The sequence below is a fragment of the Yersinia intermedia genome, from assembly GCF_900635455.1.
GTDB lineage: Bacteria > Pseudomonadota > Gammaproteobacteria > Enterobacterales > Enterobacteriaceae > Yersinia > Yersinia intermedia.
Genome location: NZ_LR134116.1, coordinates 1,441,788 through 1,499,458 on the forward strand (window position 1 = coordinate 1,441,788; position 57,671 = coordinate 1,499,458).

A 57,671-nucleotide genomic window follows, 5' to 3' on the forward strand; every position below is an offset into this window, starting at 1 on the left:
ATTCTTTGGCTATTCTTATTTCTGCATCTATCCATTTACTATATGATGCATAGACTCCAGCCAAAATAAGAACTGAGCTGCTTGGTGACATTTGACTTTTTATTGCAGAGTAAAGGGCTATATCGCCTTGAGCACCTATTATAGGATCTATTCTTGGCACTGAATAGTTTTTAAAATTAAAATACCCCCGATTGCTAAGAATGCTCAATAGTTTCTCGTAGCTATCAGTATACTTCCATGAATGACTGATAAAAAGGTTGTATGTTTTCATGTTTTGATTACCTGCTTTTTGAAAGTTCAATCAGATATCCCGATACAGTTTTACTACCTGTGCCGAATGTTTTTTGCCTAAAACGTAAAGTTCCATTTTTAGACGAAGGCCACTGAGCATGTAAATTATTATCCACACAAATTTCATTTCTTCCAGAGGATAATTTTGTCGCTCTAAATACACATTCACCAAATGCTTTCACTTGTCTTTCTTTTGGCAATCCAACTAAAGAAACAATTGCTTTACTAATCCCCATGCCTACACCAAGATCAATTTCTGGCAAGCTGTATCTTTCATAAATAATACGATTAAGTATTGGCCTTAATTCTTCAATTATATCAATTGCAGCCCTTCTTGCCCTATACATAGCTTCAGTTTTGTCACTTTCATCAACCAAGAAAAATGCCAATATTCCATCACCTAAATATTCTGTAGTTTTTCCATCATGAAAGGCTACGACTTTGGCTAAAGAAGGTAGTAATGCTGAAGTTTCGTAAAATACTCGTTGTAGATCTGATATTTTCGCATTCTTTGGCGAAATTGCTTGTAATAAATGATTGGTTGAGTCTCGCATGTCTGCTACTAATGCTATGAACTCACCAATTACTGTTTGTCCTTCATAAATAGGAGGGAGACCAGGCATTAATGACTCATTTCCTGCAAATATTCTGCTATCTTGAGCATGGCTTTTTCTCATTTCTGTGGCTATTTTGTAACCACCATTTTGCCAATGTGCTTGAGCTTGATCAAGTGAACTATTAATTATAAATTCTATGCTGGTTTTTGTTCGTTATTCATATTTATATCTTAATAAAATTATTTATTAAATAAATTGCTGTGCTTAAAAATAACCAAAAAAACATTAATTTAGTGGATCTAGAATAATACCCTAGTTTAATCTCTCTAATATATGTGATCTTCATTTTCTCATATGTTAACTCTTTAAGAATTCCATTCTGGTCAGGCAGACTGCTAACTACCTCATCTACTGTGAGATTAGAAGTTACTTTTATTTTTAGTCCAAAATTATCAGTTTCAATCTTGAAAATACCTTTTCCATAAAACAATCCACTTGGTTTATCTCCATGCATATGCTTATTAGGATCTGATATACTGGTTAAAGCTAAAAATAGATATATTACAGATAATAACCAAGTTCCACATATCGAAATTAGGCATAATTTATAAATTGAACTTGAAGACCAAATTTCCATTACAGTGCTGTTTAATGTCTGTAACACAGTGATCGGCATAAATGCAATTACAAAAAGGAAGCCAATTTTTACATCAATGGCTTTAATAGTAGCTTGAGTATCGTTCAGAGATTGGTATAAAAAATTAATTTTATCTTCCATAATAGTATCCGGAGGTCATTTATTCTACGATGATATGATAAACCACCAACATGAACAAGGATTTAGATAGCATTTCGATGTTGTGACTCTTGTTTATAAGAAAAAATGATTTAAAGCGTTTTATTATTCAGTTTGGCTATAATTATGACTAATTCATTTAGTTGGAATTTACCAGTATTAGGCAAGTCTACTTATCTTACAAATACTACTCTAGGAACCGCTTAGAGTTCAAGTCGCTAGGTGATTTTTATCGTACATTATCAATAGATTGTGTCATGCCTCACAATCAAAACTTTTCCGAGAAACTACATTAGAATGCATACAGGATGGTAATAGACTTTTCTATGCAGGATACCGCTGGTTTGGTAACCTAAGGTGAAGATTTTTCATAGCCTCCCACGTTTGATAAGCCGCTTGGTTAGTGGGTTGTGCTAAGAGTCTTGTGGACAATCCGACAAGATTCAAAACGATGGACTATGTGATTCACCATGATGAGAAGTAACGAACTTAACTCTTTTCAATTGACTGCTTTAAGTAGACTTTTTTCCGCTTCCGTCTTCAACGAGATAGCGAAAAGAGGGCAGTCTCCTATGTTTGCTCGTTCTCTCCGAGAGACCGAGCTTTTTGACCATGCAGATACACTTGGGATTACCGTCGGTGAAGCCTTCAATGAGGCATTTGCCTTACTTAGACAAACTGGCTTGCGGAATGAGTATGTTTATCGTTCTGCACTCACACACAATCTTTTGCTTGGAAAGCATTCGTTAAGAACTGCCTGTATGCTAAATGAGTTTAGAATCGGCTCCTGTAAGGCTGACCTTATCATATTGAATGGCACAGGGACGGTTTATGAAATAAAATCTGAAAGAGATTCGCTTAGCCGCTTGAAAAACCAAATTTCGAATTATAGAAAAGCATTCGGGAAGATTTATGTGATCGCAGGTTCTGAACATATAGATGATGTTCTAGACACTACTGAATCGACAATTGGTGTGCTAAGTTTAACTAATCGGAATAGCATTTCAACTATACGAGAAGCAATAGAGGTTTTAGATTTTATTTGCCCCGTAACGATTTTTGAGTCTTTAAGATTAAATGAGGCAAAAATTATCGCATCAGAACTGGGTGTCAATATTCCAGAGTTGCCTAATACTCAAATGCATGGTTTTTTGAAAGATACTTTTGGTAGTCTACCGGCTCTCTCAGTTTATAGTTTAATGATCAAGACATTAAAGAACAGTAGAAGTTTACTTTCTTTAAGAGAGTTAATTCTCAATTTGCCAAAATCTTTACAACCAGCAGCACTTTCTATTCAGCTTCGCTTTAAGGATCACGAGCGATTAATCAATACGATGCAAGTTCCTCTTTGTGAGGCTTTGTTATGGGAGTAACGAACTATGTATTACCCTTATTTTCGCGGGAAGCAATTTGAACTGTTAGCTATTAGAGAAACGGCTAATGTGATGGCTGAGGCTGGTTTTACTCCAATTATTGAGCCTGTGCGAGAAGCTCTGAATGGCCTAGAACGAACGTTGAAATCAATTGAAGATAATGATGGAAATGCGATAGTTATAATCAATCCTTCATGTGGCGATCATTCTACTGATGGTCAAAGCATAGCCCAGTTATTGAAAAAAGAATTCAGTAAATATCAAAAGATATCTGTAGGAATACTCCTTGAAGAAGGGATGACTATTGCAGATATTCACAGCCTTCTTCGTTCTGGGCTTGCTCATGATGTTACCTTCATTCACGCAGGCTTCGATGAACCAAACGCTTTACACGAAGAATTCGGAGATGATTATAAACATATATTCCTTTCTAACCATTGTTCAAAGACCTATCGAAAACATTTTGCAGGTTCAGAAAGAGTCCTAATTAAAGATGGGTTTGTTAAGAGACGCAATGCTGATCATCCTGATTTCGAATTCTTTTCTGATCTCCATCTAAATTTTGAAGATGAAGGAATGGATGGTTTTGGTGATTTTTTGATTGTTGGTGATGAATATAGTGAATCAGGTGGACCAGCTTATGCGGTTGCGATTCATCTTACTTGCATTAATTCAAAACGTGAAAACGAAATGTATATTTATCATTTTGTTTCAACAACTCGTGACACACCGACAGACCCAGCGGGAAAATTTGCTCAATCACTTGAAAAATTGATGGATGCCTTAAACTCAGGGAAATCTATGTTGCTTGAAACCTCGGCAATTAAAGAATTTAGACGCTTACATAATCCGAGCCACTTTCCTGGTTTAGGAATAGTAAAGAAATTGTCTATGATTCATCATATAGAAACCTTGGCCGATTTCATGGATGATAAATAATAATGATAAAATACTGCTGTGCGAATTGCTTTGGAGATAATGGCTTAAAAAGAAGTATAATACCTTCTCTTTCTCCAAAGCTTGGCGATTGTTCGTATTGTGGTACAAAAGACATTGAGGTTATAGAACCTTATACTTTATTTGATCATTTTAGTTCATTAATTAATATATACGAACAACATCCCGAGGGTAAGAGTTTAGTTGCGCATCTAAAAGAGGATTGGGCGCTATTCTCTCATCCACTTTTAGATGAGGCTCACGCCAAAGAGTTATTAGGGGATATACTTGACGATGGAAACGTTGTACGAAAATCATATGTGCTATCAGATAGTTATAAGAGTGAGTCACTTGCTCTTTGGGATCATCTCTGTCAAGAGCTAATGTATGAAAATAGATATTTTCTTAATAAATCACTTGATACTGATAGACTTGGGGAATTATTAAGTTTTCTTGCCTTAGATGATATTAGTCAAACTTGGTTTCGTGCTCGAATTTATGCAGACGAAGTTATCTTTGGTGTTGATAAAATGGGTGCTCCTCCAAAGAGATTAGTCAGTCATGGAAGAGCTAATCCTACCGGCATACCATATTTATACCTTGGTTCTAAACCCGAGACAGCTTTATCTGAAATTCGTCCTCATACTGGAGACAAGGCTTGTGTCGCCGAGTTTACTTTAAGCGATAATTTAACTCTTATCGACCTGCGTAATCCTCGTACAACTGTTTCTCCATTTTTATTGACTGACCCCAGTGAAATGGGAAAAATGCTCGCAGACATTCCTTTTCTTGAACGACTTGGTTATGAGCTAACCAGACCAGTGTTACCTAAAAGTGCAGCGCTTGATTATATTCCAAGCCAATATATTTGTGAGTTTATCAAAAAAACTGGTTTTCATGGTGTGCTTTATAATAGTTCTGTTAGTGATGGGATCAATCTGGCTCTTTTCGATCCGGCCAATGCTACTGGGGGCAACATTAGCATTTATGATATTGATAAAGTTGTAGTGACAGTAAGCAAACAAGCTTAATATATAAGCTGTTCGATAATTATAGAACGGGACTGATGGTATCAATGATGGTATCGTTCCTATTGTGGTTTACTTTACTCCCTTAAGATCACAAGGATAGTTGTTATGTTCGAGTCCGGCATTGATATTTAGGTTGTTATAGACACTCCTAACCCGTGTTAATACTGCTTCAATCACGTCAAGAATGAACCCTTTCATATTTAAGATCGTTGATGCAATCGATCTCACACCATGAGCCACAAGAATATCTTTGAACCCAATATACTTCAACGCCATGTTTACAGTCTGATTGATCATAACCTCTTGCTAATTTCTATATTCCATAAAAACACCCCCCCCGCGTTTATTGATAAGTTTCATTACTTGCAGGAGCGTAAGGACTTGGTCAGAGAGATGCTCGAAGTGCTTACGCCTTTATGCGACTACTGGAGATATTCTTCGTGACTGAGGTTGTAGAATTCAAGTGTTGATAAGAATATAACTTATTAGAAATTAGTCATTCTAATTTCACATTTTAATTTTTAAATTTTCTCTGCATGTATGCAATAAATTTATAATGAAATTATATTTGACATAAGCAAATTATTGGGTTAATTATTTCATGTGACAATTTCTTGACTGATTTCAAAATAGTTAGCTGACATAAATTAATTTACTGCACTACAAAAAATCAGAATGATGATTAATATTACAATAATATATGAGGTGATGCGCAATGGGGAAATACGATAAAGCATTTGAGGAAGTTGAAGAATTGATGAGTGAGATGCTTGAGCAATTGAATATATCATTAGATGAAACTAATTTATATTCAACAGATGATATGTTTAGGATAATGATCAAGGTCATGGATGTTGAAAATATAAAAATGCTATCATATATTTATTCTAATGACGAGTTTTTAGAGGTTGAAAAGGATATGAGTCCTGCTGTAAATAAATTTATGTGGTGGTGGGGAGACTGTTTAGAATCCGGTTCCTTCAGTATTCCTGCTTTGATCGCAAGTAAAGAAAAGGAAGTGATTTCATCATTACTCTCAGATGGTATTGAAATTAATGATGAAGTGAACAAAAAAAGAATCTGATAGAATTTAATATTTTGAATAATAAACTTATATTACTAAATTAAATTTTAAGATAAATATTTGGCATAATGAATTTTGTATATTAATAATGTGACGTCTGCTAAATTTATTTCAATTGTTTGCTGTAAATTAAATGCTGCACAATATGTAGTTCAACAGTAAATATAAGTATCCTACACTCTGTGTAGTTTAGCAGTAAGTATAAGTATCCTGCACTCTGTGCAGCTCAGCAGTAAATGTAAGTATCCTGCACTCTGTGCAGTTAAGAAATAAAAGTATGTATCCTGCACTCTGTGTAGTTAAGAAATAAAAGTATGTATCCTGCACTTTGTGCAGTTAAGAAGTAAATGTATGTGTCCTGCACCCTGTGCAGTTAAGCTTTAAAAATAAGCATAGAAGATATTTCCGAATGTCTTCTATGCTTTCAATTATCTAAAGATTCATAATCTTTTGGGTGATGTTTGGATACTACTATACGTCTGACAGATTTTTTTATTTTTGCTTTAGCCTTCTTAGCTTCATAGATTCAAGCGAAAATAACAATAAAGTTGTGCTGTATATAAAACCAGAACTCGTTAATAATTTTAAATTTAATGCTTCAGGATTCACACTGAGAAAATGGAAAGCATAAACTAAGTATATAGCTAATGCAGCCGTTCCGATAGTTGGTCCAATGTCACCTTGATCATGAGGTTCAAGATTTACATTGAACCTAAAGATTAGCCATTCATATCCCCAAGTTATGAATACTACTATTAGCATTGCTGCCAGTAACGTTGTAATATTTTCTGCCGTGGGATTTTGTAATGCAGATTTATCTTGGAAAAATTCACATAACGTTAATCCGCAAAAAATAAAGAAAATTGGTCTGGAACTAAATTTATCGAATATTTTAAATAATGTATCCATGTTAATTTATTCGCAGTTTTATCTCAGCGGATTTCAGGTTCTGACCCGTGGCAACGGCTTTGTATAGGTATGGACTGGAATAGTCGAACTCTGTAGCAATGAGCATAGGTGAGTGTTGACGGGGTCCTGTGGGTTTACCTATGGCGTTATCAGTAGGGATTGAAAGGTTATGGTGAAATCCTTTGAACTCAATGCTGAATTCCCTTCCTGCTACGTCACAGCCACCTTTAATGAGTGCGCCACCATCATCGTAAATCCACATATTGCCTGGAATAGCCATGTTCTTTTTTCCTTATGTTGTTGTAAATCCCTGTAAATAGTGTATCTATTGGGCGGAGGTGAGTAAATGACCAATGTGTGGTTTTTTTAGCTTCTTCTCAGATTAGGCTTTCTACGTCTTCTACACAGACCTCGAAGTTCGATTTTCCCCAGAAATGTATCCCATCAGTAAACCAGAACCGATATTGCAATTACTTTATTCCTTTACTTCAATGAGTTAACCATTGGAAAAAGGTACTGCTGCATCATCTCTGTCTTACTGTTATGACATACGAAAAGTGTGTCGGCAATGGCAACATGTAACACAATGACACTTCTGAAGAATTTTAGCGTTTGAAGCTCACATCAGGTTTTTAAAGGCCTACTTACAATTACGTCTCACATGTGCGCCTAAACTTCTGCTACCCACCTGTTCTATCAGCCAATCACAAAATGTAAAAAAAATTTACAAATTACCCTTTCAAGAGGTAATGTTATTGTATATGGGATAAGTCTTGATTGTCATTTGTGTAACTAACTGAATTTAAATAGGTTAAATTTTATTACAGTTACTGAATCTTACGTCATCTATCTGGAAGGTTTAGAAGATGCTTACAAAAACATAAGCCATTCTAATGGTTATGTTTTATTAACTCTTTGAGACATATATGTGGAATAAAACGATAAGCAAAACAGCATGTTCTGAATGGGTTTTAAGAAACAGTCTTTACTGGATGACTGCCTATACACGGTGGCGATTGGAAGATGACGATGTAAATTGGCATGTAACTTTTGATACGTGTAGTGAGGAAATACAGTTCCAATTTGAACGGTTGAGAAACGATTTCCAGCTAAGGGAATCTCTTGATAGCCATACGGGAAGAGTTAGAGCAGCGATTATCAGCAATGTCCTGAAGAGTATTGATGAGAGACTGGCTGGATGAAGCTCATGCCGTTTAACTTCGATAGATTAAATGATGGCAAGGTTTTCATCAGTAATTTGGCTGGTTTCCACCACTTCATTGAGGATGCAGAGCTTTTCCAGCTATCACGCAACCACTTTCAGATAGAGCGGAATGTATCGGGTAGCCTTGAAAGTAAGCTTTTTATTGCTAATGATGACGCGGTTTCATTGGCTTATTCTGCGTTAAGTTCTGGTTTAGCTAAAAGACTCATGAATGATTTAGCCATCAGGCCAATCTTCATGATAGTTCCTACACTGAGATGTGATCATACCTGCAAGTATTGTCAGGTTAGCAGAGCAGCAGTCGGAGCAAGTGGCTACGATCTTGACCCGAAACTCATACCTAAAATTGTCAGCGCTATAAAGAAATTGGGAACACCGCCATACAAAATCGAAGTTCAGGGGGGAGAACCACTCCTCAGATTCGATCTTGTGCAAATGATTTATAACGAATGTGAGGTTTCACTCGGCTCCGAAGCTTTTGAAATGGTGATTGCTACAAGCCTGTCGCTGTTAGATGCTTCTGTCATCGAGTGGGTGAGAAGTAGGAACATTACTTTCTCTGTATCTCTTGACGGCAATGAACATATCCACAATACGAATCGAATCCTCCCTGGAGCAAAAGCTCACTCGAGAGCTATCGCTGGTATGCAACTCATACGTGATGAATTGGGTTCTAATCGTGTTGCTACAGTAACCACCGTAACAAAAGAACTTACCAAAGATCCTGTTTCGATAGTGGAGGCTCATTTGGGCTTAGGTCTTACGGATATGTTTATTAGACCTGTCAGCCCATACGGATTTGCCCAAAAGCAAAGCTTTACCTTTTCGATGCCGGAGTATTTCGAATTTTACAAAGAGTTGATGGAAGAAGTGTTACTTCAGAATCAGAAGGGCATACCTGTCGTTGAGCATTCGGCTGCTATCCATATTAAGAGGATCTTTAATCCTGGCTTCAGTGGCTATGCAGACCTGAAATCGCCAAGCGGAGTGGTTCTGAACTGTATCCTCTTCAATTATGACGGTAAGGTTTACGGTAGCGACGAAAGCCGTATGCTACAGAAAGTGAATCCCGAAGCAGATTTTAGTGCTGGTAACTTTTCTTCTCTATCGTTCAGTAATAGTGAGTTCTACCGGTCGTCATTAACATCATCATTTAACTTCGCTATGCCTGGTTGTGACACATGTGCCTATCAGCCTTTCTGTGGTGCAGATCCTTGCCAAAATATCAGTGTTCACGGCGAACCAGTGGGTGACAAGAGCCGGTCTACATTCTGCCAATACCACAAAGGTATGTTCCGTTACCTTATGAACGAGATATCTCAGGATGGGCCTATGGCCGAGATGCTTAAAGGATGGGCTTATGTCTGAGGTGTTGAGAAACGATATTTTCCGGTTTTCGTCTGAATTGCCAGTTCAGCAGGGATTCTATCGCTTGTGCAAGTTTAAGCCAGAAAACCCCCAGTTCTTCCTCCCAAATTTGCTTGTCACTAAGGCAAAGAGCGATTCACAGCTACCTGCATATTTTACTGACACTATTTTAAGCCAAGAGCTTTTCGATTCGATAGAAGATGGTGACATCGGGATCGTCAATAACGGCAACATGCTCAGGGTGATTTTGTCCCGAAGAGCAAATCATAATACGGTTCTGGTAACTGAAAGGTGCAACAACAGTTGCCTGTTTTGTTCGCAGCCTCCTAAGACTGGAAACGATGATTGGCTACTCAGTCAGTCAGCACTTGCCATTGCCTCTTTCTCTTTGAATGGTGTAGTAGGAGTGAGCGGGGGAGAGCCTCTACTGTATGGTGACGATTTCCTGCACTTTATCGATTTCATCATCGAAAACTCGCCAGGCACTTCGTTGCATGTTTTAACAAATGGGCGGAAATTTTCAGATGTCAGTTTTACTCGTCAGATGAAAGAACGAAGCGATAAGATCAAAATTACTTTTGGTATCCCACTTTATTCTTCAAGGTCATCAGTTCATGACTATCTGGTTGGCAGTGACGGGGCATTCGATGAGACAGTCAGAGGGTTAATCAATGCAGGTAACTCAGGGATCAACATTGAACTGAGAATCATCCCTACACAGGCTAACTATACAGAACTTGATGACATCGTTGAGTTCACTGGCCGTGTGTTCTCCAATATAAACCAAATTTCACTGATGGGGCTGGAATCGATTGGATGGGCTCGCAAGAACTGGTCATCAATCTTCGTTGAGCACGACAGCTATAGCGAGAAGATCCTTTCTGCTGTAGAAACCGCTCATAGGGCGGGCATACCCCTTACCATCTTCAATTATCCATTGTGTCACCTGCCGGAAAGAGCTTGGGGATTTGCTACGCAGTCCATCTCTGACTGGAAAAATTATTATCCAAAAGAATGTGATGAATGCACTCAGAAGTCTTTCTGTGCTGGATATTTCAGTTCATCAAAAGGCCGTTTTCATCAACCTCCGAGACCTATCAAATGAAAAAATTTAATTTCGCAGCATTACTTCCTGGATTTCTTGCTTTGAATAACTCTGTATGGGCAAGTGACTCAGCTATAGGCGCAAGTGATATGCCTGCAATGTCTCTTAACGAGCATGATATGGTGATAGCCCCTCTAAACACAGATGTGCCATTTTATATAGCGGGTCATCGCAGTCACAGTTCACATCGAAGTCATAGCTCTCATAGATCATCTTCTGGCGGTGGATACTATGGGGGAACTTCTACTCCCTACTATCCGAAAACTTACAGCACACCAAGCACCTCAGAATCATCAAGTTCAGGGACTCGTTCGTCATCGTCCTCTTCCTCCTCATCTGTCCGTTCACTTCGCTCTAATGACACGGATAGCTCAACCATAACAAACCCAGCAGGGACCACAGGTGCCAACCGTGCAAGTAGTGGGCTGACTTCGGATACAGAAAAACGTAAGCGGTTGATTATGAGAGTGCAGTTCGCTTTACTCGATAAAGGTTTCTACAACGGCAATATCGACGGAAGCATGGGGCCTGCTACAAGAACAGCAATCAAAAATTATAGAGTTGCAAATGGATTACCTACTCCGGTAAGAGAAACATTAGACACTCAGTTATTGAACTCTTTAAGTATACTGGCCCGATAAATTATTGGGGGTAAATAGAATGAAGATAAAACTTTCAATTTATAAAACAAAGAGAATTACTGATGACATTGACCAAGTTTTAAATCTGGAAAGAGTCCAAGAGCCTGTCGAATTCGAGGTGGAGAATGCACGAGTATACCTTTATGCAAAGCAAGTTTTGGACCCAATGCCACCTGAATGGACAACTCTATTCACGAGCCAAAAGACGGACATAGAACCCGATTTCTTCGGTATGAATAGTAGCACTGGAGCAGTTCTTGTTGTTGAGGTTGATAACACAAGGTATCTTATTCCTTTCGGAACTGGCCATCACTTAATTAATGATGATCGTATCGTCAAGGGTTTTGGACTTAGAGTAACCCTTAACTGTATTGAGCATAATAAAATCCGCAGTTTAGATAAAGGTAGTCATAATGAAACCAACCTTTTAACTCGTAATCAGAGTAGTAAAGAAGTTGATATTTATAATCTTAAAATTGATTCTGAAATGGATATTCTTACAACCCTCACAGGCACTTCTACTGAAGATCTTTTAGGAAGTAAAATAACAGGGAAAGATGCCTTTGTAATTATGCCTGATATTGAATTAAAAGCTATTCCAGAATTGTTAACTAAAATAGACTCCATTTATCTTTTACCTCTTCCTGAAGAATTCGAATGGGTAAATAATATTAAAGAGGCTGACGAGATAGAAGTTGAAATATTGGATCTTCTTTTAATTGAAAAAATAAAATCAAGAGATTTTAATGATGTGTGGATTGGTGAGCCTGAAATAGTAGATTGGGAAAGTCAAATAGGTTACTGCTTTGAGAAGAGACAACGATTTATACATGAAAACTTATCAGTAGAACAAGTTTGTGATTTTTTTGATAGTAAAAATACTGAAGTAACTATTGATGAACTTAAAAAAAGTTACCTACATGTTTTAAATGCCGATTTTGAATCCATAAAAAAATGGTCTTTATATAGATGCTTTTATGCGGAGATAAAAGAGGGCGACCAAAACTATATTTTACGAGACTCGATATGGTATGTGGCCGATAGAAAGTTCGTAACGACTATTGATGATGAAATGAAAAAAATCCTACATTATGAGGAATCAGATAAGTTTCCGGTATACTCCTATAAAAGAGAAGAAGATTACAATAAAAATGTTTGCCTTGGTGATAAATCATTTACACATATGGATCAGAAATTTATTCATCATGGTGGGAGCAAAAGCAAAGTTGAATTTTGCGATCTTATAAAAGGTGCATCAGATTTTATTCATGTGAAATATTATAGTGGTTCACAAAGTATGAGCCATCTTTTCTCTCAAGGATTTGTCGGTTCTGAGCTTTTCATAAGCGATGCTGAATTCAGAGGAAAGCTTAATGAAAAACTTCCTGCCCACATAAAATTGGCTGATCATATAATACGACCTGATGCAAAAAATTATAAATTAGTTTTCGCTATAGCTACGAATAAAAAACTGCCTGAAGACTTACCTTTGTTTTCAAAAATTAATTTAAAGAACTTTTATAAGAGTATTAGCAATTTTGGATACGAAGTCAGGATCTGCAAAATAGCTGTAGATCCTAACATTTACAAAAAAAAGTTATGTAAGCCGCAAAAAAACAAACTTTAAGTTAATTTGTTAATGTCAGAAATGTCTGTCAATTCATTGAGGTAATCGCTTTTATTCCTCAGGAGTCAATGAAACACTTTTGGGTTCTCAAGCAGTTTCTTAATATGAGAAATAATGATTGTGAGTTTCAAACTATTTGAGCCGTAGGTTTCTTTAATTTTTTTAGTGTCAAAATGAACTTGTGCCATTTCCTTCTCAAGTCTTTCTACAGCTTTTCTATTTGCAAGTTTAGAGTCTGATTTCTTTTTTGGTTGCTCGATGAGAAACTCTGGCGAGGAGCTATGATATAAAGACTCCGAAAATAATATTGAATAGTTTTCAAATTTTACCATCAGGTTCGCACATTCTATTTGTCTCAAAGGTATCATTTTCTTCAAAGTTCTAAAAGTATTAATTGGGATATCTTTATCACTGAACAATTCGATCACTTCTGGGCAGATCCCTTTTAAAACTGATAGGTTAGATTTCAGAGACTCAACACTTACATTCAATGCGGTGCAAAGCATTTCAACAGGAACTCCTACCCTTACAGCTTCTTTTAGCATTCGTTGGATCTGTATAATTGTTATCCGGTTAACTTTTTTATTGGGTGTGTAGGTGTCGTATGTAGTCGAAATAAGGCAGTTTACTTTATCTTCGCCTAAGTCTTTAAGGGCCTCAACCCTAAGGTGACCATCAAGGATTTTCACAGAGTTATCTGTTCGATCAATGAAAACAAGTATTGGTTCTACTAACCCAATGGCTAATATAGTGCTTTTTATTTGTGTGTATTTTTTACTGATTTGAAAATTTGTAGGAAGCTTTTTTGTGTAAGTCAGATCAGCAAGTTTGAAGCTTACTGATTTGTCATTAAAGCAATACTTTATCATTTTACACCTCAATTGGCAGTGTTTTTAACTATGACTTTGACAATATCTTGTAAACTCTCTTCATTTACTATTTTATAAAAACTCTCATTGCTGGTAAGTTCTTTGAATATCTGACTTGCAACCAATAGTTTGATTTCGACATAGTCAGCTTTATTTTTTATTTTTTTATGTTGTGAAATATTGTCCTGATAAAGTTGTTGTAACTCATCTGTAGTCATTTTTTTCTTTTTCTTGGTGACTCCGAAATTATTATTGATAAATCCTTTGAGTCCTTCATCCCGCGAGTCGAGTATTTCACGAACTTTACCAACATCCTTATGTTTTATTAGGCCTTCGTCAAACGCTTTGATCAATAATTCCTGACCACCTTCAAAGTCCACTCTTGCAATTTCAACAGCAAATGATATGGGTATACTTCCTGATTCGACAGCCGATAATAGCTTGTTTTCTCCTTTGTTAATAAGCATGGTTAAACTTGTAATCCAGTGCAAAGATAAGCCGGTGGAGTTGGATATCTCCTTGTTAGTTAATCCTTGATCAGTCATTTCTTTTATTCGTTGAAATTGCTCACCCGCTCTTGGGATCACTCGGGCCATGTTTTCGACTAAACTCATTATGTAAGCTTGGTTTTCGTCTATGTCCAATATAAATGCGGGAATCAATTCCTCTCCCAGGGCAGTCAATGACTCAAGTCTGCCTTGACCACAAATTAGAGCAAAATCGTATTTCTTATCAACGATTTTTCGAATCGTTATTGGTTTCCTTAGCCCGCTTGCATCAATGCTTTCTGTTATTTCTGCATGTCGAAATTTGTTCCTTGCCCGAGGGATTACTACCTTAATAGAAGATATTTTAACCATATGAACATTTTGCTCTTGCATTTAAATTACATCCTTATCATCAGTTGATAGCATATTAAAGAATGGCTTGATATCATCAAAACGATACATTTCGAACAAAAGGTTATTGTTGTCTTTAAGTTTTAATTCATTTTCAAAAAAATCTATTGACGGTAATATATAATAATCAACAGGCTCAGTATTAAGACTATTCATTCTTGCAATGATACTAATTTCTGGATTTAGACTCCTATCCAATCGCACTATCCATCTATGTCTGTTCGAACCTATTTTTTTACATCGTGAAAGCACTATGGAGAAATTTAAAGCTTTATTAATTGCAACCAGTTTGTTTTCTAATATCTTTACTTCACTGCTTAGAATTTCATTTTTTATTTTTTTTACAATGTCACAGTGTTTTTTCCGCAGATAAGAGTTTATCTCTAAGTATTGATAATCTCGCTCAGGGGTATAGTCGATTAATTTATAGGCATTAAGAAGACCACCAAAACGGTTTGCAATTACACTGCTTGATGGACTACTATCCTCTTCATCTATAATAAACCCTGAAATCTTTCCATGTTTAGAAAGGATTTTTCTTAGGCAATCAAGAATCTTTTCATTGCTAATTTTTACAGAGCGATTATCAATAATTTCTTTAGCTAATTTAAATTTTTCTTCTGAAATAATAGGTTTAAAAAAATAATTATATTCAATCCATTCGTTTTCAGGGTTTTTAATTTTCTTTGTCTTTAACTTTTGTGATGTACGGTTATATGTGTATTTTCCGGTATATCGGCTATTAATAAGAACAGAGTGAATTCGACCTCGTGTCCATTCTGTTTTATCGCTGAATCTATACCCCTCTCGATTGAGTCGCGAGGCGATAAGATATTCATTCAGCCCTTCAAAAATAAACATATTGAAAATCTTTTTTACTAACTCAACTTCTTTCTTTGTTCCGGGGACAAGAACTATTCTATCTGTTTGAAGACTCTTTCTCTCACCATGAGCAAGTATCATTTTGTGTTTGTTATTGTTATCAAGCAACTTTCTTTTAAGCCCATATCCGGCTTTTCCTCCCTGATAATATCCTCTTTTCACAAGATTCACATGTCCTGCAAATACCTTTATTGAAAGGTTTTTACTAAAGGCTCCCGCAGCATACATAAGTGAAGAAAGTATGAATGTTTCAGTTTCACTGTTTTCTGGGAGATTTTCGGCACAATAAATGACATCCACATTGTTCATTTTTAACAGATATTTATAATAAATACCCTCTTGAGGATCTTTGAAACGGCCGAAACGACTAACATCGTATACAAGGACAGCATCGATATTTATTTCTTTCGTAAGGACATCGTTTACAAGCTGATTAAAATCATGCCTTCCAGTTGTGGATACACCACTTTTGCCTGCATCGTCATAAGTATGTAAGATTTCCATATTATGCTCATCAGCATATTTTTTGATGAATTGGGCCTGGTTATCTAACGAAAACTCCTGAAGATTAGTAGACATCCGTAAATACTGTGCAACCCTAACCCTTTGTTTTTCCTTGATTTGATTGTTCATTACAGTGCCTTGATGCAACTTTAATAAGTCATTGTGGTTAAAAATTGATCAATTTTGATGTTGTTGCAACCTTTTTTGACATCTGTTTTTTAAAATTTTGCTCTCGAACAATAGAAATAGGGATTGTTATCTAATGATGGTTTGAAATGAAAAGGCGACTGGGTGGGTTTTGCGTAGCTTTTAGGTGAATTTAAATTTGGACATTGCTTGAGTCGCAAGATGTGGGCATTTATTTGTGTAAAAGAATGCCCAAACCTTATCCTGTATTAGCAATCTAAGTAATTGATAAAATTAATGATAATTTATCCAAAAACTAGGAAAGCTCTGCATTCATAGCGCTCTTAGACAAATGCATGAGTTTTGGCTCTCTTTGACAAGAGCCATTTTCAACGGTGGATATGAGTGCCCTTTAGCTCGCTAAAATCCAGCTTTGTTACAAAACGAAAAAGGAGTCAGTTCTTTCTCTTCACATGCTTCAAGGTAGTCAGCCCACCATTGGAGCATCAGTTTCCTTTCTTCGAGATGTTCTGCTTTGTGTATGTATGCTGCTCGAACGGAGTTTCGTTCTTGATGGCTCATTTGACGTTCAACAGCATCTCTTGACCACAATCCAGACTCAATTAGAGCACTACATGCCATGGTTCGAAAACCATGTCCACACACTTCCTTCTTTGTATCGTAGCCAATAGTGCGCAGGGCCTTGTTGACAGTGTTTTCGCTGATTGGTTTGTCATCACGACTAAAACCTATGAACATAAGTTCTTTATCGCCACTGATAGAATGAAGTTTTTCGAGCAGGGTTTTGGCTTGTTTGCTCAATGGCACAAGGTGAGGGTTTTTCATTTTCGAGCCTCTGCCAGAATACTTAACTCCATCCAACTCTTGACGTTCTCCTGGGATCGTCCATAAGGAATTTTCGAAATTCACTTCGGACCAACGTGCGAACCTAAGTTCACTTGAACGGATGAAAGTCAGCAGGGTTAACTGGACTGCAATTTGCGTTATGCCTTTACCTTTATAAGCTTCAATTCGTCTTAGAAGCTCAGGTAGCTGTTCGAAGGGGAGAGCAGGGCGATGAGTGCTTTTAGGTGTTGTTACGGCACCTGAAAGGTCATAGGCGGGATTTTGGTCAATCAAAGCGTTATGGACAGCATATCGCATTATAGCTGTTATGCGTTGTTGTAAACGAGAAGCCACTTCAAGATGCCCGCTTTTCTCAGCGTTTTTTAGCGGAAGCAGTAAATCACGGGTTTTGAGTTCAGTGATGTTCCGTTTACCAATGACTGGAAACAGATGAGTGATTAAGCTGTTTAACACTGTTGTTCTGTGACTATCAGACCATGTCCTGTTGCTCGAATGCCAATCTCTGGCAACCGTTTCGAATGTGAGCAAACCTTTTTCTTCAACCTTTTCAGATTTTCGCTTCTCACTAGGATCTATGTTGTTTGCGATTAGCTTTCTTGCTTCGTCTCTTCTAAGACGTGCAGTGGCAAGAGAGATTTCAGGATAAACACCTAACGCCAACATTTTTTGTTTACCGGCAAAACGGTATTGCAGACGCCAATATTTCGAACCGCTGGGCTGAATCAGAAGGTGCATACCACCACCATCAGTCAGCTTTACCGGCTTCTCAGCAGGTTTAGCATTTCTTACTTTTACCTCAGTGAGTGCCATAGAAAACCTCCCATACTGATGGTATCTGCATTATCGAACTTACCATACCAACTGTTATACCAACAAAATGTGCAGGATGTTGATAAAAGTTATTGGAATTTGGTAGACGAAGTGATGGGGTTAACTTGCTGAATTTAGAGAATAAAATAGACTTGAGTGGACGTTTGTAGACATTAAAATGGTGTCCCCGACTGGAATCGAACCAGTAACTAGCCCTTAGGAGGGGCTTGTTATATCCGTTTAACTACGGGGACCCGGTCATCGGCAGGGTGATTGCCGCTGAAGTGTACTGCCGAGCATTATACGCATTTTTATCCAGATAATAAGCGGTTAGCTGGCTGTTTGGTTACTCTGTCACCAACTGAGAGTGATTAAGTGATAGTAATAACCGAAAAACGATGTTTATCGGCACAGTTGTAGCTATCTAGCCTTATAACTGTTTTTTTGCCGTAAGCCATTAACAACATCGAGTATCAGGCTGACGTGAGAAGTGAATAAGTTAATTTGAATAGGTTAATTAAGGACACGAGGCTGTCGCCACTCGTGTCCAGTAAACTCAGCAACCAACGGCAATCCCCCCAGAGGCTACATTTCTATTTGGGGGTAATTCATTGATTAAGAATTTAACTTTTCTTAACGAACTCTGATTTCAACTTCATTGGACCAAACCCATCAATTTTACAATCGATATTGTGATCACCTTCAACCAGACGAATACCTTTCACTTTGGTACCAATTTTCAGCGTTGAAGAACTGCCTTTTACTTTCAGATCCTTAACCACAGTGACCGAATCACCGTCAGCCAATAAATTGCCGTTGGCATCACGCACCACCAGGTCGTCTTGGGCCGTGGCTGAAGCACTGCTTTCAGACCATTCATGACCACACTCCGGGCAATTCAGTTGTTCACCTTCTTGCCATGTAAATTTAGAACTACATTTTGGACAGTTTGGTAAATCCTGCACGTTAACCTCTTGAAATTAAATTGAATAAATATAAAAAAGTGATAAATAGCAGACTGCTATATTGATGTTCGCATATTTTACACTTTTTATTGTATTAAAGAATAGCCAAGTGGTCAGTAGGGCCGGTAAATAATTGTTGGTCTATCTACTCAATCATCTTTGAATCCTGCTGCGCCACGGTATTTTCCATGGTTTAGATGATATAAAGATAATTGACTTAACTAAGGGGATTTTATTAAAAATTTCCGCTATATCATGGTTACCCACTGCGAGTGGAACGGTGATAACTGAATCCCGTTTACTTCTGTGCTAAGCGCTGATGTTGTTCAAGTTCATAGTCAATAAAGGCATTGATCATCGTCCGGTAGACTTTCTCGATAATCTCTTCTGCTAGCCCTGCTTTATTGGCTTCTGCGGTGACGCGATCTATCACTATCTGAACCCTATCTGGCGCACGTACTGCGTTCTGATCCTGCTTAAATGCGGCGGCCGCTTTGACACATTGGCCCCGTTGCGCGATTAACGCGACAATTTGCGAATCTATGCCATCAATGGCCGTTCTGATGTCCTCTATCGAAGAGAAATGCATGAGTTGTACTTCCTTACTAGTACGGAATTACCACGTTAGCACAGCGGTTAAGTTTGTGCTATTCAGAGGAGGGGGGCGCAGTTATTAAGGGCGTGAAATAGCCCATCAGAACGGGAGGGTAAAGTAACCAAACGCTAATGTTGTTGGTTTTTTCTACAGAAATTTGATCTTATACCGAATAATACCTCTATAAGAGTAGGGCCAGGGTCAGGCCCACGCTACGTAAGGATTAAGCCTTATGTTATCATTCAGTTTTCCTGAAACAACAATCCTACGGTGGAAACCACACCTTCATGTTGGAAGCTAAAAACCTGACCTGTATCCGAGATGAGCGAAGCTTGTTCCAACAGTTGAGCTTCTGTGTGGCTGCGGGGGAAATTGTCCAAGTCGAGGGGCAAAATGGTGCAGGTAAAACCAGTCTATTGCGGATTTTAGCCGGACTGGCCGATGCAGATGAAGGGCAGGTAAGCTGGTTGGGGGCGAATATTCGCCGAGATCGCGCTAAGTATCATCAGGATTTATTGTTTTTAGGCCATCAGCCGGGAATTAAGTCGGTACTGACGCCTTTTGAGAATCTGGCGTTTTACCAATCGGTGTGGCAAAAGGTCGATAGCGCCGCAATCTGGCAGGCTTTATCTCAGGTCGGGTTAGTGGGTTATGAAGATTTACCGGTATCTCAATTATCTGCCGGGCAGCAACGGCGCGTGGCATTGGCCCGTTTGTGGTTGAGCAAGGCTCCACTCTGGATTTTGGATGAACCGTTGACCGCGATTGATAAACAGGGGGTTGCTACTCTGTTAGCTCTGTTTGTCGAGCATGCAGCCAACGGTGGCATGGTACTGCTTACCACACATCAGGACCTGAACGGTGTTGGTCAACGTGTACGTAAAATCCGTTTAACCAACACGCAGGAGAATTAATGTTTATCAGCGTGTTGCGCCGTGAATTAAAGATAGCCTTTAGAAAAGGTGCAGAGATAGTTAACCCGCTCTGGTTTTTTCTGATTGTCATCACTTTGTTTCCGTTGGGGATCGGCCCGGAACCGCAATTATTGGCGCGTATTGCGCCGGGAATTGTCTGGGTGGCAGCATTGCTTGCATCGTTACTCTCTTTGGAGCGGCTATTCCGCGATGATTTCTACGATGGCTCCCTTGAACAGTTGCTGTTATTACCCGCGCCACTGGCACTCACGGTGTTAGGCAAAGTGTGTGCTCACTGGGTCGTGACCGGATTACCGTTACTGATTTTATCTCCGCTGGTCGCTTTGTTGCTTTCCCTCGACAGCAATACCGCGATTGCCATGGCGCTGACACTGCTGCTGGGGACACCGACCTTAAGTTTTATCGGGGCTATTGGTGTGGCACTGACCGTTGGGTTACGCAAGGGAGGGGTGCTGCTGAGTTTATTGGTGCTGCCGCTGTATATCCCGGTGCTGATATTTGCTACTGCGGCCATTGATGCGGCGTCAATGTCGCTGCCAATTGATGGGTATCTGGCTATTTTGGGGGCAATGTTAGCGGGGAGTGCAACACTGGCGCCTTTTGCTACCGCTGCCGCATTGAGAGTGAGTGTGCACTAGCAGTTTAATGCCACTCAGAAGGTAACAATTTCGAAAAAGAAGCGTGCAGTTAAGTGTGTGAGCGTTTTCATAAGCTTAAGCGCGGTAGCCAACGCAGTCAGAGCAGATTGTGCGCCGTACCCTGCACCGGCATTCCAATGGGTGATGCCTGTCAAATTTTACTGTGAGCAATGAAAAATGTGGAAATGGTTTCATCAATTCGCTAAACCCGAACGGCTCTATACGCTGTGCGGCCGGTTTGTTCCATGGCTGGGTATTGCTAGCGTGGTCTGTCTGATGGTGGGCTGGGTGTGGGGATTTGGTTTCGCCCCCTCGGATTACCAGCAAGGCGACAGTTTCCGTATCATATACTTACATGTCCCGGCGGCTATCTGGTCGATGGGTATCTACATGTCGATGGCAATTGCGGCATTTGTCGGTCTGGTCTGGCAAATGAAAATGTCCGATAACGTGGTGGCCGCCATGGCACCGGTCGGCGCGGTCTTTACCTTTATTGCATTGGTCACCGGTTCTGCCTGGGGTAAACCGATGTGGGGAACCTGGTGGATTTGGGATGCGCGACTGACCTCTGAATTAGTGCTGCTGTTCCTCTATCTTGGCGTGATTGCGCTGTATAACGCATTTGACGATCGCAAGTTGGCCGGGCGGGCTGCCGGTATTCTGGTGCTGGTCGGGGTGGTTAATATTCCAATCATTCATTTCTCCGTGGTGTGGTGGAACACCTTGCATCAAGGTTCCACCAACATGCAGCAAAGCATTGATCCGAGTATGCGTTCGCCGTTGCGTTGGGCGATTATTGGCTACTTATTATGTTTTATTACGCTGACATTAATGCGCCTGCGCAACTTGATTTTGCAGCAAGAACGCCATCGACCTTGGGTTAGCGCCCTATTGCGTAAGGAACCACGTCTATGAATCCGGCCTTTCACTCCTGGGCGGCATTTTTTGCCATGGGCGGCTATGCCTTTTATGTCTGGCTGGCGGCGGCGGTTACTTTGTTGTCTCTGTTTAGTTTGTGGGGATATACGTGGTGGCAGCACAAGCAGCTATTCGCGGATATTCAGCGTCGTCAGGCGCGGGAGCTGCGCATTCGGCAGGCAAATCAGACTCAGCATTCCGCCCGTTCGCAGGAGAAACAGCAGTGAACCCACGTAGAAAAAGTCGGCTCTATTTGGCGATGGTGGTTTTGATCGGCATCGGCCTGACGACCACTCTGGTGTTGTACGCACTGCGTGCCAATATCGATCTGTTCTATACCCCTGGCGAAATTTTGCAGGGTAAAGGTGAGCGCCACGAGAAGCCGGAAATAGGCCAGCGTTTGCGTATCGGCGGCATGGTCATGCCGGGTTCGGTGAAACGTGATGATAAGACGTTGGAAATGAGTTTCAAGGTTTATGATGCGCGTGGCGCAATCACCGTCACTTATACCGGCATTCTACCGGATCTGTTCCGCGAGGGGCAGGGGGTGGTAGCGCAAGGCGTATTTGCTGAGGGCAATACGGTAAATGCGAAAGAGGTGCTGGCAAAGCATGATGAAAAATACACGCCACCAGAAGTGAAAGAGGCGATGAAGGAAAACCACACGCGCCCCGCAGAGGCTTACAGTAGCACTAAGCGTGAGGGCAACGCCTCATGATGCCTGAAATGGGGAGTTTCCTGTTATGCCTGGCACTGGCCATCTCACTATTGCTGAGTTTGTATCCGCAATGGGGTGCTGCGCGTCAAGATGCCCGCATGATGGCGGTTGGCAGACCCTTGACTTACGGTATGTTTGCTACCATCGCGCTGTCATTTATATGTCTGGTGTATGCGTTTGTGGTGAATGATTTCACTGTCTCCTATGTGGCGGCGAACTCAAATTCACATCTGCCGGTTTATTATCGTATTGCGGCGACCTGGGGCGCACATGAGGGATCGCTGCTGCTGTGGGTACTGCTGCTAAGTTGCTGGTCGCTGGCTGTGGCGCTCTTTAGCCGTTCAATGCCGGATGATGCGGTAGCCCGAGTGCTGTCGGTGCTGGGGATGATTACCAGTGGTTTCCTGTTATTTATTATTCTGACGTCAAATCCGTTTACCCGCAGCTTGCCGGACTTCCCAATTGACGGTAACGATTTAAATCCGTTGTTGCAGGATGTCGGGCTGATTTTCCATCCGCCACTGCTTTATATGGGGTATGTGGGGTTCTCCGTAGCTTTTGCTTTCGCCATCGCTTCCTTAATGGCTGGCCGGCTTGACAGTGCCTGGGCGCGCTGGTCACGGCCGTGGACTCAAGCTGCATGGGTGTTCCTGACCATGGGGATCGTGCTCGGTTCGGCGTGGGCTTATTATGAATTAGGCTGGGGCGGCTGGTGGTTCTGGGATCCGGTTGAGAATGCCTCGTTTATGCCTTGGCTGGCAGGTACGGCGTTGATTCACTCATTAGCGGTGACTGAAAAACGTGGAACATTCAAAGCGTGGACGGTATTGCTGGCGATTACGGCATTCTCTCTATGCCTAATGGGCACCTTCCTGGTGCGTTCCGGCGTACTGGTTTCGGTGCACTCTTTTGCCTCTGATCCGGCCCGTGGCATGTTTATTCTGGCTTATCTGGTGATTGTTATCGGTGGCTCATTGCTATTGTATGCGGTTAAAGGCGCACAAGTGCGCAGCCGCACTCAGCACGAGGTGTTCTCACGCGAGACTTTCCTGCTCGGTAATAATGTGCTGCTGATCGCCGCGATGCTGGTGGTGCTTCTGGGTACCTTGCTGCCATTGGTTCACAAGCAATTGGGGCTGGGCAGTATTTCAATCGGCGAACCGTTCTTTAATACCATGTTTACCTGGTTGATGGCACCGATGGCGCTGCTGATGGGGATCGGGCCGTTAGTGCGCTGGCGCAGAGATGAGCCGAGCAAACTATGGAAACGCCTCAGTGTGGCTCTGGTCATCACTTTGCTGCTGTCGATATTGGTACCCTGGCTGCTGCAAGACACTATTGCCGGTATGACTGTTGTCGGTCTGATGATGTCTATCTGGGTCATTATCCTGACATTGATGGAGTTGCATGAGCGAGCGACTCACCGCCATGGTTTTTGGCGTGGTTTAACACACTTATCTCGCAGTCATTGGGGCATGGTATTGGGGCATTTGGGTGTTGCGGTGACGGTGATCGGTATTGCTTTTAGCCAAAATTACAGTGTTGAGCGTGATGTGCGCATGAAGGCCGGTGATAGTATCAATATTCACGATTATCACTTCGTGTTCCGCGATGTTCACGATATCAAAGGGCCGAACTATACCGGCGGTGTTGGTATTATTGATGTCACCCGTAATGGTAAACCTGAAGCCACGTTACATGCGGAGAAACGCTATTACAGTGTGGCCCGTTCGATGATGACTGAAGCTGCTATTGATGGTGGTTTCAGCCGTGATCTTTACGCTGCACTGGGTGAAGAACTGGATGACGGGTCATGGGCGGTGCGCTTGTACTACAAACCCTTTGTCCGCTGGATCTGGTTCGGCGGGGTATTTATGGCTATCGGCGGTATCTTCTGCATGCTTGATCCGCGTTATCGGATGAGTAAAAAATTAAAGCACAGTGCTGCATCGGAGGCTGAATAATGAAATCTCATTTTTCATTCAATAAGCTGATGTTTATTCCGTTGGTACTGTTTTTACTGTTGGTTGTAGCCTTTTTAGTGCAATTGACCCGCAATGCTAATGGTGATGATCCGACGATGTTGGAGTCGGCGTTGATTGGCAAACCGGTGCCAACGTTCAAACTTGAATCTCTTGACCAGCCGGGGAAAACCTTTGATCAGGCAGTATTACATGATGGTAAGCCCATGCTACTCAATGTCTGGGCGACCTGGTGCCCGACGTGCCGCGCTGAGCATCAATACCTGAATAAGCTGGCAGCACAGGGCATCCGTGTGGTGGGGTTGAACTATAAAGATGATCGTGTCAAAGCGGTACAGTGGCTCAATGCGCTGGGTAATCCTTATGCGCTGAGTTTGTATGATGGCGATGGCATGTTAGGGCTGGATCTGGGGGTTTATGGTGCTCCGGAAACTTTTCTGATCGACGGCCAGGGTATTATCCGTTATCGCCATGCCGGTGATCTCAATGATCGCATCTGGTTGCAAGAAATTCTGCCGTTGTATAAGAAGTATCAGGGGGGCGCATGAGATTACTGAGCCTGATCTTTGGCCTCATGCTGAGTTGGAGTCTGTTTGCCGCTATCGATACCTATACCTTTAAATCTGAGGCACAAGAGCAGCAGTATCGTGAGCTGACGGAGCAACTGCGTTGCCCTAAATGTCAGAACAACAGCATTGCCGACTCCAACGCCATTATTGCTGCTGATATGCGTGCCAAAGTGTATGAACTGATGCAGCAGGGTAATTCCAAACAGCAAATCATTGATTATATGGTGGCCCGTTACGGTAACTTCGTTACTTATGAACCACCGGTTACTGCCGCGACGCTGATTCTGTGGGTGGGGCCAGCACTGTTTGTGTTGATAGGTGCCGCAGTGGTGGTATTACGTGCACGGCGGCGGGTGGTGAAAGAAACTCCACTGTCGGCGCAGGAACAGCAACGGTTACATCATCTGCTAGCTGAACATTCTCGCGGTGTGGAAAAACCGGCTGCCGTGCAACACAGCATGCCAACTGAACACGTAAAGACTAACAGGGAACAACCATAATGGCTTTTTGGCTGATAGTGATCATTTTGCTGGTGGTCGCGGGTGCCTTGTTGGTTATACCTGCCATGCGACAAAACCAGCATGCACCGGCGACCACTCGGGATGAATTGAACAAGGCTATTTATCAGGATCGGTTATCTGAATTGGCAGAAGATGAAGCACAGGGCGTGGTAGAGCAGCGGCCAGAACTGATTCAGGAACTGCAACAAAACCTGCTGACAGATATCCCGCAACAACCGGATGAAGAGATAAGCCCGATTAACCGCTGGATGTTATTGCCTGGGGTGGTGATTCTGGTGGTGGTAGCGGTAGGGTTATACCTGAAAACCGGTGGTTTGGCTCAGGTGCAGGCGTGGCATCAGGTTGAGGCGCAAATGCCTGAATTACGCGCCAGAGTTGCCAATGAACGGGCGCAACCGCTAAGCACGGAAGAGATCGCACGTTTAGGACTGGGCTTGCGTACTTCTTTGCAACAAGATGCCGGTAACGTCAATGACTGGATGATGCTCGGCAGGGTGGGGATGGCACTGAATAATGCCACTACCGCAACCCAAGCTTTTGCAAAAGCTTATCAACTTGCCCCGGATAATGAAGATGTCAGACTCGGTTATGCCGAAGTGCTGACACGCTCCAACGATCAACAAGATAATCAGCTCGCAACCCAGATGTTGCGAACGATGGTTGGGCAGGATCACACCAATCTGCGCGCCATGAGTTTATTAGCTTTTAATGCTTTTGAGCAGGGGGATTTTAAACAAGCGATTGGTGCATGGGAAGTTATGCTAAAATTGCTGCCTGCTGGCGATTCCCGCATAGAAGTGATAAAACGCAGTATCCAGCAAGCCAAATCACAGGCAGGGCAGGAAACAGCTACACTGGGAATAGAGGTTTCATTATCCTCCGACGCCGCACAGAAATTACCCCAGCAGGGAACCCTGATTATCTCGGTAACCGATGGGGCAAATCCGGTACCGGTTGCAGTAAAACAACTGCCTTTGAGCCGATTCCCGCTATCTGTAGCGCTGGATGACAGCAATGCAATGATGCCAGAGCGCTTGCTCTCTTCTTTGTCTCAGGTGAACGTGCGGGCGCGTATCTCGCTGGATGGTACGGCCAATCCGCAAGCAGGGGACTGGTTTGGCGAGAGTGGTGTACAGGGTTTCGGTGAGAAAGCGCAGCCGCAAACGATTAATGTACAGATAAACAAACAGATCCCTTAAGTGTAAGGGGCTGGACAGAATTTCATGGAGAAAATTATGAACTACCGCCTGACTGGGCTGGCTTTTGCCACCGTGCTATTAGTAGGGTGTGCCAGTAGCTCGCCGGATCACATCGAGCAGGGCCGCTCAGATCCGCTGGAAGGTTTTAACCGGGCAATGTTCAATTTTAACTATGAGGTTCTTGATCCTTACGTGGTGCGTCCGGTTGCCGTAGTTTGGCGTGATTATGTGCCACAACCTGCACGTAATGGTACGAGTAATTTCCTGAGTAACCTTGAAGAGCCAGCCAGTATGGTCAACAGCTTCCTGGTGGGTGACCCGTATAATGGCATGAAACACTTTAACCGCTTTTTCCTGAATACTATTTTGGGTATGGGTGGCTTGATAGATGTGGCGAGTATGGCTAACCCTAAACTGGCTAAACAAACCCCTCACCGTTTTGGCAGTACCCTGGGCCATTATAACGTCGGTTACGGCCCGTATGTGGTACTACCGGGCTATGGTAGTTTCACTATTCGTGAGGATGGTGGTAATGCGGCTGATTATGTTTACCCGGTATTGAGTTATCTGACGTTCTGGATGTCAGCAGGTAAATGGATGGTTGAAGGGATTGAAACCCGCGCTCAGTTATTGGACTCCGATGGTTTGCTGCGTAACTCGTCAGATCCTTATCTGATGGTGCGCGATGCCTACTTCCAACGTCATGATTTCCTGGCGAATGGCGGGCAGTTGAAACCGGAAGTTAATTCGAACGCACAAGCGATTCAGGGTGATTTGGAAAGTATCGATTCAGCCAACTGATTTTGATGCTTAATAAGAATAATAAAAAAGCGCCGAAAGGCGCTTTTTTGTTTGCCAGTATCGGCTGATTAGAACGCGTAGTTAAAGTTCACGCCGTACAGCAGTGCGGTACCTTTGGAGTCGAACTCATAGGTAGTGCCACCCAATGCGGCAGGCGTTTTTTCCTTGATGTGCACGCTCTGGCCATGCATATAGGAAACACCGACATCTACTGAGGCATCTTTGTTGAAAGCGTAAGTAGTACCGGCACTGATCCAGAAACGGTCTTGGTCTGGAATCGAGATAGTGCGGTTATCTGCCGGAACCGGGCTGTCATCGAAGGCAATACCGGTACGGAAGGTCCAATTATCATCGTAATAATAAGTGGTACCCAGCGCGATACGGTAAGCGTCATGGAAGCCTTCTTGCTTCTCAAACAGGGTTTGCCCATTTGTGCCCGTCGCTCTCAACTCTTTGAACTGGCTCCAACTGGTATACGCCATGCTGTAGTGAATGGCCCACTGCGGTGCCACACGGTTGTAGCCAGAGACTTCCCAAACTTCTGGTAGATTAAGCGTCAGAGAGCCAGGGACTGTTTGACCTGCCAGCCCACCTAGTCGAGTAGGTAATTGGTTACTGTAATCGCCATCAAAATCAATCTTAACTTTTGATCGGTAGGTAAAGCTGTAGCGGTTTTCTTTATCTACTTCATACAAGACACCCGCATTCCAACCGTAACCCCATTTTTTCCCCTCAAGGCGGGAAACCTCGGTACTTGGTGCTTGTGGAATAGGTAAGCGAGGGCCAGCTTCGCCAGCGTGGCGTACTATGGTCGCATCGGCGTACACGGCATTAAAGCCCAGACCGAAACTGAAATTCTCATTCAGGCGATAAGCGGTGCTCAAGTTCAGGTTGGCTGTTTTCAGATCAGTCTGACCGCCGAGAGAACCGGCAGTATAATTGTCATTGAATTCAGTAGCCAAACCGTAGTTTGAGGTACCAGAGGCACCAATTGCCCATTGCTCATTCAGTGGCATAATAAAGTGGATATTCGGGATCCACTCCGATGGTGCGATGTTATTGGCATTGGTACTTTGACCGCTTCGTGATGTGCCACTGATATTGACATCAGGATCAACATAAACAAAGCCGCCAGAGAAAGAAGGGCGGTCGAACAAAGTCATTGCAGCGGGGTTGCGGCTACCAACAGATGCGTTGTCGGCAACGGCGCCTTCACCAGAGAAAGAACGCCCCAATGCAGCGGCTGAATATTCATTCAACTGGAAGCCAGCCGCAGAAACGTTCGACGATATGAGTGCAACTGCAGCCGCCAGAGCTGATCGGGTAAACAGGTTTTTCTGGTTCATGACCAAAACCTCATTGTTTTAATTAATGTTACTCATCGTAACAAGAGAATGCGGGATTGTAGGGTCCGTTATCGGTCAGACAAAGCAGACCAGTGGCTGAAGTATAGGTCCGACCTGTGTCAGTGTTGCAAGTATGTTTTAGGATTTGTTCAGTTTTGATTGCAAAAAATAGACACAGTTAACAAAAAAATCACAATTTAGTATCAATTATTACATTACCAATGAATGAGCATGCGATTTGAGTGTGATCTTTATCACTTAATAAGCCTATAAACAGTAAGTCCTAGTGCCAAGTGACCGACGGTAGTAAAATAGTGACAGAGAATATATTTTTTTTTGCGCCATCTCTTTTTGCGCTATTTGCGCTAACGAATTGGCAATTTGCACCTATTTTGAAATGTCCGTTGAGGAGAATTGAAGATGTCAGATGCAATTAATCGCTGTAGTGCGGAAGAAACTGCTGCCTGCTGCTGTATAGATGTCGGCACTATCATGGATAATACTGATTGCACGGCGTCTTACAGTTGTGTGTTTGGTAACCGTGCTGACGCTGAAGCCATGTTGAAATCGCTGACTGAAAAAGCGCGAGCTGTTGAATCAGAGCCTTGTCTGATTGAGCATAAATTTGAAGAGAAAGACGGCGGTGTTTGTTTAACCATCGACTTTACCTTTGCTTGCCAGGCAGAAACCATGATTTTCCAGCTTGGTCTGCGTTAATTAATACCGGTTTTCACTGAAACTTAGGTTAGTGAATCTCTCCCCAACGCGAAGCTTTTTGCTTCGCGTTTATTTTTGTATTATTCCCCTTGTGAATTTATTGCATTAGATTCATCACATTTACTGCTGTTATCCCCATTTCCAATTCGTCCTTCCATCGATTTTTGTCGCTAAAAGTTGCTCCTGCTCCCACTTTCCTGCTCTGTAGGTTTACCAAATGTAAATGTTTGGTTAACAATAATTGGATCAGGTCAGACCTGTTATTTGTTATGCTTAACTAAAAGCCATTCTATTTATCAGGAGCGTTTATGAGTAAGCCATTACCGCTAGTGACGCGCCAGGGCGATCGCATTGCAATAGTCAGCGGCCTGCGGACCCCTTTTGCCAAGCAGGCAACTGCTTATCACGGTGTACCCGCTGTCGACTTAGGTAAAATTGTGGTCAGTGAGCTGCTGGCCAGAAGTGGCGTTGCTCCTGAGTTAATTGATCAATTAGTTTTCGGTCAGGTGGTGCAAATGCCTGAAGCGCCAAATATTGCCCGCGAAATCGTGTTGGGAACCGGTATGAGTGCGCATACCGATGCTTACAGTGTGTCACGCGCGTGCGCTACCAGTTTTCAGGCGGTAGCCAATGTGGCAGAAAGTATTATTGCTGGCTCAGTCACGGTAGCGATAGCTGGTGGTGCCGATTCCTCTTCCGTGCTGCCAATCGGTGTCAGTAAAGCATTGGCGCGCACCTTGGTGGATGTTAATAAAGCACGCACCCTCTCCCAGCGGCTGAAGTTGTTCAGCCGATTAAAGTTACGCGACCTGCTTCCTGTTGCTCCGGCGGTGGCTGAATACTCTACCGGCTTGCGCATGGGGGATACCGCAGAGCAGATGGCAAAAACCTATGGTATCAGCCGTGAAGATCAAGATGCTTTGGCGCTACGCTCGCACCAAATGGCCGCGATTGCCTGGCAGCAAGGGCTATTACACGACGAGGTGATGACGGCTTATATCCCGCCTTACCGTGATGCTATTACTGAAGATAACAATATCCGCAAAGATTCCACGATGGCGCAATATGCCAAGTTACGCCCGGCATTCGATCGCAAACATGGCAGTGTCACTGCGGCCAACAGCACCCCGCTGACGGATGGTGCCGCAGCCGTGATGATGATGAGTGAAGCGAAAGCAAAAGAACTGGGTTTACAACCGTTAGGTTATCTGCGCAGTTTCGCCTTTTCCGCCATCGATGTTTGGCAAGATATGCTGCTAGGCCCCTCTTATGCTACGCCACTGGCGCTGGATCGTGCCGGTATCACGCTGGCAGATTTGACCCTTATCGATATGCATGAAGCATTTGCGGCACAAACACTGGCTAACCTGAAAATGTTTGCCAGTGATACTTTTGCGCGTGAAAAATTGGGGCGTAGCCAGGCTATTGGCGAAGTTGATATGAGCAAATTCAACGTATTGGGCGGTTCGATTGCCTACGGCCACCCCTTCGCAGCCACCGGTGCTCGCATGATCACCCAAACATTAAATGAATTGCGTCGCCGTGGCGGAGGATTAGGGCTAACGACCGCATGTGCCGCAGGTGGTTTGGGTGCCGCGATGATTCTGGAGGTAGAGTAATGAACCAGGAAAAGTTACTTAACGGCAGTGATGAAACGGTAGGTGGGGATAGCCATATTCCGGCCGATTCGGTCTTTACCCTCAGTGTGCGGCCAGACAATATCGGTGTTATCACCATTGATGTTGTTGGTGACAAAGTGAATACCTTAAAGGCTGAATTTGCAGAGCAAATTGCCGAAGTACTGCAACAAGCACAGGCTTTATCACAATTGCAGGGGCTAGTCATTATTTCTGGTAAACCAGACTCCTTTATTGCCGGGGCTGATATCACCATGATTGCTGCTTGCCGCACTGCCCACGATGCCCGTGTATTGGCACAAAAAGGTCAATCGACATTGGCACAAATCGCGGCATTCCCCATACCGGTAGTTGCCGCTATTCATGGTGCTTGTCTGGGCGGCGGGCTGGAACTGGCATTGGCGTGCCATAGTCGCATCTGTTCTCTGGATGATAAAACGGTACTCGGTTTACCTGAGGTGCAACTGGGTCTGTTGCCCGGTTCGGGTGGCACACAGCGCTTGCCGCGCCTGATCGGTGTCAGCAAAGCACTGGATATGATCCTCACCGGCAGGCAGATCCGTGCGCGCCAGGCGCTTAAAATGGGGCTGGTTGACGATGCAGTGCCTCACGATATCTTGTTAGATGTGGCGGTCAAACGCGCCAAAGCGGGTTGGCTTGACAGGCCGGTTTTGCCTTGGCAGGAACGCTTGCTTAGCGGCCCGTTGGGTAAAGCATTATTGTTTAAAATTGTGCGTAAAAAAACGTTGGCAAAGACCCAAGGCCATTACCCGGCTGCTGAACGCATTATTGATGTGGTGCGTAAAGGGTTGGATCACGGTGGCCCCAGTGGTTATGAAGCGGAAGCCAGAGCCTTTGGTGATCTGGCCATGTCCCCTCAATCGGCTGCTTTGCGTAGCTTGTTCTTTGCTACAACATCACTGAAAAAAGAGACCGGTGGTGCTGCACAGCCTCATGTTATTCATCGTGTTGGGGTCTTGGGTGGCGGCCTTATGGGCGGTGGGATTGCCAATGTCACTGCCACCCGCGCAGGCTTGCCGGTACGGATCAAAGATATTAATCCGCAAGGGATTAATCAGGCGCTGAAATATACGTGGGATGCCTTAGGTAAGCGGGTACGCAGCAAGCGCATGCGCCCGGCTGAGCGGCAGCGCCAGATGATGCTGATTTCCGGCAGTACAGATTATTGCGGTTTCGACACGCTTGATATCGTAGTTGAAGCTGTGTTTGAAGATTTATCATTGAAGCAGCAGATGGTTGCTGATATCGAACGTTTCGGCGCAGCACATACTATTTTTGCCTCCAATACCTCCTCATTGCCGATAAGCCAAATTGCCGCGCAGGCACAGCGACCAGAGCAGGTAATTGGCCTGCACTACTTTAGCCCGGTCGATAAAATGCCGTTGGTGGAAGTGATTCCCCATGCAAAAACCAGCGAAGAAACTATCGCAACCACAGTAGCTTTGGCGCGTAAACAAGGTAAAACAGCGATTGTTGTCGCTGATCGCGCTGGATTTTATGTAAACCGTATTCTGGCTCCGTATATCAACGAAGCTGCCCGCTGTGTCCTTGACGGTGAACCTATCGATTCGGTTGATAAAGCGTTGGTGAATTTCGGCTTCCCGGTTGGGCCGATCACGCTGTTGGATGAAGTCGGTATTGATGTCGGCACCAAAATTATGCCGATTTTGGTTGCGCAATTAGGGCCACGTTTTGCCGCTCCGCCGTCATTTGATGTCATCTTAAAGGATGGGCGTAAAGGGCGTAAAAATGGCCGTGGTTTTTACCTTTATCCAGCGGAAAATAAAGGTGCTTTTTGGAAAAGAAAACAGGAAAAACAAGTCGATACCAGCGTTTATGTTTTGTTGGGCGTGACGCCGAAAGCCCATCTTGAGTCCTCGGTGATAGTACAGCGTTGTACCATGATGATGTTGAATGAAGCGGTGCGTTGTCTGGATGAGTCGATTATTCGTAACCCGCGCGACGGTGATATTGGTGCGGTGTTCGGTATTGGCTTCCCGCCGTTTTTGGGGGGGCCTTTCCGCTATCTGGATAGTCTGGGGGCAGAAAAGGTTGTGAAAGCGCTCAGATTGCTGGCGCAACAGTATGGTGAGCGTTTTGAACCTTGCCAATTGCTGGTTAGCATGGCTGAACAACAGCAGACGTTTTACCCGCAGGAAAGTAACCCCGATGCAGTGCCAGGTGAAGAGCGCTGAGTTAGCAATCAGGCGTTTGTTGCGGGGATTAGTGGTGTTTTTCCCGCACAATATTGTGCCGACTAACAGCTATGATGAAGAGTGTGAGCAGGATCACCACCTGCGATTCTAAGGGATTAGGTGGCTGTACACCGGGGACAACCCGCGCTACCTTAGCCAGAATCACGTTAAGTGACTATTTGTGCCAAAATGAATTCATCGGCACTCATTGCGCAGGTGATAAAGTTTAGATTAAGCTGTTGATATGGTTATTATGTAACCACTCAAGGTTGGCTGTCGGTATACTCGGTGTAAAAAACAGCCATTTTCTTTACCTTAAGTTTCAGGCAAAATGCCCGGCCGCCATAGAGAGACGGCGCGTTATCGTTATGAAGTTTCTTTGCCTATGGGTAAAGGTTTCGGCGGTACAGCACGCAAAGCGTTTCTGTATAGCGTTATTTTGTTAACAAAAACGGTGCAATATGCAAGTTTTCATTATGCGTCACGGTGACGCGGCCCTTGATGCAGCAAGTGATGCGCAGCGGCCTCTTACTCTGTGTGGTCAGGATGAGTCACGTCAGATAGCAAGCTGGCTAAGCGAGCAGTCTGTTGATATCGATCAGATTTTGGTTAGCCCTTATCTACGCGCCGCGCAAACATTAGACGTCGCGCGTGAGGTGATAACGCTACCGGCGGAGCAGGAAGTGATGCCAGAATTAACACCGGGTGGGGATGCCGCTTTTGTCTGTTGTTATTTGCAGGCATTGGCAAAAGAAGATTGTGCCGCAGTGCTGGTTATTTCGCATTTGCCGCTGGTCGGGTATCTGGTGTCTGAGCTTTGTCCAGGGCAATGTCCACCGATGTTTGCCACTTCGGCAATCGCCTGTGTTGACCTTAATGGTGAGACAGGAAAGGGGACGTTTGACTGGCAAGTCAGCCCGTCACAACTGCTGGCAAAGGCTTGCCACGGTTAAAACAGTGTTAGTGAATACCCAATCGGCGCGGCATCTCTGTCGCGCCGTTGTTTTTCTCTCAAACCGCATTTCACGTCTATTCTTCTAACTCAATTAATACCAGTAATGCCGCAGTTCCACCCCAGTCTTTAGGGGCTTGATGGAATGCCAGCACATGGGGATGCTGTGCCAGCCACAAAGGGGTTTGTTGTTTCAGAACATGCTTGCCGTGGCCATGCATCACGCAGGCACAATGCACATGCTCCCGCTTACAGGCAGCAATCAGTGCGCCCAATTCTTGTTTAGCCTGTTTTTGGGTTAATCCGTGTAAATCCAAAAACATATCGGGCGAGTAATCACCGCGCCGCAGCTTTTTAACTTCAAAATGATCAACGCCAGGCCGCACATAGCGTGTCGGGCCTTCGCTATCCAACTGTGGTTGGAATTCATCAGAAAAATAATAACTGGCATCAACCTGTTCTTGCAGTAATTTTTCCGGCGCGATTTTTTTACCCAACTTGGGCGGTGTATGCAAAACAATCGTATCTTGTTTCAGTTTCTTCGCCCCGACTATAGACTCCTTAAATAGCTGTAAATCATCAGTCGTGAGGTGATATTTATTTTTCATTATCAGTTCGTTTACTTATTTGATTACCTCCAGTTTACCTGTTGAGCGTCATCTGTCTAAATAAATGTCTATACCCGTCATATTTCAAGGTGTAGGTGCGTTGGCTGCCCTCGCTTACCCGAATCACTTACTTGTGTAAGCTCATCGGGATTATCTCTGTTGCCGCCTTCCTACGCCTCGAAATCTATTGGGTATAGGTATGTCGTCATATTTCAAGGTGTAGGTGCGTTGGCTGCCCTCGCAATCAATCGGTTATCCATGCAATTTTTGTCATTAATGCACTTTTCATTATTCGGTTATCATTCAACTGATGTATTGCTGCTGATTTGTCGCGGGCTTCATGGCAAACTAGGGGATAGATAATGATTTTTCGCACCGTTGTTGGAGAATACCTTGGACAAGATTTTCGTCGATGAAGCAGTAAATGAGCTGCACACCATTCAGGATATGCTGCGCTGGGCAGTTAGCCGGTTTAATGCGGCGAATATTTTTTATGGTCACGGTACTGATAATCCGTGGGACGAAGCAGTACAACTGGTTTTCCCAAGCCTGTTTTTACCGATCGATATTCCTGAAGATATGCGCAGTGCGCGCCTGACGTCGAGCGAGCGGCACCGGATTGTCGAGCGAGTAATCCGCCGGGTTAATGAGCGAATTCCGGTTGCTTATTTGACCAATAAAGCCTGGTTCTGCGGCATGGAATATTATGTTGATGAGCGGGTGTTGGTGCCACGTTCACCGATAGCTGAGTTGATTAATAACAGCTTTGACGGGCTGATTAGACACCAGCCTAAGCATATTCTGGATATGTGTACCGGCAGTGGCTGTATTGCTATTGCTTGTGCCTATGCCTTCCCAGACGCTGAAGTGGATGCCGTCGATATCTCTAATGATGTCCTGGCAGTAACTGAGCATAATATTCAGCAACATGAGATGGAACATCAGGTGACACCGATTCGCTCTGACCTGTTCCGTGATTTACCGCCAATCAAGTATGACTTGATTGTCACTAATCCACCGTATGTTGATGCCGAAGATATGGCCGACTTACCGCAGGAGTTCCGCTTCGAGCCTGAACTTGGGTTGGCTGCTGGCAGCGATGGCTTGAAACTGGCTCGCCGTATTCTGGCTTGCGCACCGGACTTCTTGCAAGATGATGGCGTGTTGATTTGCGAAGTGGGCAACAGCATGGTGCATTTGATGGACCTCTATCCAGATGTGCCTTTCACCTGGCTGGAGTTCGACAACGGCGGTGATGGCGTATTTATGCTGACCAAACAGCAACTGATTGACTGCGCTCCGCATTTTAGTATGTACCGCGATTAATCGATCTCTGCTTATAAAGTCTGTCAGTGTGATAAATATCATACTGACAGATTGTTTATGACTACATGGTAAGGAGCCGTGATGGCTGGCAACAGTATTGGGCAGTTTTTCCGCGTCACCACTTTTGGTGAATCTCACGGCATCGCCTTGGGGTGTATTATTGATGGCGTCCCTCCGGGCATTCCAATCACTGAAGCTGACATTCAGTTGGATCTCGACCGGCGTCGCCCAGGTACCTCACGCTACACCACTCAACGCCGCGAACCGGATCAGGTGCGTATTTTATCCGGCGTGTTTGAGGGGGTCACCACCGGTACCAGTATCGGGTTGATGATTGAGAATACTGACCAGCGGTCACAAGATTACAGCACGATTAAAGATGTCTTCCGCCCAGGCCATGCGGACTATACCTACGAACAAAAATACGGTGTGCGCGACTATCGGGGAGGGGGCCGCTCTTCAGCCCGTGAAACCGCAATGCGTGTTGCCGCCGGTGCCATTGCTAAAAAATATTTGGCGCAAAAATTCGGGGTACAGGTGCGTGGCTATCTGGCCCAAATTGGCGATATCAGTTGTGATTTGATTGATTGGGATTTGGTTGAACAGAATCCGTTCTTCTGCCCAGACGCCAGTAAGTTGGAGCCGTTAGATGCGCTGATGCGCGAACTGAAAAAAGCCGGTGACTCCATTGGGGCCAAAATTACCGTGGTAGCTGAACACGTACCAGTGGGGTTGGGTGAACCGGTATTTGACCGTTTAGATGCTGATTTGGCTCATGCATTGATGAGTATCAATGCGGTGAAAGGGGTAGAGATCGGTGATGGCTTTGCTGTTGTGACTAAGCGCGGCAGTGAAAACCGTGATGAAATTACCCCACAAGGTTTCCAGAGCAATCATGCCGGTGGCATTTTAGGCGGCATCAGCAGCGGGCAACCAGTTGTGGCCCATATCGCTTTGAAACCGACATCCAGCATTATGGTTCCAGGGCAAACCATTAACCGGCAGGGTGAGGCGGTTGAGATGGTTACCCGTGGCCGCCATGACCCTTGTGTCGGTATTCGTGCCGTCCCGATTGCGGAGGCCATGATGGCTATTGTGTTAATGGATCACTTGCTGCGCCAGCGTGCACAGTGCGGTGATGTGGTTTCAGACGTTCCGCGCTGGTAGGCACAATGAACAAATGGATTGTGGGTGCAATAGCACTTGCCACAACAGTAGCGCTGGCTGCTATGGCCCCAGTCATGGCGGCAACGCCATGGCAACAGATAGCCAACCCGGTGGCGGGTTCTCCGCAGTCGATTGGTGGTTTTGCCAACGGCTGCGTTATTGGTGCGATGCCCTTGCCGCTCCAATCGGCAGAGTATCAGGTGATGCGCCCGGATCAGCGCCGTTATTTTGGTCACCCTGATTTGCTGAACTTTATCCACCGTCTGAGTGCGCAGGCTGAGCAACATCGCTTGGGTACAGTGTTGATTGGCGACATGGCAATGCCTGCCGGTGGGCGCTTTAGCAGCGGGCATGCCAGCCATCAGTCTGGTCTGGATGTGGATATCTGGTTACAACTGCCACAACAGCGCTGGAGCCAACAGCAATTGTTGAAACCGCAACCCATTGATTTGGTGGCTGCTGACGGTAAACGGGTAGTGCCAGCACTCTGGCAACCGCAGGTCGAGAGTCTTATCAAATTAGCGGCTAACGATAACGAAGTGACCCGTATTTTTGTCAATCCGGCAATTAAAAAACAACTGTGTCTGGATGCCGGAACGGATCGTAATTGGTTGCATAAAGTGCGCCCGTGGTTCGGTCATCGTGCACATATGCATGTAAGATTGCGCTGCCCGGCAGACAGTCTGGAGTGTTTGGATCAAGACACGCCTCCTGCGGGGGATGGTTGTGGTGCCGAACTGGAAAGCTGGTTCCAGCCACATCAACCGAGTGCTAAACCGGGTAAAACCTTACCCCCACCATTGCCGCCTTCATGTCAGGCTTTGTTGGATAACCATTTTGCTACGGAATAAATCATGGATTGGTTTACGCTGGGCCCTGCAGTTTTAGGGATTTTGTTTGTCGTTGCCTTATTGGCGGGTTTTATTGATTCCATTGCTGGCGGCGGGGGCTTACTCACTGTGCCAGCATTGCTGGCGGTTGGATTACCCCCAGCGCAAGTGTTGGCGACCAATAAATTACAATCCGTCGGTGGATCATTCTCCGCCAGCCTTTATTTCATCCGCCGTGGGGCGGTGAATTTAAAAGAGCAAAAGTTGATTATTGCTCTAACGCTGGTCGGTTCAATGCTGGGTGCTATTTTGGTTCAGCATATGCGGGCCGATATTTTGCGGCAAATTCTGCCATTACTGGTAATAGGTATTGGTGTCTATTTTCTACTCACCCCCAAGCTGGGTGAGGTTGATCAACAACGCCGTCTATCTCCACTACCTTTTGCCTTGATTGCTGGCGGTGGTGTCGGTTTTTATGATGGTTTCTTTGGCCCTGGAGCGGGTTCTTTCTATGCGTTGGCCTTTGTGACCCTGTGCGGATTTAATCTGGCAAAATCCACCGCCCATGCCAAAGTGCTTAATTTCACCTCTAATTTGGGTGGCCTTATCTTTTTCATCATCGGCGGCAAAGTGGTGTGGAGTATCGGGTTGGTGATGCTGGTCGGGCAAGTGCTGGGCGCGCGCCTTGGTGCACATATGGTGTTGACTAAAGGCCAAAAATTAATCCGCCCAATGATTGTCGTGGTGTCATTCGTAATGAGCTGCAAGCTGCTGTATGACAGTCATGGTACCGAGATCTCCTCCTGGCTGGGATTACACGTTTTCGCATAACTTAAGGTATCCAATAGGGCAGTGAGCCTGAATGCCGTTGCCGATACCGCTCTTACGGACCCAAGTATGACTCATGATTATCAGCAATTAATCGATGTTTTTAATGCCTGTTTTAGCGACCAATATAATACCCGGCTGGTAAAAGGTGACGATGAACCTATTTATCTGCCCGCCGATGACGAATTTCCCTATCATCGGGTGATTTTTGCCCATGGATATTATGCCAGCGGAATGCATGAGATCTCGCATTGGTGTATTGCCGGTGAAGAGCGGCGCAAGTTGGTCGATTTTGGTTATTGGTACTGCCCGGACGGGCGAGATGCATTAACTCAGAGCCAGTTTGAAGTGGTTGAGATCAAACCACAGGCACTGGAATGGATGTTCTGTGTAGCGGCGGGGTTCCCTTTTAACGTCAGTTGCGACAACCTGGAGGGGGATTGTGAGCCGGATCGCATCACATTCCAGCGCAAAGTGCGCGAACAAGTATTGTGGAATTTAGAAAACGGTATACCCACACGACCTGCGGGCTTTATTCAGGCACTACAATCGTTTTACAATACGCCGCCGTTGGTAGCCGAGCTTTTCCCTTACCCGGAAGATCTCGTGTAGCTTACCGCCTGGCTGCAACGCCATTATTTTTGGATATAGAATATAACCCAATAGATTTCAAGGTGTAGGAAGGCGGCAAGCAAGATACAAATTGATTGTATTTTGAACAATGCTTGTGCTGGCCCACAAGGTGAGCCTCTGATGAGGTTCATAATCCCGACGGTAAGTGATTCGGGTTAACGGGGCTGCCAACACACCTGCGGTTTGAAATATGGCGGGTTATTGAGGAAAATTGATGATCGCAGAGTTCGAAACGCACATATTAGCGCAGATTGATGACATGGTAGAGCACGCCAGTGATGATGATTTATTTGCCGGAGGCTATCTGCGCGGCCATCTGACTCTGGCCGTAGCTGAATCTGAAGAGTTTGGTGAACATACGGCTGAGCAGCTACATGCCCGCGTGCAGACCAGCCTGGAAAAGGCGATCAAAGCCGGTGAGCTTTCCCCACCGGATCAGGTTTTGGTCTTGGGCTTGTGGGATCGTTTACTTGAGCAAGCTATCAAATAGCTTCCATTGCTGAAGTCGCAGGGGTTTAGCCAGATCCGTTACTTGGCTTCACCTCTGCGATTCTAGTGATTTTGACGCCGCTGCAAGTCACCCCGCCGCGCTTAAGATAACGTCGCAACGCGCTGTTGTACCGGCCTGCCTTTCAGCAATTTTCGAATCCAAAATCGATTAGGATTGAGTGCCGCCAGCGTTGGTGCATCTAATGGCTGCGGTTCCCCGAACATTTGTGCCGCCAGAATTTCTGCCACCAATGGCGCACTGCACAAGCCCCGTGACCCCAAAGCCCCCACCATGAATAATTCCGGCCATACCGGTGCTGGCGCTATCTCATCACCACGCTGAATTTTGCGCGGCAGATCCTGATATTGTGCCAGTGTTGCAGCATAATCTGGGACTGCGCCCACCATCGGCAAGTGATCACGAATAGCGCAACGCACCCCGCAGCGCGCTTGATTATCACTGATATCAACCTGGTGCGGCCACTTAACGTGCGGCAGGCAACGTAACAGGCGATCCCGATTCTCTTGTTGTTCATCGGCACGAAAATCAGTGGCAATATCGCCGCGCTGATAACTGGCCCCAATACAATGATGCTGATTAGCCGGATTCACTGGCGTCAGGTAGCCGTCATAGCATAGCACTTGCTGCAACTGACTGAGTACTGAGGTGGTGGGAATGTGGGAAACCTGCCCGCGCACGGCCGACAGCGGCAGATACTGGGTTTGTTGCCACTCAGCTAAGCGGTGGCCAGTGGCCAGCACCATTGTAGCATGTTGTTTCGCCACCCGTGGTTGTTGGGTATCGATGGGTTGGGTACTGAGTTGCTGGAAGCTGAGCTGCCATTGCCCGTCAACATACTCTAACTGGCGCAGTTCATGTTGATAGTGGCAAGTCATCCCTTTTTGCTGAGCCAGCATTACCAGCGCTGTGGTGAGGTCTGATGGGCATAACCAGCCTCCGACTGGATAATGTATACCATCGTGGGCGCAATCTAGCCCAGCGAGCGCACTGAGCTGTTCACGGCTCATGGCTTCGGCGAATTGCACCGGCCAGCTTATTTGCAGCATTTTATCAATTTTGCCACGGCTTTTTTCATCAAATGCCAATTGGCTGACACCACACCATTGATGGTCAAAACTCACGCCTTGCGCTAGAAATTGGTCATATTGGCGGCGAGCAAAGGTAAATGCGCTGGTGAAAAAGGTTTCCAGTGCATCATCTTTACCGTTTAGCAGGGGATAGAGTGCACCTTGGCGGTTACCTGATGCACCTTGCGCTGGTTGTGTATCGGCGCAATAGAGCGTGACCTTAGCCCCACGGCGCAATAAGGCTAATGCTGTCAATGCACTGACGATGCCCCCGCCAATGATCGCGATATCATCACAATGGGCTGCTGCTGGCCGGTGGTACCAGGGCGTGGCGGGTGACTCGATGCTTTGCGGCAATCTGCCCGTGAGCATTTCACGTTTTTGCCCAAAACCTGTCACTTTAGCCACGTCGAACCCTGCTTGTTGCAAACCACGGCGAACAAATCCGGCAGCGGTAAATGTGGCAAAAGTCCCTCCCGGCCTCGCCATACGCGCCATGGCATTGAATAGCATGTCATTCCACATATCGGGGTTTTTAGCCGGGGCAAAACCATCAAGAAACCAGGCATCCACTTGATTATTCAGGCTGGCATCTAACTGGGGCAGCAAGGTATTGACATCACCAAACCACAGATCCAGAGTAATACTCCCCTGTGCCAACAGGATACGGTGGCACCCCGCAAGGGGTAATGGCCAGTGGGCGCGCAGTTGTTCGGCAAAAAACGCCAGTTCTGGCCAGCGGCCATGGGCGGCGGCCAAATCAGCCACCTGAAGCGGGTATTTTTCGAAACTGATATAGTGTAAACGTTGGAGCTTAGCACTGGCGTGTTGCTGTTTGAACTGAGCGAAATCACGCCATAACGTTAAGAAATTTAATCCGGTTCCGAAGCCCGTTTCGGCAAAAATGCAATTATCTCGCGGGTGTTGAACAAAACGTTCAGGAAAACCATTCCCCTTAAGAAAAACGTAGTGAGTCTCTTCCAGCCCATCTTCATTGGAAAAATAGATGTCACCAAACTGTTCCGATACAGGTGTACCCTGTTCATTCCAGCTTAATGTCGCGGTTTGGATTGGGGGTTGGCTCACGTTGAAAGACTCGTATCTCAAGGGGTAGGGCGATTCTAACTATGTGACCGGCCGCGTGCAAATCGTAAAATTATCTGGGTATATTACGCTGATCGGACTTGTTCGGCGTACAACTGTACGCTAAAGTGCGTTGCAAAATCCCGAATGTAAAATAAGTGGAAGAGGTATTGAATGAAGCGTGCAGTAATTACTGGCTTGGGTATTGTCTCCAGCATTGGTAATAACCAGCAGGAAGTTCTGGCATCTTTGCAGGAAGGCCGCTCTGGCATTACTTTCGCTCAGGAATTTAAAGACGCAGGTATGCGCAGCCATGTATGGGGCGATGTAAAGCTGGCATCTGAGCCTAAAGACCTCATTGATCGCAAAGTGCTGCGTTTTATGAGCGACGCCTCAATTTATGCTTTTCTTGCGATGCAAGAAGCGATAGCAGACTCTGGTCTGTCAGACGATCAGGTATCCAATTTCCGTAGCGGGCTGGTAGTGGGTTCCGGTGGTGGTTCACCCCGTAACCAGGTTGCCGGTTCTGATGCAATGCGTACCCCACGCGGCTTGAAGGGTGTTGGTCCTTATATGGTGACCAAAGCCATGGCATCCGGTGTGTCCGCGTGCCTGGCAACACCGTTCAAAATCAAAGGTGTTAACTACTCAATCAGTTCTGCCTGTGCGACATCCGCACACTGTATTGGTCATGCTTTGGAGTTAATCCAACTGGGCAAGCAGGATGTGGTGTTTGCGGGTGGTGGTGAAGAACTGTGTTGGGAAATGGCCTGTGAATTCGATGCCATGGGCGCGTTGTCGACCAAATACAATGAAACTCCGGCTAAAGCTTCCCGTACTTATGATCAAGACCGTGATGGTTTCGTCATTGCAGGTGGCGGCGGTATGGTGGTGGTAGAAGAGCTTGAGCATGCTCTGGCGCGTGGCGCACATATCTATGCTGAGATTGTTGGCTACGGCGCAACCTCTGATGGTGCTGATATGGTTGCACCATCAGGTGAAGGTGCTGTTCGTTGCATGCAGATGGCAATGGCAGGTGTTGATACACCAATTGACTACATGAACGTACATGGTACTTCTACACCGGTTGGTGATGTGAAAGAGCTGGGTGCGATTCGTGAGGTATTTGGTGATAACACACCGGCTATCTCCTCAACAAAAGCCATGACCGGCCACTCACTGGGTGCTGCGGGTGTGCATGAAGCTATCTTTAGCCTGCTGATGGTTGAACACGGCTTTATCGCACCAAGTATCAATATCGAAAACCTGGATGAGAAGGCGGCGGGGATGAATATCATTACTGAGCCAACTCAACGCGAATTGACTACTGTTATGTCTAACAGCTTCGGTTTTGGTGGTACTAACGCCACGCTGGTCATGCGTAAATACCAGAAATAAGGTCAATTGCAGATATTTCTGCTCATTGATATTGAGTTACTAAGGCCTGCGAGTAATCGCGGGCCTTTTTATGCGCTATGAATAAATACGTCTAAGGAAGAATACAATAATCATCAGTTGATCACTGACTATTCATAAAAATATCTTGTACTCAATAATCGAGATGAATAACATTATAGACTGTAGGTGATTGAATCTTAATACGTTAACCTAATTACATCGTTTCTTAATATTTTTTTATTCTGTTAAAGTCAAATTTGAAGTTAAAAAATCCTTGCCTGCTCAAAAACGTTAATTCACACTATTAGAACAATAATTAAACAATTCTATTTTTGTCTTTTAATTTACCAACACAGCAGGATAGTTCAATGAGCCATAATCAAAGTGATCAGAAGATTAAGATTGCCGATTTAAACGAGCGCGTTGTTCATGAAATTCTGGAAGTGATAAGTGATGGTATCTGGGATTGGAATGCCAACAGTGGATTTGTTTATCGTAATACTGGTTGGTATGAAATGCTGGGTTACCCTGCCCATGTTTTTGAAAATACAGTCCATACTTGGGAAAAAATCATCCATCCAGACGACTTTGAAAGAGTAATGTTTCAGTTTGATGCCTATATTAATAACCAGGCAGAACGATACCAGATTGAATACCGTTGCCGGACTCATGATGGCGACTATATATGGATTGAAGATCGCGGCAAGGTGATTGAGCGTAATAGTGATGGTTCCGTATCGAGGATGATCGGCGCTCACCGCAATATCCATGACAGAAAACAGCGCCTTGAAAAGTTAGAGTTAAAGAATAAATCTTTGGAAGCGTTAGTCGAGGAGCGAACTGTTGAATTACGCGAAACCAATTTCCGGTTACAGCAGCAACTCGATATCAAAAAAAGTCTTTCTGAAACAGATGTATTAACCTCTGCGGCTAACCGTTATTTGCTGGAAAAAGTACTGAAACACGAATATAACCGCGCAAAGCGATTTTGCCAGCCGTTATCATTGCTTGCGTTGGATTTAGACAATTTCAAATCTATTAATGATAAGCATGGTCATTCTGTTGGGGACTTAACATTGACGCATATTGTTGATGTGATCAGGAATAATATTAGGGAAATTGATGTGTTAGGCCGTTGGGGTGGCGATGAGTTTATGATTGTGTTACCTAACACACAATTAAATGAGGCTAAATGTATTGCTGAGAAAATCAGGCAATGCATCGAAACCATGCCTGTGGAAGGGAATATCAATGTAACGATGAGCCTGGGTGTGGTGGAATTGGGGCAAAATGAAGCGCAGGAACAGCTATTAATCCGTGCAGATAAAATGCTCTATAACTCAAAAGCAGCGGGTAGGAATATTATTAGCGGCTGATATTCTTCCAACTTAACGCCGTAGTGATGTGGTAACCTTTGTCACTCGGCCTATTGCTAAGTCATGCAGGGGAGGTCGCAGCAAGCGGTATCAACCTCTGCTGCCCACCGATCTGTTATTGTTTGCTGCCTTGGCAAATGTGTGATGGCTGGGGAATCATCACAATTAGCATGTCAGCGCATATTCAGCGGCCGCACAGGCATGTATTGCGGTGGTATCAAATACCGGTACGCTCGCGTCTTGCGCGTTAACCAACAATGTAATCTCGGTGCAACCAAAGATAATCCCTTGCACGCCTTGCTGTTCTAATTTGCCCATAATGCGGCGATATTCCTGGCGGGAGGTTTCACTGATAACGCCCAAACACAGCTCTTCATAAATAATGCGGTTAACACTTTCGCGATCGATACTATCAGGGGTAATTACTTCAAGACCGTGTTTTTCCGTCAATCGGCCCCGATAAAAATCTTGTTCCATGGTGTAGCGGGTGCCCAATAAGCCAATTTTATTGATCCCTTGCTGCTTAATTTGTGCGGCAGTAGCATCTGCAATATGCAATAACGGTAATCCGCTGGCCGCTTCAATGTCATCAGCCACTTTGTGCATAGTATTGGTGCATACCACGATGACGTCAGCTCCGGCATTTTTTAATGAAACGGCGGCATCAGACAGCAACTGTGCTGCAGTTTCCCAGTCACCCTTGGCCTGAAGCTGTTCAATCTCATGGAAATCCACACTATAGAGAATGATTTTGGCACTGTGTAACCCGCCAAGTTGTTCTTTAACCTGCTGGTTAATCATCCGGTAATAAGGGATGGTTGATTCCCAACTCATACCGCCAATAAGACCCAAAATTTTCATTCATTTATTCCTGTACAAACGCTTGTCTGAGTATGGATAGAAATTTAACTATGTAGAAACACGCTGCTGATGCACCGCGACAAAGCAATTAGCGGAACTGTGACAAGACTCCGACTATACCTATTATCTCTGTCTATCATGTTGGTTGTAACAAATCTGTAGCAATCGGAACATCTATTTATTCCTCTATCCATTTTTACACTATTACCATCAACAGGATGACGGAGATTAGGATGATAAAAATAAAGACGGCATACACCCTGACACTATTAGCGCTACTCTTGCCAGCGTCAACCCATGTTGTAGCACAGGATAAAAGTGACAACTATAAACTTGAACAAGTGCTGGTGATGAGCCGGCATGGTATACGAGCACCTTTGGTAAATTATGGCGATATGCTTTCCAGTGCGACACCCGATAAATGGCCACAATGGACCACCCCTGGCGGTTATCTGACACCGAAAGGGGCTGAGCTTGAGGCGATGATGGGGGGGTACTTCCGCGAGTGGTTGGTTAATGCCAAATTACTGAAAGCGACAGGATGCCCGGCAGATACCACGGTATTTACTTATGCTAACAGCTTGCCAAGGACTATTGGTACCGCGCAGCATTTCTTATTCGGTGCTTTCCCTGGTTGTAATGTGCCAGTGGCGCACCAAAAAGACATCGGCAAAATGGATCCAGTTTTTAATCCGATCATCACGCTAGATGTCACACCAGAATTTAAAGAAAAAGCCTTGGCATCGATTAATCAACACGCCGGGCCGGGCGGGGTAGAAGGGCTAAATAAGCGCTTACAGCCTAATTACGATTTACTTTCCCGCGTGTTGGATTATAAAAAATCACCGGCCTGTTTAACGGATAAGAAATGTGACTGGAGTACCCAGCCAACTAATATTGTATTGGTACAAAATAAAGAGCCAGGCATCACCGGCCCGCTGAAGTTAGGTACCGGCGCATCAGATGCATTTATGTTGCAATATTACGAAGGTTTCCCGATTAAAGATGTGGCCTGGGGACGGATTCAGTCATCGGAAGAGTGGCGTAAATTAATCGATATCAAAAACCTCTACCATGAGACGTTATTCGGTTCTCCTGCAATTGCGGATAATGCGGCTGAGAAGTTAGTCGGTTTTATCAGTGCCACCCTTGATCCCGTCGGTGAGAAAACGCCTAATGAATTAGCGGCGCAGAAAGCTAAATTGGCGGTATTGGTTGGGCATGACTCTAACATTGCTTCATTGTTGGCAGCACTGAAAACTAAAGAATACCAACTGCCAGACCAATATGAGAAAACACCAATCAGCGGCAAAGTAGTATTTGAGCGCTGGAAAGATACGAAACAAAATAAAGATATGATGAAGATCGAATATATCTATCTGTCGACTGAGCAAATTCGTAATAAGACGCCGCTGACCCTTCAGGCACCACCAAAACGTGTCACGCTGGAAATTAAGGGCTGCCCGGTTGATGCCAACGGGTTCTGTTCAATGGATGATTTCAGAAAAGCGATAAAACACAACACACAAAGTTAAGTTAACACTGCCCTGCCGCCGGTTGCGGCAGCCGGTAGACAATAGGGGCTGGCATAAAATGACAGGCTACGCTAACGTAATCTCTCTTTGTCAGCCCCTGGCCATTTGTAGATTTCCTGATGACATTATTTGCGACTACTCAGCAAGCAGTAAAAACGGTATTCAGACCTTTTCTCAAAGATCGTCTATTACATATTTTATTGATTTTGGGGATAGGGTTAACGGCCTTAATGCCAGCCCAAATTGCCGTCTTCCCGCAGTTTATTGACTGGACCACCATTGTTACTTTATTGGGATTAATGCTACTGACTAAAGGGGTTGAGGTCAGCGGTTACTTCGATTTTATTGGCCGGAAAATTATTAACACACTCCACACTGAGCGGCATCTGGCGCTGTTTTTAGTCTTAGCTGCGGCAGTGTTGTCATCCTTTCTGACCAATGATGTGGCGCTATTTATCATTGTTCCACTGATTTTGACGTTGAAAAAAATATCGTCTCTGCCGGTTGCCCGCCTAATTATTTTCTCGGCGCTGGCAGTCAATGCCGGGTCGCTATTAACCCCGATCGGCAATCCACAAAATATTCTGTTATGGAGCCGTTCCGAACTCTCTTTTATTGGTTTTACCCGCCAAATGGCACCTTTAGCAGCCATTATTCTGCTGACATTATTAGCGGTAACATGGTGGCGTTTTCCGGCGCGTAAGATAAAGAAACAGGCCTCAAGCCCGCTTTATCCCTACCATTCCCGCCTGTTGCTAAGTTGTTTGGCGTTGTATGTTATTTTTATTATCTGCGTAGATTTGGGCAGGGCTGGCTATGGGCTGCTTGTCGTTTTCGCTGGTTTATTGTTACTGGCGCGGCGGGTGTTATTGGCAATTGACTGGAGCTTGATTGTGGTCTTTATGGCGATGTTCATTGACGTGCGCCTACTGACGGAGTTACCTGCGTTACAATCGCTGTTCGGTGAAATCAAAACGCTGTCTGCGGCTGCTGCCTATATATTGGGGATGGGTCTATCGCAATTGATCAGTAATGTCCCCGCCACAATATTGCTGCTTAATTATCTGCCTTCCAGCGCGCTGGTGGCTTATGCGGTCAATATTGGTGGTTTTGGTTTTGTGTTGGGTTCTATGGCTAATTTAATTGCGCTGAGAATGGCAGCAGAACCTGCCATCTGGTTAAAATTCCACGCTTATTCACTGCCATTTTTGTTGTGGAGTGCTCTGGTTGGCTGGTGGCTATTATTGTAATCAGATGGATGGCTCGGCGGGAGATAACCTGAGCCACATCTGGTTAGAGGAAGATAGCCAACAAAAAGGCCATCACTATAATTAGCGCCACAAATGCCAGTGATGGTTTTTGCAACAATGGCTGTAATGATTGGGGTAATGCGGCGATCAGCGGGTTAATCACTGGTTGCAGAGTTTTTTGGTCTTCTGCTAAACGTTGGGCTGCATTAGCCCGATCTAATCTGGCGGTAAACAGGACATTGATAATGTCATTCAACTGCGCTTGTGTCAGCGGCGTGGTAGGGCTGGCCTGAAAGCGATTCTGGCTGTAATCAATTAATAATTGTTGTTCCTGCGCATCAGCGGGCTGCTTCAACGCGGTTTGCAGGTTAACCAATGTCGGTGCCGTTTGTTGGCTGAGTGCCACTTTGGTCTGTAAAAACTGGCTGAGTAGCTGGAAATGGCGCGCAGGTAATGGATCATTACTTTTCACCCCCACCATATCAAACAACGCCTGCCATATTTTGGCCGGTTGCTCGCCGGTTGCAGCACTAAGTTTTGCTACTAGCGATTGAATATTCTGATGCTCTGCGGGCAGTAACGGCCGATCAGTTATTGTTGCCAGTTGTGGCTGTGGAATATTCAGGGTGCCGGATTGCAGTAGTACCAAAACCTGTTGTAACTCAGCATGACTTAGCTGACTTAATACGGTATGACCAAAGTGCTGGCGGATAAAATCACTGACCGCCTGCCGGTTGTTACCTTGTGGCAGCAGTTCGGTCAGTTGCTGGCGCAATTGATGATTGGCGTGATTTTCCTGTGCCTGTGCAAGGCGGGTTTGCAGCAATTGCTCTGCGGGCTGGAAGTGGCGTGCCAGTAAGTCGCTGGTGCTACCCAAGGATAAATCATGGCGCAGACCGGCCCAGATCTCGGCTGATTTAATTGGGCTGAGGGCCATAATCCGCACAATTAGCTTCTCCAGCGTAGTGCGTTGCGCAGGGGTAAGTGCCTGATCTTCCACTTGGCCCTGATGAGGTACTTTGGTCGGTGCAATATTGCGATCACTGGCAATCGGTACACCCGGGCCGTTCAAAGGTTGCATATAACCGGTCCTTCGCTGTGGAGGAGATACTGTGGACGTTCATAAAGTACCCGGCGATAGACGCAGGCTACCAATATGATACGCGTAAATGTGGGCGACCCATACCGTCAGATTATGTTTTTTTGGTTAAATACGTTTGTAATTAAATGTCACTTTGAGTGATTGTTTAAGTTCAGACATTGATAATCTTAATTATGCCGTTAAGATGAGCGCTCAGTCTTGAATGAGACTAATTTATCAATTTTACTGATGAATTATACGGATCAGGATTAAACACGGTAAATGGTTAAACAACAGCGTGCGGCAAAGTGGTTCCTCTGTCTGGCTTGCCTGGTCATATTAGTTTGTATGACACAACGCATCGCCAGCCTGCACGCGTTGGAAAAAAACCTCCTTCAGACATCGCCATCACAGGTTGCTGCCGATGCAAATGAAGCTCCCACGCCTTGTGAGCTAAGTGCCAAATCCCTGTTAGCATCCCCGCCTGTTCTGTTCGAATTAGCGATTTTTTCTCTGGGTTTATTACTCTTGCTATTGGGGCCAGTGATTCCGGCCCGCATGAGGTTTCCGCCACCCAGAGTGATATCACCCAGCCGTCTGAGGGTGCACCTGCAACTCTGCATTTTCCGGGAATAGAGATGCTGTTGGCATAACTACGGCAACCTTTTGCGTTGCTGTGATTAATCTATTTCTGGAGAAGAATCATGTTTAATTTAAGCAAGACAGCGTTGTTCTGTCTGTTACTGCTATGGATGCCCACCCTTTGGGCGGCAGACAGCGGCTGGTTGGTCAGCCCACAAAACTCACATGCTAAGGTGCGGATTTATGCCGACCCCTCAACGAGCGGTGCAACCCGCCTGTTACTTTCCGTTCAACTGGATAAAGGCTGGAAAACTTACTGGCGCTCACCGGGTGAAGGGGGCATTGCACCAACCATTGCCTGGAGCACACCTCTTGACGCGGTAAAATGGTACTGGCCTGTACCACAACGATTTGATGTTTCTGGTATTTCTACCCAGGGCTATCACGAGCAGGTCATGCTGCCGATCGTCATTTCCGCTAAGGCACCTCAAACGCTAAATGGCATCTTGACCCTATCGACCTGTAGCAATGTCTGCATTTTGACGGACTACCCGTTTAGCCTCGATCTTTCCTCACCGTTAAGCGACGAAAACCAACAACAATTCCAACACGATTTTGCCCAAGCGATGGGGCAGGTACCCATTGCCAATGCCTTGACCCAACAGATCCAAGCTGGTTTTGGTCATGGTGAGGTGCAAATTCTGGCGGTACGTGACGAAGGTTGGCAACAGCCCGAATTGTTCTTCGATACCTTGGCGGACGTGGATTTCGGCAAACCGCGGGTCAGCGTACAGGGTAATCAGCTCTCGGTGCGGGTTCCTGCGACCGATGGTTGGGGGGAGGGCGTGGGGGATCTCCGTGGTAAACCCCTGACAATGGTGATTACTGACGCAGGTCTGGCGCAAGAGGCCACGGTGACCATTGGGCAAGCGCTCACTTTACCGCAATCCTCCCCCCGTTTTTGGTCTTGGATAGTGATGGCGCTGGCGGGCGGATTTATTCTTAATCTGATGCCTTGTGTGCTTCCGGTTCTTGCAATGAAACTGGGGTCGATTTTGCAGACCGGGCAGCAAACCCGCCGTCAGATTCGTTGGCAGTTTCTGGCATCGTCTGCTGGAATTGTGACTTCGTTTTGGTTGTTGGCACTACTGATGACCGCCTTGCGCTTAGGTAATCATGCCCTTGGCTGGGGAATTCAGTTCCAAAGCCCTTGGTTTATCGGCTTTATGGTGCTGGTTACCGCACTCTTTACGGCCAATCTGTTCGGCTTGTTCGAGATCAATCTCTCCTCATCGCTCAATAGTCGTATTGCTGCGCCTCGTGTAGAGAACGCGGGGGCTCGCGGTTTGGCCGGCCACTTTGGACAGGGCGCATTGGCGACGCTACTGGCAACCCCGTGTTCCGCGCCATTCCTGGGGACGGCGGTAGCCTTTGCGCTGGCCGCCCCTTTACCGGCGCTATGGGGCATATTTACCGCCCTGGGGGTTGGCATGAGCCTGCCGTGGTTGGCGGTGGCGCTATGGCCTAAATTAGTGCTGTTTTTGCCCCGCCCCGGTCGTTGGATGAATCGCCTGCGCATCGGGATGGGGGGGCTGATGCTGGCATCAAGTCTGTGGTTACTGAGCCTGATGGTGAGCCATGTTGGCCTACAACTGGTGATAGTGATTACCGGAGTGTTGCTGTTAACGCTATTGCTGGCTATTGGCTGGCGTTATGGCGTGCGTGTTGCAGCAATCGTCAGCTTAATCGGGGTGTTGATTATCGGCGGATTACTGTTGGCAGGTTCGTTGACGGCTAATCTGTGGCGCAAACCGCTACATGACAACATCCCGTGGCAGCCATTAACTGAATCTGCCATTAAGGAAGCGCTGGTGGAGCATAAGCGGGTGTTTGTCGATGTCACTGCCGATTGGTGCGTGACCTGTAAAGTTAACAAAATACACGTCCTGATGCGTGACGATGTGCAGCAGGCATTGCAAGCGCCTGACGTGGTGGCGTTACGCGGTGACTGGACACGGCCTTCTGCTGATATTACTGAGTTTTTGCGCCAGCGCGGCAGTGTCGCAATCCCATTTAATCAAATTTATGGGCCACAACAACCGCAGGGTGTGGTGCTCTCACCACTGTTGGACAGTGACGTGTTATTAAAAATTTTGGCCGATGCTAAAGGAAATAAAGAATGAAAATTATCATGGTTGTGTTGTTAACGCTGATCTCGACGCCACTCTGGGCGGCTGCGCCTTTTACACCGGAGCAGGAAGTGCGGATTAAAGCCTTAATCCGTGAAACGCTGGTCGCCAACCCAGATATTCTTGAGCAATCCATCAATGCCTTGCAACAGCAAGCTAATGAAGCGCAAGGGCAGCAAATGGATCAATTTATCGAAGCCAATAAACAAGTGCTATTCCAAGACCCCGGCAGCCCCCGTTTCGGGGCTACAATGCCAGCCCTGACATTGGTTTCATTTACCGATTACAACTGCCCATTTTGTAAAACCTTTGATCCCTTGCTGGAAAAAATCGTGAAAGCGTACCCGCAGGTGGCGGTGGTGATAAAACCGCTGCCGTTTAAAGGGGAAAGCTCAATGACCAGTGCGCGGTTGGCACTGACGCTGTGGCAACAACATCCGAACCAATTTCTGCCATTCCATCAGCGCTTGATGGCGAAAAAAGGTTTCCACGATGCTGACAGTATTGCCGCGGCGCAGAAAAAGACCGGTGTTACGCCAGTAGCGCTAAGCGAGCAGAGCTTGAATGTGCTACGTACCAACCTGAAGTTAGCGGATCAACTGGGTATCGAGGGCACACCAGCCACCTTGATTGGTAATCAGATAATTCCAGGTGCTATTTCCTATGAGCAACTGGAGGAGATAGTGAAGCAGCAACTGGCTAAGGCGGGTAAATGAGTCGCTTGAAGCGGTGGGGTAAAGAGCTGGTTATTTTACTGGCGCTGGTCACGGTGGTCTCTTTGGCGATGGATTGGTTGCGTAGCCCGCAGGTACCGGCTAATTGGAGCGATATGTCGTTGCAAACTCTGGCGGGCCAAACTGTCTCGTTAAAGGCGATGAGCCAGGAAAAACCGTTGCTTATCTATTTTTGGGCAACATGGTGCGGTGTGTGTAAATTCACCAGCCCCAGTGTCAATCAAATGGTGCAGGAGGGTGAGAATGTGATGACAGTGGCGCTGCGTTCCGGTGAAGCACCACAGCTTGAGCGCTGGTTGGCGAAGAAGGATTACCGGTTGCCGGTGATAAATGACCCACGCGGTGAGTTGTCTGCGCAGTGGCAAGTCGGTGTTACACCGACGTTAGTGATCCTCTATCAAGGCCAGATGGTACAAAACACCAGCGGATGGACCAGCTATTGGGGTATGAAACTGCGTTTATGGCTGGCCTCGTTCTAAGGTAACTGTCTAGTAAAGTCTACAGGGAACCGCACACCAACAGTTTGACTCAGTCTGACTGTTGGTCGTGCGTTTTTTGATTGATTTTATGCCTGGCACTGACGAATCGCCGCACTTAATCTGGCTATTCCTTGGCTAATCAGCTCGGGTGAATTAGCGGCAAAATTCAAGCGCAAGGTAAATTCGCCTTGTGATTCTTGGGGGTAAAACCCGCCGCCTTTAGCAAAAGTGACCCCCGCCTGCCACGCCAGCGGCATCAATTGAGTCATTGGTACGTTTGCTGGCAATTGTAGCCAGATAAATAATCCCCCGTCAGGAACCTCAAATTGGCAGCCGAGCGGCAGCGTCTGCTGGAGGGCATCGACCATGGCATCACGGTGCTGGCGGTACAAACGGCAAGCCCGACGGAGCTGTTTGTCATAACGCCCAACAGTGACAAAGGCATCCAACGCCCGTTGGATCAGGTTCGAACTGGTAAAACTGTCAACATGCTTTAAGCGCGCCAGTTGAATGTAATGGGGCGCGTCTGCCACCAGATAACCAATGCGCATGCTGGGTAGTAACATTTTGGAAAAAGTACTGACATAGATAACTTCACCTGTTGCTGCCAGTGAACGCAGCGAAGGCAGCTTTTTGCCGCTGTAACGCAAGTCGCCCACATAATCATCTTCCAGTATTGGCACCCCAGCGGTTCTGGCTATTTGCACTAACTGATGGCGGCGCTCTTCACTCATACAGCGTCCGGTGGGGTTATTAAAGTTGGGAATGCAATAGATAAGCTTCGGTTGATGTCTGGCTAATAGCGCAGGCAGGGTAGCCAGATTCATACCTTGTTGGTCGCTTGGCAGGGTAATAATATTCACTTTATGCAGGCGGAACAGGGCTAATGCTTCGGCATAAGTGGGTTCTTCTACCAGCACGCTATCGCCTGGGGCCAACAGTGATTGGCTGATCAAACTGATGGCATGTTGCGAACCATTGGTTATCAACAGTTGCTCTGGCCGGGTAGGAATACCTTGTGCGGATAGAATGCGGCTGAGTGTATCGCGCAATGGATAATAGCCGCAGTAATCGCCGTAACTGAATGCTTCTTCAGCATGGCGGCGCAGAATTGAATGCAAGATCTGGCGGAATTCATCCAATGGGAAAATTTTGGGGCTACCGATGCCAGCGGCAAAATTGATGGTATCTGGCGGTAAGGGGATATCGGCATACCCGTCCAGCCGTGAGGTGACAGTGGTAAAACGGTCCAGCGGGAACTCACCATGTAGCCGTGGATGCGGATGGCTTGGCGGTGGTGAGAGGTGACAGACATAGGCACCGCTACCACGACGTTGTTGTAATAACCCCTTAGCCGCCAGTTCGGCATAGGCATTATCCACGGTGAGGCGGCTCACTGATAATTCTGCTGCCAAGGTGCGGGTTGAAGGCAGTTTGTCGCCATCGGCAAACACCCCACTGAGGATAGCACGGCGCAATGCCTCTTCGATTTGTAGATACAGTGGAATGTCTTGCTGACGATCTAACGGAATATGCATGTCTCACCGGCCAGAAGTGGCTCACTGTGGATAATGTATTGTCACTATACTCAAGCTTAACAAGGCTTCAAGAGGAAAAAAGTGGCCTGTATCAATCAGCAGGAAAGTGGCTCTGGTAGCAGAGAACATGGGGGGTACAATCGCTATCTGATCACTATCGTGAAAGTAGTTATGAGGTTGTTATGGCGATTCCGGCAAATTTATTCCCATCAGCATTTGGCTCTATCGGGGCGGGCAGAGGCGGGTTTAGTGGCAAACGACAAGGCTATCTGCTGGCGATCATTAGTGCCATGTTGTTGGGTTTTACCGGCATCATAATTCGTATCCTCACGGCGCATTATCATCTACCCACTTCGGTATTAGCTTTCTGGCGGGCTGCACTGGTCGCCGTGGTGTTATTGCCTATTTTACTTCTGACCAAACCGGAATGGGCCAAATTACGTGGGTGCCAGCTAAAGTTCTATACTGCATATGGCTTATTGCTGGCGGTCTTTAATGGGCTGTGGACTGAATCTGTTGCTTTAAACGGTGCGTCGATCTCCACCATTCTGGTCTATTGTTCAATCGGTTTTACCGTGTTTCTCGGCTGGATTTTCTATAACGAATATATGGGCTGGCGTGAATTATTGGTTATGGTGATCAGCCTGTTGGGCTGTTTCTTAGTCAGCGATGGCCTGAATATTACTGGTTCAGACTTTAATTTTGTTGGCCTCTTTATCGGATTAGCCTCTGGTATTGGTTACAGCTTTTATACTCTGGCGGGGCGCATTGCGACCGAACGCCGTTATCCGGTCTGGAACACTATCCTGTATGTTTTTGGTTTCTCCGCTATCTACCAACTGATATTTAATCAGTTATTGCTGTGGTTCCCGCTGCCAGGGTTACAGCAAATGGTGGGTGATCTATTCTTCTTATCTCATAGGGCTGATGGTATTCAATGGTCTGGTTGGGGGCTATTGTTAATTTTAGCCGCCGGACCAACATTACTGGGGTTTGGCCTGTTTAATCTCAGTTTGAAAACACTGCCTTTGGCGGTGGCCAGCCTACTATTAACGCTGGAACTGGTCTTCACTGCGGTGATTGCATATTTCTTGTTGGGGGAAACGCTCTCTCCCTCCCAATTGCTGGGCAGCGCACTGGTATTACTGGGCGTGCTGATGTTGCATCGTAAAGATAAGGTCCAAACAGAAATGATGGCGGTTAGCGCGGAATAAAAGAAATGTATGGGGTAGCAGCGCAGCCTATACGCCGCTACCTTATTTTTACTGCGCCGCCGAGCGCCGCAATGGAGTGCGCAGGCGTTGAGCTAAGATCACTCCCGCCAGTGTGATACCCCCGCCAATCAGGTGATAGCTGTGTAATTGCTCATGAAGGAAGGCCACGGCAATAATGGCGGTAAATACCGGTGTCAGATTCATAAATATTGATGCGGTATTTGCACCTAAACGCATCACACCGTGGATCCATAAATAAGGCGCAATAATTGAGGCCGGGATACCAGCAAATAGCACCAATGGGATATTCTGCGCCGTCAGTTGCACATCTGAGGCCATCAGGAAATTAGGTAACAACAGCACCACGCCGAAAACGATCTGCATATAAAGGGACTGCCAGTTCGGTAATTGAATCGCCCAGCGTTTGGTCAATACACCATACAGCGCATAGGATGCCGATGCGCCGAACATCATCAATTCGCCTTTGCCAATACCATGTTGCAACAGTTGTGCTGGGTTACCTGCACTTACCAACCACACCAGCCCACCTAATGACAGCACGCTACCTAATGCAATACCGACCGTGGGGGCGACACGTAACACCACAATGCTAATAAGCACGGTCAGCAAGGGAATTAACGAACTGAGAATCCCCATAAATAGGGCGCTAACACTGTGAGCTGCGTAGTACGCCAGGCTTTGGTACAGCACCATGCCCAGCATCCCTAATATCATCAATTTCCACCAATAAATGCGGATTGCCTGCCAGTTG

General features: G+C 45.4%; 55 protein-coding genes, 1 tRNA gene and 1 pseudogene (2 of these 57 cut by a window edge). 38 read left to right on the plus strand and 19 right to left on the minus strand.

The features are described 5' to 3' along the window. The 3 genes from EL015_RS06710 to EL015_RS06720 all read right to left on the minus strand — a co-directional run. On the minus strand, positions 1-271 hold the 5' portion of the coding sequence (locus tag EL015_RS06710; RefSeq protein ID WP_032905934.1) for a TIR domain-containing protein. It extends 131 nt beyond the left edge of the window; the window shows 271 of its 402 coding nt (coding positions 1-271); the start codon lies at positions 269-271; the stop codon falls past the left edge of the window. A 7-nt stretch (positions 272-278) separates the two neighbouring features. Next, positions 279-968 carry an adenylate/guanylate cyclase gene (locus EL015_RS06715; RefSeq protein ID WP_241971673.1) on the minus strand — a complete coding sequence of 230 codons (690 nt, stop codon included), beginning with the start codon at positions 966-968 and terminating at the stop codon, positions 279-281. Positions 969-1,071: 103 nt separating this feature from the next. Beyond that, on the minus strand, positions 1,072-1,626 hold the full coding sequence (locus tag EL015_RS06720) for a hypothetical protein (RefSeq protein ID WP_032905931.1): 555 nt from the start codon (positions 1,624-1,626) through the stop codon (positions 1,072-1,074). A 590-nt stretch (positions 1,627-2,216) separates the two neighbouring features. On the opposite strand from EL015_RS06720, the gene EL015_RS06725 reads away from it, so the two are divergent. From EL015_RS06725 to EL015_RS06740, 4 genes are all read left to right on the plus strand, one after another. Then, on the plus strand, positions 2,217-3,017 hold the full coding sequence (locus EL015_RS06725; RefSeq protein ID WP_241971674.1) for a sce7726 family protein: 801 nt from the start codon (positions 2,217-2,219) through the stop codon (positions 3,015-3,017). A 6-nt stretch (positions 3,018-3,023) separates the two neighbouring features. Next, complete coding sequence (locus tag EL015_RS06730; protein ID WP_005183509.1) at positions 3,024-3,956, plus strand: sce7725 family protein; 933 nt, start codon at positions 3,024-3,026, stop codon at positions 3,954-3,956. A 2-nt stretch (positions 3,957-3,958) separates the two neighbouring features. Continuing rightward, entirely contained in the window at positions 3,959-4,984 is a 1,026-nt protein-coding gene (locus EL015_RS06735; protein ID WP_005183507.1) for an RES family NAD+ phosphorylase, read from the plus strand. Positions 4,985-5,699: 715 nt separating this feature from the next. Beyond that, entirely contained in the window at positions 5,700-6,068 is a 369-nt protein-coding gene (locus EL015_RS06740; protein ID WP_005183503.1) for a hypothetical protein, read from the plus strand. A gap of 492 nt (positions 6,069-6,560) precedes the next feature. Here the strand turns inward: EL015_RS06740 and EL015_RS06745 are convergent, their stop codons facing one another. Together EL015_RS06745 and EL015_RS06750 are read right to left on the minus strand one after the other, a co-directional pair. Beyond that, positions 6,561-6,977 carry a hypothetical protein gene (locus EL015_RS06745; protein WP_032905929.1) on the minus strand — a complete coding sequence of 139 codons (417 nt, stop codon included), beginning with the start codon at positions 6,975-6,977 and terminating at the stop codon, positions 6,561-6,563. Positions 6,978-6,993: 16 nt separating this feature from the next. Beyond that, positions 6,994-7,257, minus strand: a pseudogene (locus tag EL015_RS06750) (Hcp family type VI secretion system effector); the annotation flags it as partial. Between the two features lie 646 nt (positions 7,258-7,903). Here EL015_RS06750 and hxsD point away from each other — a divergent pair. The 5 genes from hxsD to EL015_RS06775 are packed head-to-tail and all read left to right on the plus strand — an operon-like array spanning position 7,904 to position 12,943. Continuing rightward, on the plus strand, positions 7,904-8,179 hold the full coding sequence (hxsD, locus tag EL015_RS06755) for a His-Xaa-Ser system protein HxsD (RefSeq protein ID WP_032905928.1): 276 nt from the start codon (positions 7,904-7,906) through the stop codon (positions 8,177-8,179). Continuing rightward, complete coding sequence (gene hxsB / locus EL015_RS06760) at positions 8,176-9,570, plus strand: His-Xaa-Ser system radical SAM maturase HxsB (RefSeq protein ID WP_005183494.1); 1,395 nt, start codon at positions 8,176-8,178, stop codon at positions 9,568-9,570. Before hxsD ends, hxsB begins: the two co-directional genes overlap by 4 nt. Next, entirely contained in the window at positions 9,563-10,675 is a 1,113-nt protein-coding gene (gene hxsC / locus EL015_RS06765; RefSeq protein ID WP_032905927.1) for a His-Xaa-Ser system radical SAM maturase HxsC, read from the plus strand. The genes hxsB and hxsC overlap by 8 nt, the downstream gene beginning before the upstream one ends. After that, a complete protein-coding gene (hxsA, locus tag EL015_RS06770; RefSeq protein WP_071984974.1) occupies positions 10,672-11,316 on the plus strand; it encodes a His-Xaa-Ser repeat protein HxsA in 645 nt (214 codons plus the stop codon). Before hxsC ends, hxsA begins: the two co-directional genes overlap by 4 nt. A gap of 19 nt (positions 11,317-11,335) precedes the next feature. Further along, a complete protein-coding gene (locus EL015_RS06775) occupies positions 11,336-12,943 on the plus strand; it encodes a TIGR04141 family sporadically distributed protein (RefSeq protein WP_005183482.1) in 1,608 nt (535 codons plus the stop codon). 65 nt (positions 12,944-13,008) lie between these two features. Here the strand turns inward: EL015_RS06775 and EL015_RS06780 are convergent, their stop codons facing one another. The 7 genes from EL015_RS06780 to EL015_RS06810 form a co-directional block, all read right to left on the minus strand. Next, positions 13,009-13,812, minus strand: a complete 804-nt coding sequence (locus tag EL015_RS06780; RefSeq protein ID WP_005183476.1) for a plasmid partitioning protein RepB C-terminal domain-containing protein — start codon at positions 13,810-13,812, stop codon at positions 13,009-13,011. An 8-nt stretch (positions 13,813-13,820) separates the two neighbouring features. Continuing rightward, positions 13,821-14,693 (minus strand): ParB/RepB/Spo0J family partition protein, encoded by an 873-nt coding sequence (locus tag EL015_RS06785; protein WP_032905926.1) that lies wholly within the window; start codon positions 14,691-14,693, stop codon positions 13,821-13,823. Continuing rightward, on the minus strand, positions 14,694-16,226 hold the full coding sequence (locus EL015_RS06790) for a recombinase family protein (protein ID WP_126286777.1): 1,533 nt from the start codon (positions 16,224-16,226) through the stop codon (positions 14,694-14,696). Positions 16,227-16,643: 417 nt separating this feature from the next. Then, positions 16,644-17,900 (minus strand): tyrosine-type recombinase/integrase, encoded by a 1,257-nt coding sequence (locus EL015_RS06795; RefSeq protein WP_005183471.1) that lies wholly within the window; start codon positions 17,898-17,900, stop codon positions 16,644-16,646. A 179-nt stretch (positions 17,901-18,079) separates the two neighbouring features. Further along, positions 18,080-18,154 (minus strand) — tRNA-Arg (locus tag EL015_RS06800). Positions 18,155-18,523: 369 nt separating this feature from the next. Next, positions 18,524-18,865, minus strand: coding sequence for a zinc ribbon domain-containing protein YjdM (locus EL015_RS06805; protein ID WP_005183469.1), 342 nt, complete (start codon positions 18,863-18,865; stop codon positions 18,524-18,526). A 298-nt stretch (positions 18,866-19,163) separates the two neighbouring features. Next, the gene (locus EL015_RS06810) at positions 19,164-19,454 is read right to left on the minus strand and encodes a chorismate mutase (protein WP_005183468.1); all 291 of its coding nucleotides are present in this window, start codon (positions 19,452-19,454) and stop codon (positions 19,164-19,166) included. Positions 19,455-19,747: 293 nt separating this feature from the next. Here EL015_RS06810 and ccmA point away from each other — a divergent pair, with 293 nt between their 5' ends. The 10 genes from ccmA to mlaA all read left to right on the plus strand — a co-directional run bounded on the left by ccmA (position 19,748) and on the right by mlaA (position 27,741). Further along, complete coding sequence (gene ccmA / locus EL015_RS06815) at positions 19,748-20,374, plus strand: cytochrome c biogenesis heme-transporting ATPase CcmA (RefSeq protein ID WP_032905924.1); 627 nt, start codon at positions 19,748-19,750, stop codon at positions 20,372-20,374. Beyond that, entirely contained in the window at positions 20,374-21,033 is a 660-nt protein-coding gene (ccmB, locus tag EL015_RS06820; RefSeq protein ID WP_005183467.1) for a heme exporter protein CcmB, read from the plus strand. Before ccmA ends, ccmB begins: the two co-directional genes overlap by 1 nt. Before the next feature lie 177 nt (positions 21,034-21,210). Beyond that, positions 21,211-21,948, plus strand: coding sequence for a heme ABC transporter permease (locus EL015_RS06825; protein WP_005183466.1), 738 nt, complete (start codon positions 21,211-21,213; stop codon positions 21,946-21,948). Continuing rightward, entirely contained in the window at positions 21,945-22,178 is a 234-nt protein-coding gene (gene ccmD / locus EL015_RS06830) for a heme exporter protein CcmD (RefSeq protein ID WP_032905923.1), read from the plus strand. The genes EL015_RS06825 and ccmD overlap by 4 nt, the downstream gene beginning before the upstream one ends. Next, positions 22,175-22,669, plus strand: coding sequence for a cytochrome c maturation protein CcmE (gene ccmE, locus EL015_RS06835; RefSeq protein ID WP_032905922.1), 495 nt, complete (start codon positions 22,175-22,177; stop codon positions 22,667-22,669). The genes ccmD and ccmE overlap by 4 nt, the downstream gene beginning before the upstream one ends. After that, positions 22,666-24,633 carry a heme lyase CcmF/NrfE family subunit gene (locus tag EL015_RS06840; protein WP_032905921.1) on the plus strand — a complete coding sequence of 656 codons (1,968 nt, stop codon included), beginning with the start codon at positions 22,666-22,668 and terminating at the stop codon, positions 24,631-24,633. Before ccmE ends, EL015_RS06840 begins: the two co-directional genes overlap by 4 nt. Beyond that, a complete protein-coding gene (locus EL015_RS06845; protein ID WP_032905920.1) occupies positions 24,633-25,199 on the plus strand; it encodes a DsbE family thiol:disulfide interchange protein in 567 nt (188 codons plus the stop codon). Before EL015_RS06840 ends, EL015_RS06845 begins: the two co-directional genes overlap by 1 nt. After that, the gene (locus EL015_RS06850; protein ID WP_032905919.1) at positions 25,196-25,720 is read left to right on the plus strand and encodes a cytochrome c-type biogenesis protein; all 525 of its coding nucleotides are present in this window, start codon (positions 25,196-25,198) and stop codon (positions 25,718-25,720) included. Before EL015_RS06845 ends, EL015_RS06850 begins: the two co-directional genes overlap by 4 nt. Next, the gene (gene ccmI / locus EL015_RS06855) at positions 25,720-26,940 is read left to right on the plus strand and encodes a c-type cytochrome biogenesis protein CcmI (RefSeq protein WP_005183463.1); all 1,221 of its coding nucleotides are present in this window, start codon (positions 25,720-25,722) and stop codon (positions 26,938-26,940) included. The genes EL015_RS06850 and ccmI overlap by 1 nt, the downstream gene beginning before the upstream one ends. Positions 26,941-26,976: 36 nt before the next feature. Next, the gene (mlaA, locus tag EL015_RS06860; protein ID WP_072088816.1) at positions 26,977-27,741 is read left to right on the plus strand and encodes a phospholipid-binding lipoprotein MlaA; all 765 of its coding nucleotides are present in this window, start codon (positions 26,977-26,979) and stop codon (positions 27,739-27,741) included. A 68-nt stretch (positions 27,742-27,809) separates the two neighbouring features. Here mlaA and fadL read toward each other — a convergent pair whose 3' ends face one another. Beyond that, on the minus strand, positions 27,810-29,087 hold the full coding sequence (gene fadL, locus EL015_RS06865; RefSeq protein ID WP_005183448.1) for a long-chain fatty acid transporter FadL: 1,278 nt from the start codon (positions 29,085-29,087) through the stop codon (positions 27,810-27,812). A gap of 420 nt (positions 29,088-29,507) precedes the next feature. On the opposite strand from fadL, the gene EL015_RS06870 reads away from it, so the two are divergent. The 4 genes from EL015_RS06870 (at position 29,508) to sixA (ending at position 34,610) form a co-directional block, all read left to right on the plus strand. Next, a complete protein-coding gene (locus EL015_RS06870) occupies positions 29,508-29,804 on the plus strand; it encodes a YfcZ/YiiS family protein (protein WP_072088818.1) in 297 nt (98 codons plus the stop codon). 308 nt (positions 29,805-30,112) lie between these two features. Beyond that, positions 30,113-31,423, plus strand: a complete 1,311-nt coding sequence (gene fadI / locus EL015_RS06875) for an acetyl-CoA C-acyltransferase FadI (protein WP_032905918.1) — start codon at positions 30,113-30,115, stop codon at positions 31,421-31,423. After that, a complete protein-coding gene (fadJ, locus tag EL015_RS06880) occupies positions 31,423-33,657 on the plus strand; it encodes a fatty acid oxidation complex subunit alpha FadJ (protein WP_005183442.1) in 2,235 nt (744 codons plus the stop codon). The genes fadI and fadJ overlap by 1 nt, the downstream gene beginning before the upstream one ends. A gap of 461 nt (positions 33,658-34,118) precedes the next feature. Continuing rightward, a complete protein-coding gene (gene sixA, locus EL015_RS06885; protein WP_005183441.1) occupies positions 34,119-34,610 on the plus strand; it encodes a phosphohistidine phosphatase SixA in 492 nt (163 codons plus the stop codon). Positions 34,611-34,686: 76 nt separating this feature from the next. On the opposite strand, the gene smrB is transcribed toward sixA, so the two are convergent. Further along, complete coding sequence (gene smrB, locus EL015_RS06890; RefSeq protein WP_005183437.1) at positions 34,687-35,217, minus strand: endonuclease SmrB; 531 nt, start codon at positions 35,215-35,217, stop codon at positions 34,687-34,689. A gap of 393 nt (positions 35,218-35,610) precedes the next feature. Between smrB and prmB the strand changes: the two genes are divergently transcribed. The 6 genes from prmB (at position 35,611) to EL015_RS06920 (ending at position 40,491) form a co-directional block, all read left to right on the plus strand. After that, positions 35,611-36,543, plus strand: a complete 933-nt coding sequence (prmB, locus tag EL015_RS06895) for a 50S ribosomal protein L3 N(5)-glutamine methyltransferase (RefSeq protein ID WP_032905917.1) — start codon at positions 35,611-35,613, stop codon at positions 36,541-36,543. Positions 36,544-36,624: 81 nt separating this feature from the next. Then, positions 36,625-37,710 (plus strand): chorismate synthase, encoded by a 1,086-nt coding sequence (aroC, locus tag EL015_RS06900; protein WP_005183428.1) that lies wholly within the window; start codon positions 36,625-36,627, stop codon positions 37,708-37,710. A 5-nt stretch (positions 37,711-37,715) separates the two neighbouring features. Continuing rightward, complete coding sequence (gene mepA / locus EL015_RS06905) at positions 37,716-38,561, plus strand: penicillin-insensitive murein endopeptidase (RefSeq protein WP_005183425.1); 846 nt, start codon at positions 37,716-37,718, stop codon at positions 38,559-38,561. A gap of 3 nt (positions 38,562-38,564) precedes the next feature. Then, a complete protein-coding gene (locus EL015_RS06910; protein WP_005183424.1) occupies positions 38,565-39,371 on the plus strand; it encodes a sulfite exporter TauE/SafE family protein in 807 nt (268 codons plus the stop codon). Positions 39,372-39,437: 66 nt separating this feature from the next. After that, the gene (locus tag EL015_RS06915; protein WP_032905916.1) at positions 39,438-39,980 is read left to right on the plus strand and encodes an elongation factor P hydroxylase; all 543 of its coding nucleotides are present in this window, start codon (positions 39,438-39,440) and stop codon (positions 39,978-39,980) included. Positions 39,981-40,215: 235 nt separating this feature from the next. Next, on the plus strand, positions 40,216-40,491 hold the full coding sequence (locus EL015_RS06920; RefSeq protein WP_005183422.1) for a YfcL family protein: 276 nt from the start codon (positions 40,216-40,218) through the stop codon (positions 40,489-40,491). A gap of 101 nt (positions 40,492-40,592) precedes the next feature. Here EL015_RS06920 and mnmC read toward each other — a convergent pair whose 3' ends face one another. Beyond that, positions 40,593-42,665 (minus strand): bifunctional tRNA (5-methylaminomethyl-2-thiouridine)(34)-methyltransferase MnmC2/FAD-dependent 5-carboxymethylaminomethyl-2-thiouridine(34) oxidoreductase MnmC1, encoded by a 2,073-nt coding sequence (gene mnmC, locus EL015_RS06925; RefSeq protein WP_005183421.1) that lies wholly within the window; start codon positions 42,663-42,665, stop codon positions 40,593-40,595. A gap of 171 nt (positions 42,666-42,836) precedes the next feature. Between mnmC and fabB the strand changes: the two genes are divergently transcribed. Beyond that, the gene (gene fabB, locus EL015_RS06930) at positions 42,837-44,060 is read left to right on the plus strand and encodes a beta-ketoacyl-ACP synthase I (protein WP_005183419.1); all 1,224 of its coding nucleotides are present in this window, start codon (positions 42,837-42,839) and stop codon (positions 44,058-44,060) included. Between the two features lie 368 nt (positions 44,061-44,428). Continuing rightward, on the plus strand, positions 44,429-45,436 hold the full coding sequence (locus EL015_RS06935; RefSeq protein WP_005183417.1) for a sensor domain-containing diguanylate cyclase: 1,008 nt from the start codon (positions 44,429-44,431) through the stop codon (positions 45,434-45,436). Between the two features lie 165 nt (positions 45,437-45,601). Here the strand turns inward: EL015_RS06935 and EL015_RS06940 are convergent, their stop codons facing one another. Continuing rightward, on the minus strand, positions 45,602-46,297 hold the full coding sequence (locus EL015_RS06940; RefSeq protein WP_005183413.1) for an aspartate/glutamate racemase family protein: 696 nt from the start codon (positions 46,295-46,297) through the stop codon (positions 45,602-45,604). A gap of 233 nt (positions 46,298-46,530) precedes the next feature. On the opposite strand from EL015_RS06940, the gene agp reads away from it, so the two are divergent. Together agp and EL015_RS06950 are read left to right on the plus strand one after the other, a co-directional pair. Continuing rightward, positions 46,531-47,832, plus strand: a complete 1,302-nt coding sequence (agp, locus tag EL015_RS06945; RefSeq protein ID WP_005183410.1) for a bifunctional glucose-1-phosphatase/inositol phosphatase — start codon at positions 46,531-46,533, stop codon at positions 47,830-47,832. A gap of 119 nt (positions 47,833-47,951) precedes the next feature. Continuing rightward, positions 47,952-49,082, plus strand: a complete 1,131-nt coding sequence (locus tag EL015_RS06950; RefSeq protein WP_005183407.1) for an SLC13 family permease — start codon at positions 47,952-47,954, stop codon at positions 49,080-49,082. Between the two features lie 43 nt (positions 49,083-49,125). Here EL015_RS06950 and flk read toward each other — a convergent pair whose 3' ends face one another. Continuing rightward, positions 49,126-50,163 (minus strand): flagella biosynthesis regulator Flk, encoded by a 1,038-nt coding sequence (gene flk, locus EL015_RS06955; protein ID WP_005183405.1) that lies wholly within the window; start codon positions 50,161-50,163, stop codon positions 49,126-49,128. Positions 50,164-50,445: 282 nt separating this feature from the next. Here flk and EL015_RS06960 point away from each other — a divergent pair, with 282 nt between their 5' ends. The 4 genes from EL015_RS06960 to EL015_RS06975 all read left to right on the plus strand — a co-directional run bounded on the left by EL015_RS06960 (position 50,446) and on the right by EL015_RS06975 (position 54,147). Continuing rightward, positions 50,446-50,799 (plus strand): hypothetical protein, encoded by a 354-nt coding sequence (locus tag EL015_RS06960; RefSeq protein WP_032905915.1) that lies wholly within the window; start codon positions 50,446-50,448, stop codon positions 50,797-50,799. Positions 50,800-50,867: 68 nt separating this feature from the next. Further along, complete coding sequence (locus EL015_RS06965) at positions 50,868-52,928, plus strand: protein-disulfide reductase DsbD family protein (RefSeq protein ID WP_005183402.1); 2,061 nt, start codon at positions 50,868-50,870, stop codon at positions 52,926-52,928. Then, positions 52,925-53,650 carry a DsbA family protein gene (locus EL015_RS06970; protein WP_032905914.1) on the plus strand — a complete coding sequence of 242 codons (726 nt, stop codon included), beginning with the start codon at positions 52,925-52,927 and terminating at the stop codon, positions 53,648-53,650. The genes EL015_RS06965 and EL015_RS06970 overlap by 4 nt, the downstream gene beginning before the upstream one ends. After that, a complete protein-coding gene (locus EL015_RS06975) occupies positions 53,647-54,147 on the plus strand; it encodes a protein disulfide oxidoreductase (protein WP_032905913.1) in 501 nt (166 codons plus the stop codon). Before EL015_RS06970 ends, EL015_RS06975 begins: the two co-directional genes overlap by 4 nt. Positions 54,148-54,233: 86 nt before the next feature. Here the strand turns inward: EL015_RS06975 and pdxR are convergent, their stop codons facing one another. Then, positions 54,234-55,685, minus strand: coding sequence for a MocR-like pyridoxine biosynthesis transcription factor PdxR (pdxR, locus tag EL015_RS06980; protein WP_005183389.1), 1,452 nt, complete (start codon positions 55,683-55,685; stop codon positions 54,234-54,236). A 182-nt stretch (positions 55,686-55,867) separates the two neighbouring features. Between pdxR and EL015_RS06985 the strand changes: the two genes are divergently transcribed. Continuing rightward, a complete protein-coding gene (locus EL015_RS06985) occupies positions 55,868-56,899 on the plus strand; it encodes a DMT family transporter (protein WP_005183386.1) in 1,032 nt (343 codons plus the stop codon). Positions 56,900-56,947: 48 nt separating this feature from the next. Here the strand turns inward: EL015_RS06985 and EL015_RS06990 are convergent, their stop codons facing one another. Beyond that, positions 56,948-57,671: the 3' portion of a DMT family transporter gene (locus EL015_RS06990; RefSeq protein ID WP_032905912.1), read on the minus strand. The gene runs 161 nt beyond the window's last position; the window shows 724 of its 885 coding nt (coding positions 162-885); the start codon falls outside the window, past its right edge; its stop codon occupies positions 56,948-56,950.

Bases quoted from the DNA above. Each gene is read 5' to 3' on its own strand.
- EL015_RS06715 (WP_241971673.1), bottom strand. From the start codon at position 968: ATGAGAAAAAGCCATGCTCAAGATAGCAGAATATTTGCAGGAAATGAG.
- EL015_RS06720 (WP_032905931.1), bottom strand. From the start codon at position 1,626: ATGGAAGATAAAATTAATTTTTTATACCAATCTCTGAACGATACTCAA.
- EL015_RS06725 (WP_241971674.1), top strand. From the start codon at position 2,217: ATGTTTGCTCGTTCTCTCCGAGAGACCGAGCTTTTTGACCATGCAGAT.
- EL015_RS06730 (WP_005183509.1), top strand. From the start codon at position 3,024: ATGTATTACCCTTATTTTCGCGGGAAGCAATTTGAACTGTTAGCTATT.
- EL015_RS06735 (WP_005183507.1), top strand. From the start codon at position 3,959: ATGATAAAATACTGCTGTGCGAATTGCTTTGGAGATAATGGCTTAAAA.
- EL015_RS06740 (WP_005183503.1), top strand. From the start codon at position 5,700: ATGGGGAAATACGATAAAGCATTTGAGGAAGTTGAAGAATTGATGAGT.
- EL015_RS06745 (WP_032905929.1), bottom strand. From the start codon at position 6,977: ATGGATACATTATTTAAAATATTCGATAAATTTAGTTCCAGACCAATT.
- hxsD (WP_032905928.1), top strand. From the start codon at position 7,904: ATGTGGAATAAAACGATAAGCAAAACAGCATGTTCTGAATGGGTTTTA.
- hxsB (WP_005183494.1), top strand. From the start codon at position 8,176: ATGAAGCTCATGCCGTTTAACTTCGATAGATTAAATGATGGCAAGGTT.
- hxsC (WP_032905927.1), top strand. From the start codon at position 9,563: ATGTCTGAGGTGTTGAGAAACGATATTTTCCGGTTTTCGTCTGAATTG.
- hxsA (WP_071984974.1), top strand. From the start codon at position 10,672: ATGAAAAAATTTAATTTCGCAGCATTACTTCCTGGATTTCTTGCTTTG.
- EL015_RS06775 (WP_005183482.1), top strand. From the start codon at position 11,336: ATGAAGATAAAACTTTCAATTTATAAAACAAAGAGAATTACTGATGAC.
- EL015_RS06780 (WP_005183476.1), bottom strand. From the start codon at position 13,812: ATGATAAAGTATTGCTTTAATGACAAATCAGTAAGCTTCAAACTTGCT.
- EL015_RS06785 (WP_032905926.1), bottom strand. From the start codon at position 14,693: ATGCAAGAGCAAAATGTTCATATGGTTAAAATATCTTCTATTAAGGTA.
- EL015_RS06790 (WP_126286777.1), bottom strand. From the start codon at position 16,226: ATGAACAATCAAATCAAGGAAAAACAAAGGGTTAGGGTTGCACAGTAT.
- EL015_RS06795 (WP_005183471.1), bottom strand. From the start codon at position 17,900: ATGGCACTCACTGAGGTAAAAGTAAGAAATGCTAAACCTGCTGAGAAG.
- EL015_RS06810 (WP_005183468.1), bottom strand. From the start codon at position 19,454: ATGCATTTCTCTTCGATAGAGGACATCAGAACGGCCATTGATGGCATA.
- ccmA (WP_032905924.1), top strand. From the start codon at position 19,748: ATGTTGGAAGCTAAAAACCTGACCTGTATCCGAGATGAGCGAAGCTTG.
- ccmB (WP_005183467.1), top strand. From the start codon at position 20,374: ATGTTTATCAGCGTGTTGCGCCGTGAATTAAAGATAGCCTTTAGAAAA.
- EL015_RS06825 (WP_005183466.1), top strand. From the start codon at position 21,211: ATGTGGAAATGGTTTCATCAATTCGCTAAACCCGAACGGCTCTATACG.
- ccmD (WP_032905923.1), top strand. From the start codon at position 21,945: ATGAATCCGGCCTTTCACTCCTGGGCGGCATTTTTTGCCATGGGCGGC.
- EL015_RS06840 (WP_032905921.1), top strand. From the start codon at position 22,666: ATGATGCCTGAAATGGGGAGTTTCCTGTTATGCCTGGCACTGGCCATC.
- EL015_RS06845 (WP_032905920.1), top strand. From the start codon at position 24,633: ATGAAATCTCATTTTTCATTCAATAAGCTGATGTTTATTCCGTTGGTA.
- EL015_RS06850 (WP_032905919.1), top strand. From the start codon at position 25,196: ATGAGATTACTGAGCCTGATCTTTGGCCTCATGCTGAGTTGGAGTCTG.
- ccmI (WP_005183463.1), top strand. From the start codon at position 25,720: ATGGCTTTTTGGCTGATAGTGATCATTTTGCTGGTGGTCGCGGGTGCC.
- mlaA (WP_072088816.1), top strand. From the start codon at position 26,977: ATGAACTACCGCCTGACTGGGCTGGCTTTTGCCACCGTGCTATTAGTA.
- fadL (WP_005183448.1), bottom strand. From the start codon at position 29,087: ATGAACCAGAAAAACCTGTTTACCCGATCAGCTCTGGCGGCTGCAGTT.
- EL015_RS06870 (WP_072088818.1), top strand. From the start codon at position 29,508: ATGTCAGATGCAATTAATCGCTGTAGTGCGGAAGAAACTGCTGCCTGC.
- fadI (WP_032905918.1), top strand. From the start codon at position 30,113: ATGAGTAAGCCATTACCGCTAGTGACGCGCCAGGGCGATCGCATTGCA.
- fadJ (WP_005183442.1), top strand. From the start codon at position 31,423: ATGAACCAGGAAAAGTTACTTAACGGCAGTGATGAAACGGTAGGTGGG.
- sixA (WP_005183441.1), top strand. From the start codon at position 34,119: ATGCAAGTTTTCATTATGCGTCACGGTGACGCGGCCCTTGATGCAGCA.
- smrB (WP_005183437.1), bottom strand. From the start codon at position 35,217: ATGAAAAATAAATATCACCTCACGACTGATGATTTACAGCTATTTAAG.
- aroC (WP_005183428.1), top strand. From the start codon at position 36,625: ATGGCTGGCAACAGTATTGGGCAGTTTTTCCGCGTCACCACTTTTGGT.
- mepA (WP_005183425.1), top strand. From the start codon at position 37,716: ATGAACAAATGGATTGTGGGTGCAATAGCACTTGCCACAACAGTAGCG.
- EL015_RS06910 (WP_005183424.1), top strand. From the start codon at position 38,565: ATGGATTGGTTTACGCTGGGCCCTGCAGTTTTAGGGATTTTGTTTGTC.
- EL015_RS06915 (WP_032905916.1), top strand. From the start codon at position 39,438: ATGACTCATGATTATCAGCAATTAATCGATGTTTTTAATGCCTGTTTT.
- EL015_RS06920 (WP_005183422.1), top strand. From the start codon at position 40,216: ATGATCGCAGAGTTCGAAACGCACATATTAGCGCAGATTGATGACATG.
- fabB (WP_005183419.1), top strand. From the start codon at position 42,837: ATGAAGCGTGCAGTAATTACTGGCTTGGGTATTGTCTCCAGCATTGGT.
- EL015_RS06935 (WP_005183417.1), top strand. From the start codon at position 44,429: ATGAGCCATAATCAAAGTGATCAGAAGATTAAGATTGCCGATTTAAAC.
- EL015_RS06940 (WP_005183413.1), bottom strand. From the start codon at position 46,297: ATGAAAATTTTGGGTCTTATTGGCGGTATGAGTTGGGAATCAACCATC.
- agp (WP_005183410.1), top strand. From the start codon at position 46,531: ATGATAAAAATAAAGACGGCATACACCCTGACACTATTAGCGCTACTC.
- EL015_RS06950 (WP_005183407.1), top strand. From the start codon at position 47,952: ATGACATTATTTGCGACTACTCAGCAAGCAGTAAAAACGGTATTCAGA.
- flk (WP_005183405.1), bottom strand. From the start codon at position 50,163: ATGCAACCTTTGAACGGCCCGGGTGTACCGATTGCCAGTGATCGCAAT.
- EL015_RS06960 (WP_032905915.1), top strand. From the start codon at position 50,446: ATGGTTAAACAACAGCGTGCGGCAAAGTGGTTCCTCTGTCTGGCTTGC.
- EL015_RS06965 (WP_005183402.1), top strand. From the start codon at position 50,868: ATGTTTAATTTAAGCAAGACAGCGTTGTTCTGTCTGTTACTGCTATGG.
- EL015_RS06970 (WP_032905914.1), top strand. From the start codon at position 52,925: ATGAAAATTATCATGGTTGTGTTGTTAACGCTGATCTCGACGCCACTC.
- EL015_RS06975 (WP_032905913.1), top strand. From the start codon at position 53,647: ATGAGTCGCTTGAAGCGGTGGGGTAAAGAGCTGGTTATTTTACTGGCG.
- pdxR (WP_005183389.1), bottom strand. From the start codon at position 55,685: ATGCATATTCCGTTAGATCGTCAGCAAGACATTCCACTGTATCTACAA.
- EL015_RS06985 (WP_005183386.1), top strand. From the start codon at position 55,868: ATGGCGATTCCGGCAAATTTATTCCCATCAGCATTTGGCTCTATCGGG.